At 73.3% G+C, this 56,545-nt stretch carries 51 protein-coding genes and 1 riboswitch (2 of these 52 running past the window's edge); of the genes, 30 read left to right on the plus strand and 21 right to left on the minus strand.

The window, feature by feature from the left end; translation table 11 throughout:
• The 3 genes from ACWCO8_RS32605 to ACWCO8_RS32615 all read right to left on the minus strand — a co-directional run.
• Positions 1–493 carry the 5' portion of an enoyl-CoA hydratase/isomerase family protein gene (locus tag ACWCO8_RS32605; protein WP_451035241.1) on the minus strand. It extends 305 nt beyond the left edge of the window, so 493 of the gene's 798 nt are visible here — the first part of the coding sequence; it begins with the start codon at positions 491–493; its stop codon lies beyond the left edge, outside the window.
• Positions 494–612: 119 nt separating this feature from the next.
• Positions 613–834 carry a helix-turn-helix domain-containing protein gene (locus ACWCO8_RS32610; RefSeq protein WP_006123601.1) on the minus strand — a complete coding sequence of 74 codons (222 nt, stop codon included), beginning with the start codon at positions 832–834 and terminating at the stop codon, positions 613–615.
• A gap of 322 nt (positions 835–1,156) precedes the next feature.
• On the minus strand, positions 1,157–2,755 hold the full coding sequence (locus ACWCO8_RS32615) for an ABC-F family ATP-binding cassette domain-containing protein (protein WP_362016385.1): 1,599 nt from the start codon (positions 2,753–2,755) through the stop codon (positions 1,157–1,159).
• A 265-nt stretch (positions 2,756–3,020) separates the two neighbouring features.
• On the opposite strand from ACWCO8_RS32615, the gene ypfJ reads away from it, so the two are divergent.
• Together ypfJ and ACWCO8_RS32625 are read left to right on the plus strand one after the other, a co-directional pair.
• The gene (gene ypfJ, locus ACWCO8_RS32620; RefSeq protein ID WP_362016383.1) at positions 3,021–3,911 is read left to right on the plus strand and encodes a KPN_02809 family neutral zinc metallopeptidase; all 891 of its coding nucleotides are present in this window, start codon (positions 3,021–3,023) and stop codon (positions 3,909–3,911) included.
• Positions 3,912–3,996: 85 nt separating this feature from the next.
• A complete protein-coding gene (locus ACWCO8_RS32625) occupies positions 3,997–4,398 on the plus strand; it encodes a VOC family protein (protein ID WP_451035242.1) in 402 nt (133 codons plus the stop codon).
• Positions 4,399–4,469: 71 nt separating this feature from the next.
• On the opposite strand, the gene ACWCO8_RS32630 is transcribed toward ACWCO8_RS32625, so the two are convergent.
• Positions 4,470–5,891 carry a hypothetical protein gene (locus ACWCO8_RS32630; protein WP_451035243.1) on the minus strand — a complete coding sequence of 474 codons (1,422 nt, stop codon included), beginning with the start codon at positions 5,889–5,891 and terminating at the stop codon, positions 4,470–4,472.
• Positions 5,892–6,024: 133 nt separating this feature from the next.
• Positions 6,025–7,152, minus strand: coding sequence for an alpha/beta hydrolase (locus ACWCO8_RS32635; protein ID WP_451035244.1), 1,128 nt, complete (start codon positions 7,150–7,152; stop codon positions 6,025–6,027).
• A 430-nt stretch (positions 7,153–7,582) separates the two neighbouring features.
• On the opposite strand from ACWCO8_RS32635, the gene ACWCO8_RS32640 reads away from it, so the two are divergent.
• From ACWCO8_RS32640 to ACWCO8_RS32670, 7 genes are all read left to right on the plus strand, one after another.
• Entirely contained in the window at positions 7,583–8,848 is a 1,266-nt protein-coding gene (locus ACWCO8_RS32640) for an inorganic phosphate transporter (RefSeq protein ID WP_362016375.1), read from the plus strand.
• A 12-nt stretch (positions 8,849–8,860) separates the two neighbouring features.
• Entirely contained in the window at positions 8,861–9,082 is a 222-nt protein-coding gene (locus ACWCO8_RS32645; RefSeq protein ID WP_362016373.1) for a hypothetical protein, read from the plus strand.
• Positions 9,083–9,229: 147 nt separating this feature from the next.
• A riboswitch (cobalamin riboswitch) is annotated at positions 9,230–9,370 on the plus strand.
• 35 nt (positions 9,371–9,405) lie between these two features.
• Entirely contained in the window at positions 9,406–10,383 is a 978-nt protein-coding gene (locus tag ACWCO8_RS32650) for a cobalamin biosynthesis protein (protein ID WP_451035245.1), read from the plus strand.
• The gene (locus tag ACWCO8_RS32655) at positions 10,380–11,888 is read left to right on the plus strand and encodes a cobyric acid synthase (RefSeq protein WP_451035246.1); all 1,509 of its coding nucleotides are present in this window, start codon (positions 10,380–10,382) and stop codon (positions 11,886–11,888) included. The genes ACWCO8_RS32650 and ACWCO8_RS32655 overlap by 4 nt, the downstream gene beginning before the upstream one ends.
• Positions 11,889–12,096: 208 nt before the next feature.
• On the plus strand, positions 12,097–14,124 hold the full coding sequence (locus tag ACWCO8_RS32660) for a putative cobaltochelatase (RefSeq protein WP_451035247.1): 2,028 nt from the start codon (positions 12,097–12,099) through the stop codon (positions 14,122–14,124).
• Complete coding sequence (gene cobO / locus ACWCO8_RS32665) at positions 14,124–14,732, plus strand: cob(I)yrinic acid a,c-diamide adenosyltransferase (protein ID WP_158986079.1); 609 nt, start codon at positions 14,124–14,126, stop codon at positions 14,730–14,732. The genes ACWCO8_RS32660 and cobO overlap by 1 nt, the downstream gene beginning before the upstream one ends.
• Complete coding sequence (locus ACWCO8_RS32670; protein WP_451035248.1) at positions 14,726–16,090, plus strand: cobyrinate a,c-diamide synthase; 1,365 nt, start codon at positions 14,726–14,728, stop codon at positions 16,088–16,090. Before cobO ends, ACWCO8_RS32670 begins: the two co-directional genes overlap by 7 nt.
• Positions 16,091–16,092: 2 nt before the next feature.
• On the opposite strand, the gene ACWCO8_RS32675 is transcribed toward ACWCO8_RS32670, so the two are convergent.
• Positions 16,093–16,821, minus strand: a complete 729-nt coding sequence (locus ACWCO8_RS32675) for a ZIP family metal transporter (RefSeq protein ID WP_362016361.1) — start codon at positions 16,819–16,821, stop codon at positions 16,093–16,095.
• Positions 16,822–16,884: 63 nt separating this feature from the next.
• On the opposite strand from ACWCO8_RS32675, the gene ACWCO8_RS32680 reads away from it, so the two are divergent.
• Together ACWCO8_RS32680 and cobC are read left to right on the plus strand one after the other, a co-directional pair.
• Positions 16,885–17,763: a hypothetical protein gene (locus ACWCO8_RS32680; RefSeq protein WP_451035249.1), complete on the plus strand. Its 879-nt coding sequence runs from the start codon at positions 16,885–16,887 to the stop codon at positions 17,761–17,763.
• The gene (cobC, locus tag ACWCO8_RS32685; RefSeq protein WP_451035250.1) at positions 17,760–19,316 is read left to right on the plus strand and encodes an Rv2231c family pyridoxal phosphate-dependent protein CobC; all 1,557 of its coding nucleotides are present in this window, start codon (positions 17,760–17,762) and stop codon (positions 19,314–19,316) included. Before ACWCO8_RS32680 ends, cobC begins: the two co-directional genes overlap by 4 nt.
• A gap of 115 nt (positions 19,317–19,431) precedes the next feature.
• Here the strand turns inward: cobC and ACWCO8_RS32690 are convergent, their stop codons facing one another.
• Entirely contained in the window at positions 19,432–20,418 is a 987-nt protein-coding gene (locus ACWCO8_RS32690) for an SCO1860 family LAETG-anchored protein (RefSeq protein WP_451035251.1), read from the minus strand.
• A gap of 316 nt (positions 20,419–20,734) precedes the next feature.
• Positions 20,735–21,460: a siderophore-interacting protein gene (locus ACWCO8_RS32695; RefSeq protein WP_451035252.1), complete on the minus strand. Its 726-nt coding sequence runs from the start codon at positions 21,458–21,460 to the stop codon at positions 20,735–20,737.
• A gap of 64 nt (positions 21,461–21,524) precedes the next feature.
• Here ACWCO8_RS32695 and ACWCO8_RS32700 point away from each other — a divergent pair, with 64 nt between their 5' ends.
• Positions 21,525–23,702 (plus strand): penicillin acylase family protein, encoded by a 2,178-nt coding sequence (locus ACWCO8_RS32700; RefSeq protein WP_451035253.1) that lies wholly within the window; start codon positions 21,525–21,527, stop codon positions 23,700–23,702.
• Positions 23,686–24,291 carry a GNAT family N-acetyltransferase gene (locus ACWCO8_RS32705; protein WP_362016349.1) on the plus strand — a complete coding sequence of 202 codons (606 nt, stop codon included), beginning with the start codon at positions 23,686–23,688 and terminating at the stop codon, positions 24,289–24,291. Before ACWCO8_RS32700 ends, ACWCO8_RS32705 begins: the two co-directional genes overlap by 17 nt.
• A gap of 16 nt (positions 24,292–24,307) precedes the next feature.
• On the opposite strand, the gene ACWCO8_RS32710 is transcribed toward ACWCO8_RS32705, so the two are convergent.
• Together ACWCO8_RS32710 and ACWCO8_RS32715 are read right to left on the minus strand one after the other, a co-directional pair.
• Positions 24,308–25,393: an amidohydrolase family protein gene (locus tag ACWCO8_RS32710; RefSeq protein WP_362016347.1), complete on the minus strand. Its 1,086-nt coding sequence runs from the start codon at positions 25,391–25,393 to the stop codon at positions 24,308–24,310.
• A 41-nt stretch (positions 25,394–25,434) separates the two neighbouring features.
• Positions 25,435–26,952, minus strand: a complete 1,518-nt coding sequence (locus ACWCO8_RS32715; RefSeq protein ID WP_451035254.1) for an esterase — start codon at positions 26,950–26,952, stop codon at positions 25,435–25,437.
• 216 nt (positions 26,953–27,168) lie between these two features.
• On the opposite strand from ACWCO8_RS32715, the gene ACWCO8_RS32720 reads away from it, so the two are divergent.
• A complete protein-coding gene (locus ACWCO8_RS32720) occupies positions 27,169–28,269 on the plus strand; it encodes a pyridoxal-phosphate-dependent aminotransferase family protein (RefSeq protein WP_451035375.1) in 1,101 nt (366 codons plus the stop codon).
• A 40-nt stretch (positions 28,270–28,309) separates the two neighbouring features.
• Here the strand turns inward: ACWCO8_RS32720 and ACWCO8_RS32725 are convergent, their stop codons facing one another.
• Positions 28,310–28,957, minus strand: a complete 648-nt coding sequence (locus tag ACWCO8_RS32725; protein ID WP_451035255.1) for a hypothetical protein — start codon at positions 28,955–28,957, stop codon at positions 28,310–28,312.
• A 466-nt stretch (positions 28,958–29,423) separates the two neighbouring features.
• Here ACWCO8_RS32725 and ectA point away from each other — a divergent pair, with 466 nt between their 5' ends.
• Genes ectA through thpD form a run of 4 tightly spaced genes read left to right on the plus strand, consistent with a single transcriptional unit; the run spans position 29,424 to position 32,507 of the window.
• Positions 29,424–29,942, plus strand: a complete 519-nt coding sequence (gene ectA / locus ACWCO8_RS32730; protein ID WP_451035256.1) for a diaminobutyrate acetyltransferase — start codon at positions 29,424–29,426, stop codon at positions 29,940–29,942.
• Complete coding sequence (ectB, locus tag ACWCO8_RS32735; protein ID WP_362016339.1) at positions 29,939–31,207, plus strand: diaminobutyrate--2-oxoglutarate transaminase; 1,269 nt, start codon at positions 29,939–29,941, stop codon at positions 31,205–31,207. The genes ectA and ectB overlap by 4 nt, the downstream gene beginning before the upstream one ends.
• Before the next feature lie 32 nt (positions 31,208–31,239).
• A complete protein-coding gene (locus ACWCO8_RS32740; protein ID WP_362016338.1) occupies positions 31,240–31,638 on the plus strand; it encodes an ectoine synthase in 399 nt (132 codons plus the stop codon).
• Between the two features lie 2 nt (positions 31,639–31,640).
• Positions 31,641–32,507 carry an ectoine hydroxylase gene (gene thpD / locus ACWCO8_RS32745; RefSeq protein ID WP_362016336.1) on the plus strand — a complete coding sequence of 289 codons (867 nt, stop codon included), beginning with the start codon at positions 31,641–31,643 and terminating at the stop codon, positions 32,505–32,507.
• 60 nt (positions 32,508–32,567) lie between these two features.
• Here the strand turns inward: thpD and ACWCO8_RS32750 are convergent, their stop codons facing one another.
• The 4 genes from ACWCO8_RS32750 to ACWCO8_RS32765 all read right to left on the minus strand — a co-directional run bounded on the left by ACWCO8_RS32750 (position 32,568) and on the right by ACWCO8_RS32765 (position 36,603).
• On the minus strand, positions 32,568–33,641 hold the full coding sequence (locus ACWCO8_RS32750) for an aminotransferase class V-fold PLP-dependent enzyme (RefSeq protein WP_451035257.1): 1,074 nt from the start codon (positions 33,639–33,641) through the stop codon (positions 32,568–32,570).
• 100 nt (positions 33,642–33,741) lie between these two features.
• Entirely contained in the window at positions 33,742–34,449 is a 708-nt protein-coding gene (locus tag ACWCO8_RS32755) for a DsbA family oxidoreductase (RefSeq protein ID WP_451035258.1), read from the minus strand.
• Between the two features lie 76 nt (positions 34,450–34,525).
• On the minus strand, positions 34,526–35,005 hold the full coding sequence (locus tag ACWCO8_RS32760) for an N-acetyltransferase family protein (protein WP_451035259.1): 480 nt from the start codon (positions 35,003–35,005) through the stop codon (positions 34,526–34,528).
• Positions 35,006–35,097: 92 nt separating this feature from the next.
• Entirely contained in the window at positions 35,098–36,603 is a 1,506-nt protein-coding gene (locus ACWCO8_RS32765) for an aldehyde dehydrogenase (NADP(+)) (protein WP_451035260.1), read from the minus strand.
• A gap of 124 nt (positions 36,604–36,727) precedes the next feature.
• Between ACWCO8_RS32765 and ACWCO8_RS32770 the strand changes: the two genes are divergently transcribed.
• The 7 genes from ACWCO8_RS32770 (at position 36,728) to ACWCO8_RS32800 (ending at position 43,779) form a co-directional block, all read left to right on the plus strand.
• Entirely contained in the window at positions 36,728–37,498 is a 771-nt protein-coding gene (locus tag ACWCO8_RS32770; protein WP_361958596.1) for an IclR family transcriptional regulator, read from the plus strand.
• 117 nt (positions 37,499–37,615) lie between these two features.
• Positions 37,616–38,584, plus strand: coding sequence for a hypothetical protein (locus ACWCO8_RS32775; protein WP_451035261.1), 969 nt, complete (start codon positions 37,616–37,618; stop codon positions 38,582–38,584).
• A gap of 47 nt (positions 38,585–38,631) precedes the next feature.
• Entirely contained in the window at positions 38,632–39,852 is a 1,221-nt protein-coding gene (locus ACWCO8_RS32780; RefSeq protein WP_451035262.1) for a sensor histidine kinase, read from the plus strand.
• Between the two features lie 29 nt (positions 39,853–39,881).
• Positions 39,882–40,499: a response regulator gene (locus tag ACWCO8_RS32785; protein WP_451035376.1), complete on the plus strand. Its 618-nt coding sequence runs from the start codon at positions 39,882–39,884 to the stop codon at positions 40,497–40,499.
• A gap of 100 nt (positions 40,500–40,599) precedes the next feature.
• Complete coding sequence (locus ACWCO8_RS32790; RefSeq protein WP_451035263.1) at positions 40,600–42,048, plus strand: peptidoglycan D,D-transpeptidase FtsI family protein; 1,449 nt, start codon at positions 40,600–40,602, stop codon at positions 42,046–42,048.
• Between the two features lie 73 nt (positions 42,049–42,121).
• Positions 42,122–42,514 carry a hypothetical protein gene (locus ACWCO8_RS32795; protein WP_362014167.1) on the plus strand — a complete coding sequence of 131 codons (393 nt, stop codon included), beginning with the start codon at positions 42,122–42,124 and terminating at the stop codon, positions 42,512–42,514.
• Positions 42,515–42,576: 62 nt separating this feature from the next.
• Positions 42,577–43,779 carry an MFS transporter gene (locus tag ACWCO8_RS32800; protein ID WP_451035264.1) on the plus strand — a complete coding sequence of 401 codons (1,203 nt, stop codon included), beginning with the start codon at positions 42,577–42,579 and terminating at the stop codon, positions 43,777–43,779.
• On the opposite strand, the gene ACWCO8_RS32805 is transcribed toward ACWCO8_RS32800, so the two are convergent.
• Both ACWCO8_RS32805 and ACWCO8_RS32810 read right to left on the minus strand, forming a co-directional pair.
• The gene (locus ACWCO8_RS32805; RefSeq protein ID WP_451035265.1) at positions 43,776–44,918 is read right to left on the minus strand and encodes a hypothetical protein; all 1,143 of its coding nucleotides are present in this window, start codon (positions 44,916–44,918) and stop codon (positions 43,776–43,778) included. The two genes, ACWCO8_RS32800 and ACWCO8_RS32805, sit on opposite strands and share 4 nt — an antisense overlap.
• Positions 44,915–45,844, minus strand: coding sequence for a 5-dehydro-4-deoxyglucarate dehydratase (locus tag ACWCO8_RS32810; protein WP_451035266.1), 930 nt, complete (start codon positions 45,842–45,844; stop codon positions 44,915–44,917). The genes ACWCO8_RS32805 and ACWCO8_RS32810 overlap by 4 nt, the downstream gene beginning before the upstream one ends.
• 222 nt (positions 45,845–46,066) lie before the next feature.
• Here ACWCO8_RS32810 and ACWCO8_RS32815 point away from each other — a divergent pair, with 222 nt between their 5' ends.
• Positions 46,067–46,876 carry an NAD-dependent epimerase/dehydratase family protein gene (locus ACWCO8_RS32815; protein WP_451035267.1) on the plus strand — a complete coding sequence of 270 codons (810 nt, stop codon included), beginning with the start codon at positions 46,067–46,069 and terminating at the stop codon, positions 46,874–46,876.
• 173 nt (positions 46,877–47,049) lie between these two features.
• Here ACWCO8_RS32815 and ACWCO8_RS32820 read toward each other — a convergent pair whose 3' ends face one another.
• Complete coding sequence (locus ACWCO8_RS32820) at positions 47,050–48,021, minus strand: AraC family transcriptional regulator (RefSeq protein ID WP_451035268.1); 972 nt, start codon at positions 48,019–48,021, stop codon at positions 47,050–47,052.
• A 70-nt stretch (positions 48,022–48,091) separates the two neighbouring features.
• On the opposite strand from ACWCO8_RS32820, the gene ACWCO8_RS32825 reads away from it, so the two are divergent.
• Complete coding sequence (locus ACWCO8_RS32825) at positions 48,092–48,331, plus strand: hypothetical protein (protein ID WP_362014132.1); 240 nt, start codon at positions 48,092–48,094, stop codon at positions 48,329–48,331.
• Positions 48,332–48,367: 36 nt separating this feature from the next.
• Positions 48,368–49,591, plus strand: coding sequence for a TerD family protein (locus ACWCO8_RS32830; RefSeq protein WP_451035269.1), 1,224 nt, complete (start codon positions 48,368–48,370; stop codon positions 49,589–49,591).
• Positions 49,592–49,668: 77 nt separating this feature from the next.
• Here ACWCO8_RS32830 and ACWCO8_RS32835 read toward each other — a convergent pair whose 3' ends face one another.
• Together ACWCO8_RS32835 and ACWCO8_RS32840 are read right to left on the minus strand one after the other, a co-directional pair.
• Complete coding sequence (locus ACWCO8_RS32835) at positions 49,669–51,243, minus strand: TROVE domain-containing protein (protein ID WP_451035270.1); 1,575 nt, start codon at positions 51,241–51,243, stop codon at positions 49,669–49,671.
• Positions 51,244–51,597: 354 nt separating this feature from the next.
• Complete coding sequence (locus ACWCO8_RS32840; protein ID WP_451035271.1) at positions 51,598–53,034, minus strand: alkaline phosphatase PhoX; 1,437 nt, start codon at positions 53,032–53,034, stop codon at positions 51,598–51,600.
• An 89-nt stretch (positions 53,035–53,123) separates the two neighbouring features.
• Here ACWCO8_RS32840 and ACWCO8_RS32845 point away from each other — a divergent pair, with 89 nt between their 5' ends.
• Complete coding sequence (locus ACWCO8_RS32845) at positions 53,124–53,891, plus strand: SDR family NAD(P)-dependent oxidoreductase (protein ID WP_451035272.1); 768 nt, start codon at positions 53,124–53,126, stop codon at positions 53,889–53,891.
• Between the two features lie 42 nt (positions 53,892–53,933).
• On the opposite strand, the gene ACWCO8_RS32850 is transcribed toward ACWCO8_RS32845, so the two are convergent.
• On the minus strand, positions 53,934–55,394 hold the full coding sequence (locus ACWCO8_RS32850) for a hypothetical protein (RefSeq protein WP_451035273.1): 1,461 nt from the start codon (positions 55,392–55,394) through the stop codon (positions 53,934–53,936).
• A gap of 232 nt (positions 55,395–55,626) precedes the next feature.
• Here ACWCO8_RS32850 and ACWCO8_RS32855 point away from each other — a divergent pair, with 232 nt between their 5' ends.
• Positions 55,627–56,545, plus strand: partial view of an endonuclease/exonuclease/phosphatase family protein gene (locus ACWCO8_RS32855; protein ID WP_451035274.1) — the 5' portion only. 920 nt of this gene lie beyond the right edge of the window; only the first 919 of its 1,839 coding nucleotides appear in the window; it begins with the start codon at positions 55,627–55,629; its stop codon lies off the right edge, out of view.

Genomic DNA, 56,545 nt, shown 5'->3' on the forward strand with positions numbered 1-56,545 from the left:
CGGTGAGGTCGGGGACGAGTCCCAGGCTGGTCTCGCGCATGGCGAACTGCACGTCGTCGGCGACGACCCGCAGGTCGCAGGCGAGGGCGAGCTGGAAACCCGCACCGATGGCGTGCCCCTGGACGGCCGCGATCGACACGAGGTCGCTACGGCGCCACCAGGTGAACGCCTCCTGGTACTCGGCGATGACCGCGTCCAGGTCCTCGTCCGAACCCCGTGCGAGGTCCAGGAAGGACGGCTCTCCGTCGAAGCCCTCGGGCGTGAACGCCTGCCGGTCGAGCCCGGCGGAGAAGGACTGCCCCTCACCGCGCAGGACGACGACCCGCACGCTGCCCGGCAGTGACCGGCCGGCCTCTGTCAACGCCCGCCACAGAGCGGGAGACTGGGCGTTGCGCTTCGCCGGATTGGTCAGGGTCACCGTGGCAACGGCGTCCTCGACGGTGAGCCGTACACCGTCCTTGTCGAACACGAGCACAGAGTCGAGCGAAGTCATGGGGCGCCTCCGGTTCCGGTGCAGCACGCTTAAGTGACTGCACAGTAACCACCCGGTCGACCGCACGGGCGACCGGGTGGCCACCGTAAGAACCGATGGACCCGACGAACCGCGCCCAGTCAGGCCGAGGCGGCCTTCTTGCCCCGTGTCGCTCCGCCGCGTCCACGCAGCGTGACTCCGGATTCACTGAGCATCCGGTGGACGAATCCGTAGGAGCGGCCGGTTTCCTCGGCCAGCGCCCGGATGCTCGCACCGGAGTCGTACTTCTTCTTCAGGTCTGCCGCGAGCTTGTCGCGCGCGGCGCCGGTCACCCGGCTGCCCTTCTTCAGAGTCTCGGCCACCCGTGCCTCCTCATGGGAAGTGCGCTCTGGACTTCTCATGATCACCCCTCCCGGACGTCCTGGCCACCCATTCGACAAGGTCCGTGGCACCAGGTTTGCGCCTCTCCGGCCCGTCGCCACGAGCGGAGTCTTTGATTCCGGTCGGCTTGATCCATGCTCCGGGACACGCCCGGCCGGGAATCAGCAGGTCAGCGCCGCAGGGGGCGAAACAAGGCGGCGCGGCCCTGGCGGAAGGATTCCGCAGAGAGCCGCGCCGGGAGGATGAGACGCCCTCACTCAGATGAAGGATCACCCATGAGCCGAATGATCCATACCGAGATGATCAGGCGAGCGCCACGAGGTCCTTGTAGTCCGGGCCCCACAGGTCCTCGACACCGTCCGGGAGCAGGATGATCCGCTCCGGCTCGAGCGCGTCGACCGCGCCCTCGTCGTGCGTGACGAGGACGACGGCGCCCTTGTAGGTGCGCAGCGCGCCGAGGATCTCCTCGCGGCTGGCCGGGTCGAGGTTGTTGGTCGGCTCGTCCAGGAGCAGCACGTTCGCCGAGGAGACGACCAGGGTCGCCAGCGCGAGCCGGGTCTTCTCGCCGCCGGAGAGCACCCCGGCCGGCTTGTCGACGTCGTCGCCGGAGAAGAGGAAGGAGCCGAGCGTCTTGCGCACCTCGACCAGGTCGAGGTCGGGCGCGGAGGAGCGCATGTTCTCCAGGACGGTGCGCTCCGGGTCGAGCGTCTCGTGCTCCTGGGCGTAGTAGCCGAGCTTGAGGCCGTGGCCCGGGGTCACCTCGCCGGTGTCGGGCTTCTCGGCCCCGGCGAGCAGCCGAAGGAGCGTGGTCTTGCCCGCGCCGTTGAGGCCCAGGATGACGACGCGCGAGCCCTTGTCGATCGCGAGGTTCACATCGGTGAAGATTTCCAGCGAGCCGTACGACTTGGACAGGCCCTCCGCCGTCAGCGGGGTCTTGCCGCAGGGCGCGGGCTCGGGGAAGCGGAGCTTGGCGACCTTGTCGTTGACGCGGACCGCCTCCAGGCCGGAGAGCAGCCGCTCGGCGCGCTTGGCCATGTTCTGCGCGGCGACGGTCTTGGTGGCCTTGGCGCGCATCTTGTCGGCCTGCGAGTTGAGGGCGGCGGCCTTCTTCTCGGCGTTCTGGCGCTCGCGCCTGCGGCGCTTCTCGTCGGCCTCGCGCTGCTGCTGGTAGAGCTTCCAGCCCATGTTGTAGACGTCGATCGTGGAGCGGTTGGCGTCCAGGTAGAAGACCTTGTTCACGACGGTCTCGACGAGGTCGACGTCGTGGGAGATGACGATGAAGCCACCGCGGTAGGTCTTGAGGTAGTCGCGCAGCCAGACGATGGAGTCGGCGTCGAGGTGGTTGGTGGGCTCGTCGAGGAGCAGGGTGTCGGCGTCGGAGAAGAGGATCCGGGCCAGCTCGACGCGGCGGCGCTGACCACCGGAGAGGGTGTGCAGCGGCTGACCGAGGACGCGGTCCGGCAGGCCGAGGGCGGCGGCGATGGTGGAGGCCTCGGCCTCGGCGGCGTACCCGCCCTTGGTGAGGAACTCGGTCTCCTGGCGCTCGTACTGCTTCATCGCCTTGTCGCGCGTGCCGCCGGTGCCGGTCGCGATGCGCTCCTCGTTCATCCGCATCTTCTTGATGAGGACGTCCAGGCCACGGGCGGAGAGGATGCGGTCGCGGGCCAGGACGTCGAGGTCGCCGGTGCGCGGGTCCTGCGGGAGGTAGCCGACCTCGCCGGAGCGGGCGATCTGGCCGGAGGCGGGCATGCCCTCGCCCGCGAGGCACTTGGTGAGCGTGGTCTTGCCCGCTCCGTTGCGGCCGACCAGGCCGATGCGGTCGCCCTTGGCGATACGGAAGGAAGCGGACTCGATGAGGATGCGGGCGCCGGCGCGCAGCTCGATGCCGGAAGCGGTGATCACGGACAGACTCCAGGGCGGACGGTTCGGCGGAAGGGGTTGAGTGCGGATTCGACGCCGCTAGTCATGCGCGCGGAGAATGGCCATACGGCCAGTCTAACGGGCGCATGCAACTGCTTTTCGGCCACTGTCCCGGGCCCACCCACCGCCACCCCTTTCCCCTCTTACCGCCCATGCCCGACAAAAGGGGCGAGCCCTATCGGATTCGCCGATACTCGGGCGCAAGGCGGCGGTCTCTGCCGCGGTACGACGGCAGAGGGTGTGGCCCATGCAGTTCGACGACGACGCCAACCTGGACACCTCGGAGGTCAAGGACGTCCGCGGCAGCCGCATCCCCGGCGGCAAGGCGACCGTGGGCGGCGGCATCGTCGGGTTCATCGCGCTGATCCTGGGGCTGCTCTTCGGGGTGGGCCCCGAGCAGCTGGGGCTCTCCGCGGGCGATCCCGAACCGGTCGCGACCTCGTCCTCGCTGGCCCAGGTCGAGCAGACCTGCCGGACCGGCGCCGACGCGAACGCCCGCGAGGACTGCCGGATCGTGGCGGTCGTCAACAGCGTGCAGGACTTCTGGCGGGCGGAGTACCAGCGGCGCGGCGGACGGTACGGGGACGCGCGCACGGTCATGTTCGCCAACCGGGTCGGCACGGCCTGCGGCTCGGCCACCTCGGCGGTCGGGCCGTTCTACTGCCCCGGCGACCGCCAGGTCTATCTGGACCTGGGCTTCTTCGACGAGCTGCGGACCAAGTTCGGGTCGAGCGGCGGCCCCTTCGCCCAGGCCTACGTGGTCGCGCACGAGTACGGCCACCACATCCAGAACATGATGGGCACCCTGGCCCGCGCCCAGGACGGGCGGACGGGCGCGAACTCCAACGCCGTCAAGGTCGAGCTGCAGGCCGACTGCTACGCGGGCGTCTGGGCGCGGCACGCGACGACCACGCCCGACGAGAAGACCGGCCGGCCGCTGCTGACCCGGCTCACGGACGAGGACATCCGGGACGGCCTGGACGCGGCCGCGGCGGTGGGCGACGACCGGATCCAGGAGAAGTTCCAGGGCCGGGTGACGCCGGAGAACTGGACGCACGGCTCGGCGGCGCAGCGCCAGCAGTGGTTCTACACCGGGTACCGGACCGGGGACATGGCGCAGTGCAACACCTTCCGCTGAGCCGCCCCGATGTCAGTGCCGGTGTCAGCGCCGGATGCCAGACTGAGACCCAGGTCACATTCCGCCACGAGAAGGAGTGATCGGGATGGCTGAGGCACCCCATATCTGTCCGACCCTGACCTACCACGACGCGCACACCGCGATCAGACAGCTGACGGAGGCGTTCGGCTTCACCCGCACCGCGGTGTACGAGGGCGAGGACGGCAAGGTCATGCACGCCGAGCTGTCCTTCGGCAACGGGATGGTGATGCTCGGCAGCAAGGGCACGGGGACCGAGTTCGACAAGCTGGTCGAGGGCTCCGGGCCCAGCGGGGTGTACGTCCACGTGGACGACGTGGACGAGCACCACGCGCGGGCGGTGGAGCACGGCGTCGAGATCGTGATGCCGCCGACGGACCAGGAGTACGGCTCGCGGGACTACATCGCCCGCGACGGCGAGGGGAACGTCTGGAGCTTCGGCACCTACCTGCCGGGGGCCACCGGCTGAGGAGGGGCGCGGGGGCCGGGACGCGGGGCTCCGGCGGAGAGCCCGGGCGCGGGGGCCCGGGCCGCCGACCGTCAGGCTCCCCCGGTGTGCACCTGGAAGGCCGCCCGGCGGACCGCCTTGGCGAGGGCGGGGTCGGGGTGGGCCGCGGCCAGGGCGACCAGGACCTGGACCGTACGGGGATGGCCGAGGGCGCGGACCTCGTCGAGGAGCGCCGGGACCGTGCCCTGGACCGCCGACTCCAGGTGCCGTACCAGGAGCGTGCTCTCGCCGTGGTCGGCGACGGCCGCGGCGGTGTCCACCCAGAGCCAGGTGGCCTCCTCGCGGGTGAGCACCTCGGGGGCGTCGTCGGGGTCGGCCCCCTCGTACTCGGCGAGCCACAGCAGGGCGTACGGCCGCAGCGAGACCTCCTCGGCCGCGGCGCGGACCTCCGCCTCGGCGGGGGCTCCGACGACCCGGAGCGCCTCGAAGGCGAGGCCGCGCAGCAGGGCGTCCTCGCCGCGGGCGACGGCGATCAGCTCGGCGACCGCGCCGGCGAGGGTGCGGGCGGCGAGCCAGGCGCGGTACTCGTCGCGGGCGGGGCCGGGGGTGAGGCCGGCGCAGCCGCGGAGCATGTCCTCGGCGGACTGCTCGATGTTGCCGGCCGGGCTCTGGGCGGCGACGCAGATCTGCTCCAGCTTGACCCAGACCGCCCAGTTGCCGAGCGGGGTGAGGGTCGCCTGGCGGCCCTCGGGCCCGTCGCCGAGGGTCAGGGCGCCGACGGCGGCGAGCCCTTCCAGGGCCCAGTCGAGCAGCGCGGCGAACCGGTCGGGCCCGGCGGCGGACGCGTCGGTGGCGGCCGTCGTGTCGGGGGCGCCCTCGACGGGGACCTCGCAGCGCTCCTCGCGCAGTTCGTCGACGCGCTGCCCGAGCAGGTCGAGCAGGGCCGGGACCACCACGGGTCCGGCGGAGAGCTGGAGGAGGGAGAGCACCTGGGGGACGGCCTCGACGACCTCGGCGACGGCGCCGGGGGCGACGTCCTCCGGGGCCGGGTGGACCAGGGACCAGGCGTCGAAGAGGGCGACCCAGCCGCGCAGGACGGCGGAGTCGTCGCGGTCCCAAGCGTGCAGCCGCCAGCCGGGGCGGGCGGTGTCGCCGTGGAGTTCCACGAGTCCGGCGAGCCGGGCGCGGTCCCAGCCGGCCCGGATCTGGCCGGGCGTCAGGTCCAGCGCGGCGGCGGCCCGTTCCTGGTCGGGGAAGGCCTGCGGGCGGGGCTCGGCGGCGGTCCCGGGCTCGGCGTCGAGGGCCGCCCAGCGGGCGATCCGTACGGCGTCGGCGAGGACGGTCCGGGCCTGGCGGGCCAGTTCCGCGCGGGGCGGAGTGCCCTCCGGCGGGCGCGGGGCCGGGCGGGTGCGCCGGGTCGTCACGGCCCGTCGGGCGGTGGCGAGTGCCCGCGGACGGACAAGTCGGAGTCTGGAGTTGCGCGCCAAATGCTCATCGGGCTTTCGAGACGTCACGGAGGCAGTCTTCCCGTTGACGGCCCGAAAGCCCAATCGGAATCGAAAGAGGCCGTCGCGGAGCCCCGGCCGAGGCACCACCGCGGCCCGGCGCGGGGCAAGCGGAAGGCTCGCGGGAGGACTCGCGTGAGGGCTACAGGAGGGGCGTGAGGAAGCGGCGCAGGGCCTCTTCGTAGCGGATCGGGTCGGCGTTCCACATCGCGGCGTGCGGGGCGTTCCTGACGGTGTGGAGGGTGACCAGCTCCGGTCGGCGGGAGGCCAGTTCGAGGGAGGGCTCCCAGGGGGCGATCGTGTCGTCGGGGCCGTGCAGGACGAGCGTCGGTACGCGCAGGGCGGCCGGGTCGGCGAGCTCCGGGAGCCGGTCGCCGTGCGGCCAGCCCCGGCCGATCGCGGCGCGCACGGCGAGCGGGAGCAGCGGTCCCGGGACGCCCCGGGCGGCGGCGAGGTTGCGCAGGGTCGCTTCCCGGTCGAGGACCGGGGAGTCCAGGACGAGGCCGCGGATGACGTCCCGCACGCCGGATTCGGCGGCGGCGTGCAGGGCCATCGTGGCGCCGGTCCCCCAGCCGTGCAGGACGACGTGCTCGGCGCCCCGGCGGACGGCGTAGCGGACGGCCGCGTCGACGTCGCGCCACTCGGAGTCGCCGAGGTGGCCGAGGCCGTCCGGGGACTGCGGCGCACCCTCGTCGCCCCGGTAGGAGAGGCAGAGGACGGGGATCTGCCGGCGGGAGAGGAAGGGGACGAGGTTCAGGGGGTGGCGGCGGGTGGTGCCGATGCCGTGCAGGGCGATGACCCAGGTGGAGCGCGGCCCGGGGACGAGCCAGGCGGGCAGGGAGCCGAGTTCGCCGGGGATCTCGACGTCCTCCTGGGCCACGCCGAGGGCGGTCTCCGGGGTGCCGCTGTGCAGCTCGGGCGTGAGCCGGACCCGGGCGCCGGGGCCCAGGTCGCCGTGCTCGACGCGTTCCAGGCGCCGTACGACGGTGTCGGCGGTGTGCGGCACGCGGTCGAGGACCGGGCCGACGACCGCGTGGACGCCGGGGCCCTCGATCCCGTACGTACCGGGGCGCAGGGAGGCGAGGCTGCGGGTCAGGGTGACCTGGCCGGGGCCCGTGGCGTGCACGGTGAGCCGGGGGTCGCCGGGCAGGGGCCGTCCGGACGTCGCCTTCAGGGCGATGTCACCGGCGTACCGGCCGGCCGCGAGCGCGGCCGCACCGGCACCGAGCAGAGTGGTGACGGCCGCTGCCGTCGCTGTAGCGGGGCGCACGGTCCCAGTGTCGACAGGTCGGGCCGGGGCTGCCACCGGACGAACCCGCCCGTGTCCGTCCACGGTCGTCGCCGGTCGCCGCCCCTCGCCGCCCCCTCGTCGTTCCCCGGGAGAGTGACATGGGTCTCCTTCCGGGGTCCCCCGGTGGGCTGACGGGCCGCGCGGCGTACGTCTCGGCGCGTCCACGGACTGACACGGGCGAGCCGGGACGAAGCGGACGCCGCCCCTCGCGTCCCGTGACGGCCGGGATTACCCGGGGTCCGGGGTGCCCACATCGTGGACAGAGCGTTCACGGGAAGCCCTCGCGCGGGTCAAGCGGAATGCCCAGACCCCGATTTGGGACACCGCACCGCCCGGCTCAGTTCATCTTCCGTTCACTCAGGTTGCCTACGTTCGTCCAGCCACTGACGTCAAACGATTGCCTGGGTAAATGGAACACATCACGCTGCTGCTCGCGATTGTGGTCGTGACAGCTCTCGTGTTCGATTTCACGAACGGTTTCCACGACACCGCCAACGCGATGGCGACGACCATCTCGACCGGTGCACTCAAGCCCAAGACCGCGGTGGCGATGTCCGCCGTGCTCAACCTGGTCGGCGCGTTCCTGTCCGTCGAGGTCGCCAAGACGATCTCCGGCGGGATCATCAACGAACAGGGCATTCGTACCGAAGTGATCTTCGCGGCGCTCGTCGGCGCCATCCTCTGGAATCTGCTGACCTGGCTCCTGGGTCTGCCGTCCAGCTCCTCCCACGCCCTCTTCGGCGGACTCATCGGCGCGGCCGTGATGTCGGCCGGCTGGTCGGCCGTCAACGGCTCGACCGTGGTCAGCAAGGTCCTGATCCCCGCGATCGCCGCGCCGCTCGTCGCCGGCCTCGCCGCGATGGCGGCCACCAAGCTGACGTACAAGATCGGCGCCAAGAAGGAGACCAAGGCCAAGGCCAAGGGCTACCGCGCCGGTCAGATCGCGTCCGCCGGTCTCGTCTCGCTCGCGCACGGCACCAACGACGCGCAGAAGACCATGGGTGTCATCACCCTCGCCCTGGTCACCGGCGGCGTCCTCGCCCCCGGCTCCAACCCTCCGATGTGGGTCATCGTCTCCGCCGGTGTCGCGATCGCGCTCGGCACCTACCTCGGCGGCTGGCGCATCATCCGCACCATGGGCAAGGGCCTCACGGACCTCCAGCCGCAGCAGGGCTTCGCCGCCCAGACCAGCGCCGCCACGGTCATCCTGGCCTCGTCGCACCTGGGCTTCTCGCTCTCCACCACCCAGTCCTGCTCCGGCGCCGTGATGGGCGCGGGCCTCGGCCGCAAGGGCGGTGTCGTCCGCTGGTCGACCGCGACCCGGATGTTCGTCGCCTGGGGTCTGACCCTGCCCGCCGCGGGCCTGGTCGGCGCCGGCGCGGAGTTCCTCACCAAGCAGGGCAGCTGGGGCGTCGCCGTCGTCGCGGTCCTCCTGATCGCCGGTTCGGCCGTCATCTGGGCGCTCTCCCGCCGCAAGCCGGTCGACCACCACAACGTCACCGCCGACGAGATCGACGGCGAGCCCGCGGGCGTCGTGACCACCGCCATCGCGGCCGTCACCCCGCCGGCCCCGGCCGGTTCGTTCGCCACCGCCGCGGACGACGACCTCAAGACCACCATCCCCTCGCCGGCCCCCACGGACCCGGCAGCCCCCGCCGCCTCGGCCGCGGTGTAAGGAACGGACACCATGAAGATCGACTGGGCAGCTCTCGGCTCCGTCTTCGGAGTCAGCCTCGTGGCGACCGTCGCCCTCGTGGGCCTCTTCACCCTCGGCATCGTCGGCCTCTCCAAGCAGGAGGAAGCCGCGGCTCAGGGAGGCTCCGCGGCCATGGCGCGCACCGGCGCGTACGCCTGCTTCGCGCTCTGCGCAGCGGCCGTCGCGTACGGCATCTATCTGATCGTCGCCTGACGACGATCCCGCGCCGCCGACCGGGCGGGTCGCACCTTCGGGTGCGGCCCGCCCGGTCGTCGTTCACGGAGGTCCGCGCCGGGCTCCCCGTGGGTTCCGTGTGGTGCTGCGCACAGTGTCCCGCCGCAGGTCAAGCGTGAGTTGACGGGTGTTCGCACACGTGGTGGACTTCCGGGGCCATTACGGCGGCAATCAGAGGAAGCCCGGTGCGAATCCGGCGCGGTCCCGCCACTGTGACCGGGGAGTCGCTCCCCGGGAGCCAGGAACTCTCGCCGCCGGTCACGTCGAGCCAGGGCGCGGACCCTGAGTGAGGACACAGCGCCATGCCCGGCCGCAGTGCTGCCCCAGGTGTATTCGCTTACGGCGCGGCCGCCGGCCTTGCCGCCGATCTGATCCTCGGCGACCCCCGCCGCGGCCACCCGGTCGCCGCGTTCGGCCGCGCCGCCGGCGCCGTCGAGAAGCTGCTCTGGCGCGACCACCGCGGGTGGGGCGCGCTGCACACCGCCGTCTGCGTGACGGGCGCCGCGGGCGCCGCCGCGCTGGCCGCCCGTACCGTACGTGACCACCCCCGCGCCTCCGCCGCGCTGACCGCCGCCGCCGTGTGGGCCGTCGTCGGCGGGACGACGCTGGGCCGGGAGGCCCGCGCGATCGGCGGCGCCCTCGCTGCCGGCGACCTGGACGTGGCCCGGGAACGGCTCCCCCATCTCTGCGGGCGCGATCCGCACTCCCTGGACGGTCCGGCGATGGCCCGCGCGGTCGTGGAGTCCGTCGCCGAGAACACCTCCGACGCCGTCGTGGGCGCCCTGGTCTGGGGCGCGGTCGCGGGCGTACCGGGCCTGGTCGCCTTCCGGGCCGTGAACACCCTGGACGCCATGGTCGGCCACCGGTCGGCGCGGTACCGGCGCTTCGGCTGGGCCTCGGCCCGGCTCGACGACGTGGCCGGCTGGCCGGGCGCCCGGCTGACGGCCGCGCTCGCGACGGTGGCCGGGGGCGATGCGCGGGGGGCGGTACGCGCCTGGAAGGCGGACGCGGCGAAGCACCCGAGCCCCAACGCGGGCCCGGTGGAGGCCTCGTTCGCGGGGGCGCTCGGGGTACGGCTCGGCGGGACGCTGTCGTACGGCGGCCGGGTGGAGCACCGGCCCGTACTGAACGGGGAGGGACGGGCCGTGGAGGTCGCGGACATCGAACGGGCGGTCCGGCTCTCGCGCCGGGTCACCGGGCTCACGCTCGCGGCCTGCGTGGGCGGACGGATCGTGGCGGGCGCGCTGAAGGCGCGTGCGGCGAAGCGGAGGGCGGCATGAGAGGCGGGGGGCTGCTGGTCGCGGGGACCACGTCCGACGCGGGCAAGAGCGTCGTCACGGCGGGCATCTGCCGCTGGCTGGTCCGGCAGGGCGTGAAGGTCGCCCCGTTCAAGGGGCAGAACATGTCCCTGAACTCCTTCGTGACCCGGGAGGGCGCGGAGATCGGCCGGGCGCAGGCCATGCAGGCGCAGGCGGCCCGGGTCGAGCCGACCGCACTGATGAACCCGGTCCTGCTGAAGCCCGGCAGCGACCGTTCCAGCCAGGTCGTCCTGATGGGCAGGCCGGTGGGCGAGTTGAGCGCGCGCGGCTACCACGGAGGGCGGCAGAAGGAGCTCTTCGAGCCGGTGATGGCGTGCCTGGAGGAGCTGCGGGGCACGTATGACGCCGTGATCTGCGAGGGGGCGGGCAGTCCGGCCGAGATCAATCTGCGCCGGACCGACATCGTGAACATGGGCATCGCGCGGGCCGCGCGGCTGCCGGTGCTCGTGGTCGGGGACATCGACCGGGGCGGGGTGTTCGCCCAGTTCTTCGGCACGACGGCGCTGCTCGCGCCCGAGGACCAGGAGCTGATCGCGGGCTACCTCGTGAACAAGTTCCGCGGCGACGTGACCCTGCTCGAGCCGGGGCTCGACATGCTGCTCGGGCTGACCGGGCGGCGGACGTACGGCGTGCTGCCGTACGCGCACGGGCTCGGCATCGACGAGGAGGACGGCCTTCGGGTCTCCCTGCGGGGCGCGGTCCGCGAGTCGGTCGTCGCGCCGCCGGTCGGCGCGGACGTGCTGCGGGTCGCGGTGTGCGCGGTGCCGCTGATGTCGAACTTCACGGACGTGGACGCGCTGGCGGCCGAACCGGGCGTCGTCGTGCGGTTCGTGGACCGGGCCGAGGAGCTGGTCGACGCGGACCTGGTGGTCGTGCCGGGCACCCGGGGCACGGTGAAGGCCCTGGCGTGGCTGCGCGAACGCGGGCTCGCGGACGCCCTGGCCCGGCGCGCGGCGGAGGGCCGGCCGGTGCTCGGCATCTGCGGCGGCTTCCAGGCGCTCGGGGAGCGGATCGAGGACGAGGTCGAGTCGAAGGCGGGCACGGTCGACGGGCTCGGGTTGCTGCCGGTACGGGTCCGGTTCGCGGCCGAGAAGACGCTCGCGCGGCCGGTCGGCGAGGCGCTCGGTGAGCGGGTGGAGGGGTACGAGATCCACCACGGGGTCGCGGAGGTGCTTGGCGGGGAGCCGTTCCTGGACGGGTGCCGGGTCGGCGCGGTCTGGGGCACCCACTGGCACGGCTCGCTGGAGAGCGACGGGTTCCGCCGGGCGTTCCTGCGGGAGGTCGCGGCGGCGGCCGGGCGGCGCTTCGTACCGGCCCCGGACACGTCGTTCGGGACGCTCCGTGAGGAGCAGCTGGACCGGCTCGGGGACCTGATCGAGGAACACGCGGACACGGACGCGCTGCTGCGCCTGATCGAGCACGGGGCGCCCGCGGGGCTGCCGTTCGTGCCGCCGGGGGCGCCGTGAGTGGGGGCCGGCCGGTGCGAGGCCGGGCGCGGCCCGGTGGGACTGCGCCCGGCCTCCGGCCGGGCTTGGGCTCCCACCCGCACCACCCGTGCGGCTTTGACAGACACCTGCGGGTGGCCCTGGTGGGCGGTGACTCGCCGTCGGCGGCCACCGGCCCGCTGAGAATTCAGACCCATCCACGAACCGAACTCGAAGAGAGGACCACCCGATGAGCACCCGGTATCCGTTCACCGCCGTCGTCGGTATGGACGACCTGCGCCTCGCGCTGCTGCTCAACGCGGTGAGTCCGGCGGTGGGTGGGGTCCTCGTGCGGGGCGAGAAGGGGACCGCCAAGTCGACCGCCGTGCGGGCGCTCGCGGACCTGCTGCCCGAGGTGCCCGTCGTCGCGGGTTGCCGGTTCAGCTGCGACCCGGGCTCGCCCGACCCCGGCTGCCCGGACGGGCCGCACGAGACCGCCCCGGCCGCCGCGCGGGCCGCGCGGATGGTCGAGCTGCCCGTCGGCGCGTCCGAGGACCGGCTCGTCGGTGCGCTCGACATCGAGCGGGCCCTCGCCGAAGGCGTGAAGGCCTTCGAGCCCGGCCTGCTGGCCGACGCGCACCGGGGGATCCTCTACGTCGACGAGGTCAACCTCCTCCACGACCACCTGATCGACCTGCTCCTCGACGCCGCCGCGATGGGCTCCTCGTACGTCGAGCGCGAAGGCGTCTCCGTACGGCACGCGGCCCGCTTCCTGCTCGTCGGCACGATGAACCCCGAAGAGGGCGAGCTGCGGCCGCAGTTGCTGGACCGGTTCGGCCTCACGGTCGAGGTAGCGGCCTCCCGCGAGCCCGAGCAGCGGGTCGAGGTCGTCCGGCGGCGGCTGGCCTTCGACGACGACCCGGCCGCGTTCGCCGCGCGCTGGGCGGGCGAGGAGACCGCGCTGCGCGAGCGGATCGTCGCGGCCCGCGAGCTGCTGCCCCGCGTGGCGCTCGGGGACGCGGCCCTGCTCCAGATCGCCGCGACCTGCGCCGCGTTCGAGGTGGACGGCATGCGCGCGGACATCGTGATGGCCCGGACGGCGACCGCGCTCGCCGCGTGGGCCGGGCGCACGGAGGTGAGCTCCGAGGACGTCCGACAGGCGGCGCTGCTCGCGCTCCCGCACCGCAGGCGGCGGAACCCGTTCGACGCGCCGGGGCTCGACGAGGACAAGCTCGACGAGACCCTGGAGCGGTTCAAGGGCGAGGACGAGGGCGACGAGGATCCGGATCCGGGTCCGGACGGGGGCCCCGGCGGCGGTCCCGGCGGCGGTGTTCCGCCCCAGGGCGAAGGGCCGGACGACGGCGTCCCCCAGGACTCCGGGCCCGACGAGGCCCCCGCGCCGGCTCCCCAGGGGCCCGGAGGCGCCGGGGAGCGGGCTGCCGTCAAGGCCGCCGAGCCGTTCCGTACGAAGATGCTCAGCGTCCCCGGGCTCGGCGAGGGCGCGGCAGGGCGGCGCTCCCGGGCCCGTACCGAACACGGCAGGACCACCGGCTCCGTGCGGCCCCGGGGCGCGCTGACCAAGCTGCACCTGACCGCGACCGTGCACGCCGCCGCCCCGCACCAGAAGGCGCGCGGGCGGAGCGGCCCCGGGCTGGTCGTCCGCCGGGACGACCTGCGGCAGGCGACGCGCGAGGGCCGGGAAGGGAACCTGGTGCTCTTCGCCGTGGACGCCTCCGGTTCGATGGCGGCGCGGCAGCGGATGAGCGCGGTGAAGGGCGCGGTGCTCTCGCTCCTGCTCGACGCCTACCAGCGGCGCGACAAGGTCGGCCTGGTGACCTTCCGGGGCCGGGACGCCGAGGTGGCCCTGCCGCCCACGTCGTCGGTCGACGCCGCCGCGGCCCGGCTCGAACAGCTCCCGACGGGCGGCCGTACGCCGCTGTCGGCGGGGCTGCTCAAGGCCCATGACGTGCTGCGCGTCGAGCGGCTGCGCGACCCCTCGCGCCGGCCGCTGCTCGTGGTCGTCACCGACGGCCGGGCGACCGGCGGCGGCGCCGACCCGGTGGCGCTCGCCGCCCGCGCCGCGCGGCTGCACGCCGCCGACGGCACGGCGGCCGTCGTCGTGGACTGCGAGACCGGTCCGGTACGGCTCGGGCTCGCCGGGAACCTCGCCCGCGAACTGGGCGGCACGGCCGTCACCCTGGACGAGCTGCGCGCCGACTCGATCGCCGGGCTCGTCAGGAACGTACAGGCAGAGCACGCAACGAGGAGGGCCGCTTAATGCCGCAGGGACAGCCGACCGTCGTTCCCGACGACGGTCTCACGACCCGTCAGCGCCGCAACCGCGCGCTGGTGATGGTGCACACCGGCGTCGGCAAGGGGAAGTCGACCGCCGCCTTCGGCATGGCGCTGCGCGCCTGGAACCAGGGCTGGCCGATCGGGGTGTTCCAGTTCGTCAAGTCCGCCAAGTGGAAGGTCGGCGAGGAGAACGCCCTCAAGGCGCTCGGCGAGACCGGCAAGGGCGGGACCGTCACCTGGAACAAGATGGGCGAGGGCTGGTCCTGGATCCAGCGCGAGGTCGCCGAGGGCGAGCAGTCCCACGAGGACAAGGCGCGCGAGGGCTGGGAGCAGGTCAAGCGCGACCTCGCCGAGGAGAAGTACAAGTTCTACGTCCTCGACGAGTTCGCCTACCTGCTGCACTGGGGCTGGATCGACACCAAGGAGGTCGTCGAGGTCCTGCGCGACCGGCCCGGTCACCAGCACGTCGTCATCACCGGCCGCAACGCCCCGCAGGAGCTCGTGGACTTCGCGGATCTCGTCACGGACATGTCGAAGGTGAAGCACCCGATGGACGCGGGTCAGAAGGGCCAGCGGGGCATCGAGTGGTAGCACGTCTCGTCATCGCCGCGCCGTCCTCCGGCGCGGGCAAGACCACGGTCGCGACCGGCCTGATGGCCGCGTTCGCGAGCCGTGGGCTCGCGGTCTCCCCGCACAAGGTCGGCCCGGACTACATCGACCCGGGCTACCACGCGCTCGCGACGGGGCGGCCGGGCCGGAACCTCGACGCGTACATGTGCGGTACGGGGCTGATCGCACCGCTCTTCGAGCACGGGGCGCGCGGCTGCGACCTGGCGGTCGTCGAGGGCGTCATGGGCCTCTACGACGGGGCTGCCGACCAGGGCGAGCTGGCGTCGACGGCGCAGGTGGCGAAGATCCTCAGGGCGCCCGTGGTGCTGGTCGTGGACGCGTCCTCGCAGTCCCGGTCGGTGGCGGCCCTGGTGCACGGGTTCGCCTCCTGGGACCCGGAGGTGCGGATCGGCGGGGTCATCCTCAACAAGGTCGCGTCGGACCGGCACGAGCACCTGCTGCGCGAGGCGCTCGGCGGGTCGGGGGTGCCGGTCATGGGGGTGCTGCGGCGGGCGCCTTCGGTCGCGACGCCGTCTCGGCACCTTGGTCTTGTGCCCGTCGCCGAGCGGCAGGCCGCCGCGGTCGAGGCGGTTGCCGCGCAGGGGGAGCAGGTGCTCCAGGGCTGCGACCTGGATGCGCTGTGGGCCCTGGCGCGGTCGGCTCCGCCGATGCCCGGGGAGGTCTGGGACCCCGTGGGCGCCGTTCGGGTGGAAGCCGTCGGGCGGGCACGCCCCGTGGTGGCCGTCGCCGGAGGAGCCGCTTTCACGTTCTCCTACGCCGAGCATGCCGAGTTGCTCACGGCCGCCGGGGCCGAGGTGGTGACGTTCGATCCACTGCGGGACGAGGCGCTGCCCGAGGGGACCTCCGGGCTTGTCATAGGGGGCGGGTTCCCCGAGATGTACGGTGCCGAGCTGTCCGCCAACGAGCCGTTGCGGAAGGCCGTCGCCGAGTTGGCCGGGTCCGGTGCGCCGGTGGCCGCCGAGTGCGCGGGGTTGCTGTATCTCGCGCGTTCGCTGGACGGGCGGCCCATGTGCGGGGTGCTCGACGCGGAGGCGCGGATGTCGGAGCGGCTGACGCTCGGGTACCGGGACGCCGTGGCGGTGAGCGACAGTCCGCTCGCGGCGAACGGGGCGCGGATGCGGGGGCACGAGTTCCACCGGACCGTGATCGAGCCGGGCGCCGGTGCCCAGGCGGCCTGGGGGCTGCGGCAGCCGGAGCGGCGCGTGGAGGGCTTCGTCCAGGGCGGGGTGCACGCGAGTTATGTGCACACCCACTGGGCGGGCGCCCCGGAGGCGGCGGCCCGGTTCGTCGCGCACTGCGGGAACGGGCCGGCCGCGTGAGATCAGCCGCCCGACACACCCACCACGAGCCAGATGAAGCCGACGCCCGCCACCGTGCACAGCAGGGTGGAGAGGGCCGGGTGTTCGTGGTGGGCCTCGGGGAGGATCTCGGCGGCGGCGAGGTAGAGCAGGGCGCCGCCGAAGAAGCCCAGATAGCTGCCGAGGAGTTCCTCCGGAAGGGTGAACAGCAGCGTGGACGCCGCGCCGACGATCGGGGCGGCCGCGTCCGCCACCAGCATCAGGACCGCCTTGCGCCGGGCGTTCCCGTAGAGGCTGGTGATCGTGTACGTGTTGAACCCGTCGGCGAAGTCGTGGGTGATGACGGCGAGCGCGACGGTCGCGCCCATGCCCCCGCCGACCTGGAAGGCGGCGCCGAGCGCGATGCCGTCCATGAGGCTGTGGGCGACCATCGCCCCCGCCGCGGTGAGCCCGACCTGCGGCACGCGTTCGCCGGCCGCGACCCCGTGCGCGGCCTGACGGACCGCCAGCAGCCGTTCCACGACATGGGCGAAGAGGAAGCCGCCCACGAAGAGCAGCAAGGCCTGCGGCACGCCGAAGACCTTCTCCCCCGCGGCCTCCATGGCCTCCGGCAGGAGGTCGAGTCCGACCACGCCGAGCATCAGTCCGCCGGCGAGGCCGAGGACCAGGTGGCGTCGGTCGGTGACGCGCTGCGCCGTCCAGCCGCCGAAGAGCGTCATGAGGAACGCGCCGAGCGCGACGAAAACGGCCATGCGCCTTTGCTATCGGATCGGGCGCGATCCGCGCACATCGGACTCGCCTTCGGGCGCCTGGGGTTGGCCTGGGACGATGCCGTCGTCGTCGAGGGCTCGGTGCCCGACCGCGCGGTGAACGTCTGCCGGGCGCACCCCAAGGTGGCCGTGCTGCCCGCGCCGGGCTTCGGCCCCGCCGAGCTGGGCTCGGCGCTGGTGCACCGGGTGGCGTCGCGGACGCTCGTGGTGTTCTCGGCGCTCGGCGATCCCTTCCGCGAGCGGTTCGAGCGGGTGGAGCCCGCGGAGGCGATGTGCCGCGGCTGGGAGGGCGTGAGCCTGGTCCTCTGCCTGGACGAGTCACGGCAGGACGGGCCCGCTCCGGTGGTCACAGGACCGCTCAACGGGCCGGGGCGCTGGGCGCTGCCGGAGGCGGAGTTCGCGGCCGGGAGCGCCGGCAGGTCCGTACTGCCGTACGAGGCGCGGGCGTTGGCGCTCGCGCGGCTCGGGCCGCGGGCCGGGGATCTGGTCTGGGACATCGGTTCGGGCTGCGGCGCGGTGGCGATCGAGTGCGCCCGGCTCGGTGCGGCGGCGGTCGCCGTGGAGCGGACGGTGTCGGGTGTCGAGCGGGTGCGGGCGAACACGGCAGCGCACGGGGTCGAGGTGCGGGCGGTGCACGGGGAGGCGCCGGCGGTGCTGACCCATCTCGCGGATCCGGACGGGGTGTTCGTCGGGGGTGGTCCTGGCGGTGGCCGTGAGCTGGAGTCGATCGTGCTGTCGGCGGCGCGGCGGGCGCGCCGCGCGGTGGTGGTGGCGGTGCCCGGCCGGGAGCTGATCGCGCCGGTCCGGTCGGCGCTCGCGTCCTGCGGGTTCGCGGCCGAAGGGGTGCTGCTGCGGTCCGAGCGGCTCGACGCTCCGGCCGCGGTGCCGGTGCCGCCGGTGTGTCTGGTCTGGGGGACGCGATGAGCGGGGTGACGGTCGGGATCGGCGCGCGGTCCGGGGTGTCCGTGGACGAGGTGCTCGCCCCGGTGGTGGCGGCGCTGCGGGAGGCCGGTCTGACGTGCTCGGACGTGGTGGCGTTCGCGACGCTGGAGGCGCGGGCGGTGGAGCCGGGGATCGTGGGCGCGGCCCAGCGCGTCGGCGTACCGCTGCGCGCGTACGGGCCCGAGGAGTTGGCCGCCGTGTCCGTACCGCATCCCTCGGGGGCGGCGCTCGCGGCGACGGGGACGGCGTCGGTGGCGGAGGCGGCGGCGCTGCTCGCGGCGGGGCCGGGTGCCGTGCTGCTCGTACCGAAGCGGAAATCGACGCGTGTGACCTGTGCGGTCGCCCGCGGAAACCGGTCCCTCCGGTTTCGTCCGAACGAAGATGCCGCCGCCGCACGGTTGTTGCCCCAGGGGCGGGGGTACATCGACGGTCAGACGGAGCCCCGTACACCCCCCACTCATCACCCGACGGCGGCCATGGATACCCACGCGCATTCTGACGTCCACGATCTGCGGCACCACGGTGACGCGGAGGTACGGGACGAGAAACTGATCGATCTCGCGGTCAACGTCCGGACGCACACGCCTCCGGAGTGGCTGCGGGCCCGCATCGCCGATTCCCTGACCGGCCTGGCGCAGTACCCGGACGGCCGGGTCGCGCGGGCCGCGGTCGCCGAGCGGCACGACCTGCCGGCGGCCCGGGTGCTGCTCACGGCCGGGGCGGCGGAGGCGTTCGTGCTGCTCGCGCGGGCCCTTCCGGCGCGCCGACCGGTCGTGGTGCATCCGCAGTTCACCGAGCCCGAGGCGGCGCTGCGCGACGCGGGGCACACGGTGCGCCGGGTGCTGCTGCGCGAGGAGGACGGCTTCCGGCTCGATCCGGCGGCCGTGCCCGAGGACGCGGACCTGGTGGTGATCGGGAACCCGACGAACCCGACGTCCGTGCTCCATCCGGCGACGGCCATCGCGGCCCTGGCCCGGCCGGGCCGGACGCTCGTCGTGGACGAGGCCTTCATGGACGCGGTGCCGGGCGAGCGGGAATCACTGGCCGGGCGGACGGACGTGCCGGGTCTCGTGGTGCTGCGGAGCCTGACGAAGACCTGGGGCCTCGCGGGGCTGCGGATCGGCTACGTCCTCGCGCACCCGGAGACGATCGCCCTGCTTCAGCGGGCGCAGCCGCTCTGGCCGGTGTCCACTCCGGCGCTCGTGGCGGCGGAGGCGTGCATGTCGCGGGCGGCGCTCGCGGAGGCGGAGCTCGCGGCGCACCGGATCGGTGTGGAGCGGGCCCATCTGCTCGCGGGGCTCGCGGAGTTCGACGAGGTGCGCGCGGTGGCGGCGGCGGAGGGTCCGTTCGTTCTGATCCGGATCGATCGCGCAGACGCGGTACGGGAGCGGCTGCGGGCGCTCGGCTTCGCCGCGCGGCGCGGGGACACGTTCCCGGGCCTGGACCGGAACTGGCTCCGGCTCGCGGTGCGGGACCGGGTCACCACCAACCGCTTCCTGCAGGCTCTGGACCAGGCGCTGTTGATAGAGGGCTGAGAGGCCCGTTTCGCGTGCGGGAGGGCGGTGCCGACGGCACCGCCCTCCCGGCCTGCTCCCCTTACCCCCTCGGGCCCCGGGTCCCCCCTCGGACCCGGCTCCCCCCTCGGGTCGGTCAGCCGCGGGCGCGGCTGCGGGCCAGGACGAGCGCTCCCGCGCCGCCGCCGAGCAGGACGATGGCGCCGCCGGCCAGGTACGGGGTCATCGAGCTGCCGCCGGTCGCGGCGAGGTTCTGGTCGGTGGGCTTGGTGCCGTCGTTCTGGGTCTTCACGCCACCGGCGTCGGTGGGCTTGGTGGAGGGCTCGTTCGAGGGCTGCTCGGTCGGCTGACCGGTCGGCTCCTCCGTGGGCTTCTCGGTCGGCTTCTCGGTGGGCTTCGTGCCCTTCGGCGTCTCGCAGGTGGCCTCGGCGAGCGTGACGGTGCCCTTGACCTCGGCGACGCCGAGCTTCAGCGGGTTGACCTCCACCTTCAGTTCGAGGGCGGTGGCGGCGGCGGTACGCGAGGTGGTGGACGTACGGGACAGGTCGAGGACCACCTCGCCGACACCCGGCACGCTGACCTTGGTCTGGCCGGCCGTCGACAGGGTGGTCTTCTTGCCGAGGACGGTCACGTGCCCGAGCAGGTTCGCCTCGGCGACCGGCTGCTTGCCGGTCTCGCAGAGCGCCTTGGCGGTGACCTTCTGGACCTCGATCAGGGAGAGCAGGGGCACTCCGGGGACGTGGACGCGGGCCTTGACCAGGTTGACGTACCCCTCGGCCTTGTCCTTGCCCACCGTGGCCTTCGACGTGGCGACGTCGGCGCGCAGCACGTCGATCGGCTTGCCGTTCTCGGCGCCCTCCACCTTGACGGTCAGCGCGGTCTTGTTCTCGGTCTCCGGCGCCTTGACCTCGTTGAGAGAGGCGCGCAGCGGCACGTCGACCGACTTGTTGAGCAGGGAGACGTCGAGACCGGTGCGCAGGACGACGGCGGTCGCGCGCCCCTCGCCGCCGCCGGTGGCGTGGGCCGCGGGGGCCAGGAGGACCACGGGCCCGACGGCCAGCGCGACGGCGGTCGCCGCGGCGGCGGTGCAACGTACGGGCATGCGGAAGGTGTTGCTGTTCAAGATGGTGGAACCCCCACAAGAGACATGGCGTCGCCGACCGCTCACCACGGGGACACGGGGTCGACGCGGTCTCGGCGACTTGAGACACCGGAATCTTTACGCACGGAGGGTGAACTGGCAGACACCTGGCGCGAGTTCACTCCAAAGGGGGGTTTCCGCGCCCATATTCGATTCTTTCGGCACACGCGTTCCCGCACGCCCCGCGCGTTGCGAATCGCGCGGGGCGCACACCGGAAGTGCTTCAACGACGCCCACTGACCTCCGGTAACGGACGGTCAACCCGACGCACCGGCGGCGGGCGGCGTCGCGGGCCGGATCAGGAGGCGCGCCAGTAGCCCAGGGAGTGGACCCGCTCCTTGGGGAGCGCGAGCTCCTTGCGGACGTACGCGGCGAGGGTGCGGGTGGTCGCCGTGTCGCAGGCGATCCAGACGTACGGGTCCTCGCCCTTCTCGAGGAGCTCGGGGAGGTCGCCGCGCACCCGCTCGACGAGCGCGGCGCCGCCGCCCTGGCGCGGGACCCGGCGCAGCTCGTGGCGGTCCGCGTCGAGGCGCAGCGGCAGCTCCTCGTCGGCGTCGTGCGAGGTCTCGAACCAGAGGGTGGCCGGGACGTCGGGCGCGGAGTCGAGGAGCGAGTTGATGGCGGGCAGCGAGGCGGGGTCGCCGATCACGAACATCCGGCCGGGCCGGGGCTCGGGGGCGGTGAAGCCGGTGCCCTGGAGGGTCGCCTCGATGGTGTCGCCGGGGGCGCAGGAGCGGGCCCAGTCGCTGGCGGCGCCGTCGTGGAGGGCGAACTCCAGGCTGAAGGTGCCGGCCTCCTGGTCGGGGTCGACGAGGGTGTAGGCGCGCTGGTGCGGCTTGCCCGCGTTCTCGAACCAGAGCCGTACCCACATCGTCGGGTGGACGCCGGCGGCGGCGAGGAGGCCGCCGTCCGTCAGGTGCACCCGGCGGTAGTGCTCGTTGACCTGCTCGCCCCCGGTCACGGTGAACGTGAAGTCCCGCCCCCGGAACAGCTTCAGGACCACACCTTCCCAGCCATGCCCCACCGCGATCGCCTCCCCATGCGTTACCTGTAGATTAATTTAGGTCAGCCTAACCTAAGCATTGCGAATGAGGATCGGGGTCGGAGTGGGTATCGAGGTCTACCGGGACGATTGGGGCGTTCCGCATCTGCGGGGCACCGATCCGGACGAACTCGCCTTCGCGCAGGGACGGGTGACGGCGGTGGACCGGGCCTGGCAGCTGGAGGTCGAGCGGCACCGGGCGCAGGGCACGACGGCCGCGTTCCTCGGCGCCGGCGAGACCGGCTGGGACACCTTCGCGCGCCAGGCCAGGCTCGCCGACACCGCGCGCCGCTGCTTCGACCGGCTGGACGAGCGGACGGCGCGCTGGGTCCGGGCGTACGTGGACGGGGTCAACGCGGGCCTGCCGGAAGGCGCGGCGCGCGCGGGCCAGTTCGCGCGGGTGGGGCTCGCCCCGGGCCGCTGGGTGCCGTGGACGCCGCTGGCGGTCTGGCTCACCACGCACATCCTGTTCGCGGGCTTCCCCGCCAAGCTGTGGCGGGAGGAGGTCGCGCGCCGGCTGGGCGAGGAGTGGACGGAGCTGTTCGCCACGGACGGCCCGGGGACCTCCGGCTCCAACGGCTGGATCGTCTCCGGCGCCCGGACGGCGAGCGGCTCCGCGATCATCGCGGGCGACCCGCACCGCTTCATCGAGGCGCCCGGGGTGTACCAGCAGATCCGCCTCGCGTGCCCGGAGTACGACGTGCTCGGCCTGGCGGTCCCGGGCGTCCCGGGCCTCGCCCACTTCGGCCACACCGGAGGTGTGGCCTGGGCGATCACCAACGCCATGTCCGACTACCAGGACGTCTACCGGGAGCGGCTCCGGCGGACCGCCGACGGCGGCGTGGAGGCGCTGGGCCCGGACGGCTGGTACCCGGCGTCCGTGCACCGGGAGACGGTGGAGGTCGCGGGCGGCGACCCGGTCGGGATCGAGGTGATCGAGACCGAGCGCGGCCCGGTGATCATCGGCCCGGACGGCGGCCCGATCGGAGGTCCGGTCGGAGCCGAGGGCGCCGAAGGAGCCGAAGGAGCCGAGGGTGGTGTCTGGGAGGCGATCAGCCTGCGGTACCCGCCGCGCGTGACCGGCGAGCTGGGGTTCGCGGTGCTGCCCGAGCTGCTCGCCGCCCGGACCGTCGCGGACGTGGACCGGGCCGTCGACGGCTGGGTCGAGCCGGTCAACGTCGTCATGGCCGCCGACGTGGACGGCGGCCTGCTGCACCGGGTCGCCGGGTACGTCCCCGTCCGCGACCACGCCAACTCCGTTCGGGTGGTGCCCGCCTGGGAGGCCGCGCACGACTGGCGGGACGGCGCCGCTGTACCGACGCCGCGCGCGGAGGTGGAGGGCCACGCCGTCATGGCCAACGCGCGCGGTCTCGCGGCGCCGCTCGGCATCGAGTTCGCCCCGCCGCACCGGGCGGCCCGGATCGACGCGCTGCTCGACGCCTCGACGGCCTGGACGCCCGAGGCGATGGCCGGCATCCACACCGACACCGACAACCCCTCGGCGGCCCGCCTGCTGGCGGCGATCCGCGCGACGGCCCCGGACAGCGACGCCGACGCCCCCGCCCTCTCCCCCGCCGCCCTCGCCGTCCGCGACCGGCTGCTCGCGTGGGACCGCCGGATGGACGCCGACAGCACCGACGCCGGTCTGTACGCCGCCGTGCGCGGCGCCGTCGTCCGGCGGCTCACCGCGCACCCGGCGTTCGCGGCGCTCCGGAAGCCCGCCCCGTACCCCGCGGTCTTCCAGCCCTGGCTGGCCCTCGGGCCGCGGGTGGCCCTGGCCCTGGAGACGCTGCTGTCCTCCGGCCCCGTACCGGCCGCCGATGTCGCCGAGATCGTCCGCGAGGCCCTGGAGGAGATCGCCGCCGGTGAGGAGCCGCCCGCCTGGGGCGTCACGCACCGGCTCGCGCCGTGGCAGGCGCTCCCCGACGAGGACGAGGACGACGCCGACTGGCCCGGCCTCTCCGGGGACCACGACTGCGTGATGTCCTCGACCAGCGTGCCCGGCTACACCGACCGCAGCGCCCGCGCCTCGGCCGCCCGCTACGTCTGGGACCTGGCCGACCGCGACAAGAGCCTGTGGATCGTGCCGTTCGGCGCCTCCGGGGTCGCCGACGACCCCCACCACCGCGACCAACTCCCCCTGTGGCTGCGGGGCGGACTCGCCCCCGTCACCACCGACTGGCACCACCTCACCAAGGAGCACCCGCATGACGACCGCCACTGAGCCGACCGGACCGGCCGGACCGATCAGACAGGTCGAGCCGGTCCACGTCCAGGCCGTCGAGGGCTTCGGCACCGTCCGGATCGACCCCGTCGACCCCGACCGCGACGCCGCCCTCGTCCACGGCTGGGTCAACGAGGACCGCGCCCGCTTCTGGGGCATGGGCGGCACCACCGTCGACCAGGTACGGGAGATCTACGCCCACCTGGACACGCTCACCACGCACCACGGCTTCCTGGTCCGGCGGGACGGCGAGCCGGTCGCGCTCTTCCAGACGTACGAGCCCTCCGCCGACCGCGTCTCCGAGTGCTACGAGGTGGAGCCCGGCGACATCGGCGTGCACATCCTGATCGCCCCCGCGGCCACCCCCGAACCGGGCTTCTCCGCCCGCCTTTTCGTCGCGCTGACCGCGTTCGCGCTGAACGGCCGCACGCGCGCCGTCGCCGAGCCGGACGCCGCCAACGAGAAGGCGATCGCCCGGCTGGTGCGGGCCGGTTTCGAGCTGGGCCCCGAGGTCGTCCTGCCGGAGGTGGACCTGCCCGAGGTCTTCATCCCGGAGAAGCGCGCCCGTCTGGCGTTCCTCACCCGCTGACACCCCGAGGGGGCGGTCAGCCGATCACGCGCCCGTTCACGACGACCCTGCGCGGCGCCGCGAGTACGCGGACGTCCGCGCGGGGGTCCTCGCCGTAGACGACGAGGTCCGCGGGGGCGCCCTCCTCCAGGGCGGGGCGGCCCAGCCAGGAGCGGGCGCCCCAGGTGGTCGCCGAGAGGGCCTCGATCGGCGGGATGCCCGCCTTGACCAGCTCCTCGACCTCGGCCGCGACCAGGCCGTGGGCCAGGGAGCCGCCCGCGTCCGTGCCGACGAAGACCGGGACACCGGCGTCGTACGCCGAGCGGACGGTGTCGTACCGGCGCTCGTACAGCCGCCGCATGTGCGCCGACCAGCGCGGGAACTTCTGCTCACCGCCCTGCGCGAGCTTCGGGAACGTGGCGATGTTGACGAGCGTCGGGACGATCGCGACGCCTCGCTCGGCGAAGAGCGGGATCGTGTCCTCGGTGAGGCCTGTGGCGTGCTCGATGCAGTCGATGCCCGCCTCCACCAGGTCCCGCAGCGAGTCCTCGGCGAAGCAGTGCGCGGTGACCCGCGCCCCGAGCCGGTGGGCCTCGGCGATCGCCGCCTCGACCTCGGCGCGGGGCCAGCAGGCGCCCAGGTCGCCGGCCTCCCGGTCGAGCCAGTCGCCGACGAGCTTGACCCAGCCGTCGCCGCGCCGGGCCTCCTGCCCGACGTACGCGACCAGGTCCTCGGGCTCGATCTCGTGGGCGTAGTTGCGGATGTAGCGACGGGTGCGGGCGATGTGCCGGCCGGCGCGGATGATCTTCGGCAGGTCCTCGCGCTCGTCGATCCACCGGGTGTCGGACGGCGAGCCCGCGTCACGGATCAGGAGCGTGCCCGCGTCCCGGTCGGTCAGCGCCTGCTTCTCGGCCGTGCCGGCGTCGACCGGGCCGTGCTGGTCCAGGCCGACGTGGCAGTGCGCGTCGACCAGGCCCGGCAGGGCCCAGCCCTCGATCGTGAGCGCCTCGCCGGACGGTCGGGTGTACGTGACGCGCCCGTCGACCGCCCAGAGCTCGTCCCGTACGTCCTCCGGGCCGACGAGCACCCGCCCCTTCACATGCAGCACCACGTGATCGCTCATGTCTGCACTCTACGAGGGGCGGGCACCCCGCTGAAGACGGCTCATTCGTCGATCGCGGCCCCGAAGGCGGCGTCCACCGCCGGTCCGCCGAGGGAGCCGGCGGAGTACGTCCACGAGCCCGCCGCCGTCAGCCCACCCGTACCGGCCGAGAAGACCCAGATGTGCCCGTCGCCGGTGTTCTCGCCGGGGGCGGCGGCGAGGAGTCCGAAGCGGCGGTCGCCGTTCGGGTCGGTGAGCCTGACCTGCGCCCCGAACCGGTCGGCGCGCTCGACCGCGCCGGGCACGGACGGCGAGTCCTGGGTCCAGGACTGGGCGCCGGTGGCGGTGAGCCCGGCGCGGGTGCCGCGCAGGACGGTGACCATGCCCGCGTCGACGACGGTGCCGATGTCCTCCTCGGGCGCGCCGATCGCCACGTCCGCGTAGCCGTCGCCGTTCGTGTCCGCGACGGAGAGGTCGGAGCCCCAGCCGTCGCCGCGCTCGGAGGCGCCCGGGACGCCCGGGGAGTCCTGGGTCCACCAGCGCGGCGGGGTGCCGGGCCCCTCGACGCCGGCCGGTCCTGAGGGGCCGCCGAGGTAGACGCCGACCATGCCGCCGGTCATCGACTCGCCGCCGTCGTCCGGGCTGTGCGGCTCGCCCGTGACGAGGTCGTCGTGGCCGTCGCCGTTGATGTCCCCGGAGGCGGCGACCGGTCCGCCGCGCAGGGCGCGCTCGTAGCGCAGTTCGTCCGCGTGTCCGGAGAGGTACCAGGACCAGCCGTGGCCGGGTTCGGTGCCGGTGGAGACCCCGCTGATCACGAGGTCGGCGAAGCCGTTGCGGTCGTAGTCGCCGGTGGTGACGGACCGTTCGGAGATGTCGCGCCACTCGTCGGCCGTGCGGGCCGAGCCGTTCAACGCGGTGCCTCGGTCCGTGCGGACGGTCGCGCCCGGCTGCGGGGCGGCGGCGAACAGGTGCCGTTCGGCGCCGTTCCGGTCGAGGGTGATCAGCTGGTCGCCCGGGGTCTCCGCGGTGAAGCGGGCGGCGGCGAACGCCGAGCCGAAGCGGGCCCCGGCGGTGGGGCCGAGGAGGCTGTCGAGGCCCTGGCTGCGGGTGCCGACGAGCCCCTTCGGCGAGCCCCAGAGGATCACGGCGCCGCCGGCGTCGGCCAGGGTGCCGATGTCCTCGCCGGGGACGCCCACGATCGCGTCGTCGTAGCCGTCCCCGTCCAGGTCGCCGGTGGCGACGGCCCGGCCGAAGGCGTCCCCGGTCTCGGCGGCGCCGGGCACACCGGCGGAGTTCTGGTGGACGACGGCGGCGCGGGTGGTGCCGATGCCCCGGGCGGAGCCGTACTGGACGGTGACGAGACCGGCGCCCCGCCTGCCGCCGACGGTCGCGCCGGGCGCGCCGACGAGGACGTCGTCGTAACCGTCCCCGTCGAAGTCGCAGTTGCGGTCGTCCGCGCGGGTGGAGCCGGGGACTCCGGCGTGGGCGGCGGGCGCGGTGACGAGCCCGACGCCGGCGGTGAGGAGGAAGGTCGCGGCGGTGAGGGCGAGGGCGCGGTGGGTAGAACGGTGTGCGCGCATGGAGCGGCTCCTGGATGCAAGAGAGATGATCCGGGCGGCTGCGGGGGTGTCCGGAAAGGGCCCGTCCCTTGTCCGTCGCACCGTTTGACACCGGATGCCCCGTGAGGGTTGTACGCGCGGATGGTCCGAAGCTGCGGGGAACCGGCTCGGTACGCTGAACCGACGCTCGACCCCTTTTCGTACGTTCGAACTTTCGGAGAAGGCACCACCGTGACCGTGACACACCCGCTGCTGGACCTGGCCCCGCTGACCGCCGCGCACTTCGCGTCCATCGAACGGCGGGTCGCCGCCCTGCTCTCCACCGAGCAGGACGTGGTGATCACCCAGGGCGAGGCGCTGCTGCCGCTCGAGGGCTGCATCCGCAGCGGGGCCCGGCCGGGTTCGACGGCCCTGAACATCGTCACCGGTCCGTACGGTCAGACCTTCGGCAACTGGCTGCGGGACTGCGGCGCCACGGTCGTGGACCTGGAGGTGCCCTTCCACGCGGCGGTGACGGCCGCGCAGGTGGAGCAGGCGCTCGCCGAGCACCCGGAGATCGACTTCGTCTCCCTGGTGCACGCGGAGGCGGCGACCGGCAACACGAACCCGGTGGCCGAGATCGGCGAGGTCGTGCGGGCGCACGGGGCACTGTTCTACCTGGACGCGGTGGCGTCGATCGGCGCGGAGCCGGTGCTGCCGGACGCGTGGGGCGTGGACATGTGCATCATCGGCGCACAGAAGGCGATGGGCGGTCCCGCGGGCGTCTCGGCGGTCTCGGTGAGCGAGCGGGCGTGGGAGCGGTTCGCCGCCAACCCGCGGGCACCGCGCCGCTCGTACCTCTCGCTCCTGGACTGGAAGGAGCGCTGGATCGACGGCGGCCGTACGGCGCTGCTGCACGCGCCGGCGCAGTTGGAGATGCTCGCCCTCGAGGCGTGCGTGGAGCGGATCGAGTCCGAGGGGCTCGACGCGCTGATGGCCCGTCACGCGTCCGCCGCGGCCGCGACCCGCGCGGGCGCCCTGGCCCTCGGCGGCGGTCTGGAGCCGTACGTCCACGAGGCGAAGGACGCGGCCCCGGTCGCGACGACGCTGCGCGCCCCGGAGGGCGTGGACGCCTCGGCGCTGGTCGCGGCGGCGCTGGCGGCGGACCCGTCGCTGCCGCTGATCGCGGGCGGCGGGGCGCTGGCGAAGGAGATGATCCGGGTCAACCACTACGGCGTGGACGCGACCCGGGGCGCGGTCCAGTCCTCCCTGGCGGCCCTGGGCGCGGCCCTCGCCGAGACGGGCCGCCCGGTCGACCTGGAGGCGACCCGCCGCGCGGTGACGGAGGCGTGGATCTAGGAGGCGCCCGGCCCACCCGGAGCGGGGGCCCGGGGCGGGGCTACCGGATGTCCAGGAGGGCGACGGCCTCGGCGAAGTCGGCATGCGCGGGCTCGAAGGTCCGCGCGACGACGAGGAACATGGCGCGGTCCGTCAAGGCCCGGGCGAGGCGTGCGCGGTCGTCCGGCAGGCGGCGGGCGAGCGCCACGCCTTCGTCGAAGTACGGCGTGAACCGCTCTTCGAACCGGTAGTGGTGGCCCCCTTCGCGGAGGGCCACGCGGATGCCGATTCTGCGCTGGACGTCCACCAGTTCGCGCAGTCGGCCGGCCTCGCGCAGTCCCGCCGCCTCCGTTTCGAGCCCTGGCAGGGCGCCGAGGAAGGCATCACGCGTGTCGCTCGACCATCCGAGGCCGGTGCCGAACGGCGGCATCGGGGACTCGGCGCTCGCGGGCGCCTCGTCGGCCCGCCCCGACAGGGCGAACAGGGTCGCCTGACAGGCGTCCAGGGCCCTGCACAGCCGTTCCACCCGGGCCGGCGCCCCGCCCTCGATCCTCCGCGCGGCCTCGACCGCCTCGGCGCGCAGCGTCAGCGCCACCTCCGGGCTGCCGCTGCCGTAGCTCAGCGAGAGCAGCCCGTCGACCAACTTCGGCAGATACGCCTTCGGGCTCACCTCCGCCAGAACCCGGTACGCGTGGACCTGTTCGAGCACGCTCAGCCGTCCGGACGAGTGGACCCTCGAGCCCCACCCCGCCGAGCCGCTTCACGGGATCCGAACTCCAGCCGCCTCGGCGAGGCTCGCCGTCGCGCGGCCGCCGCACCCACCGGATCGGCCGCCGCGCCACGGAGCCGCCCGCGCCCATTCCCGGAGCGCATTACGAGCGGGATTCTTGAAGGCCATTATCGGTGCATATTCGAGCGCGCATTAATCACTCGAATTCCCCGTGCACCTTCCGCGTTTCTTCTGCCCGGTTTCCCGGACCCTAAACGCCAAGGTTTCGTCAGCGATTCCGGCTCATTTCCGCGCGTGTGACGGACTCCACATAGCGCCCGTTCCGCCCGGATTTATACGGACAGAATGGGACCGATTCACGCTCGCGCGAATAACACATCCGCCTTCTCCAGCACACCCCTCCGCCCCGTGCATTCCGAGAATGTGATCGGTAAATTCCCTCGCCATGACCGCAGCACAAGCAGCCATGACACTGGAAAGCCCACGCGTGGAGGACGGAGCCGCGATCTGGCGCATCGCCCGCGATTCTCAGGCGCTCGACCTGAACTCCTCGTACAGCTACCTGCTGTGGTGCCGCGACTTCGCCGCCACTTCGCTGGTCGCGCGCGCCGCCGACGGCGACCCGGTCGCCTTCGTCACCGGGTACCTGCGCCCCGACCGGCCCGACACCCTCGTCGTCTGGCAGATCGCCGTCGACGAGACGCACCGCGGGCGGGGCCTGGCCGGGGTACTGCTCGACGCGCTGACCGCCCGGGTCTCCCCCGAGGCGATCGAGACGACGGTGACCCCCGACAACACGCCCTCGGACCGGCTCTTCACCGCGTACGCCGCCCGGCACGGACTCTGTCTGGAGCGCGAGGTCCTCTTCGACGGGCGTCTGTTCCCCGACACCGCCAACGGCACCCACCAGCCCGAAGTCCTGTACCGCATCGGCCCCTTCCACCCCAACGGAGCTTCGCTGTGACCATCACCCCGCCCGCCCTGAGCGTCTTCGAGACCCTGGAGTCGGAGGTGCGCAGCTACTGCCGCGGCTGGCCCACCGTCTTCGACCGTGCGAACGGCGCGCGCCTGACCGACGAGGACGGCCACGAGTACCTCGACTTCTTCGCCGGCGCCGGCTCGCTCAACTACGGCCACAACAACCCCGTACTGAAACGGGCCTTGATCGACTACCTGGAACGCGACGGGATCACCCACGGTCTCGACATGGCGACCACCGCCAAGCGGACCTTCCTGGAGACCTTCCAGGAGGTCGTGCTGAAGCCGCGCTCCCTGCCGTACAAGGTGATGTTCCCGGGCCCGACCGGCACCAACGCCGTCGAGGCCGCGCTGAAGCTGGCACGGAAGGTGAAGGGCCGCGAGTCCGTCGTCTCCTTCACCAACGCCTTCCACGGCATGTCGCTCGGTTCGCTCGCCGTCACCGGCAACGCCTTCAAGCGGGCCGGCGCCGGGATCCCGCTGGTCCACGGCACCCCGATGCCGTTCGACCACTACCTCGACGGGCAGACCCCGGACTTCCTCTGGTTCGAGCGACTGCTCGAGGACCAGGGTTCCGGCCTGAACAAGCCCGCCGCGGTGATCGTGGAGACGGTCCAGGGCGAGGGCGGCATCAACGTGGCCCGCGCCGAGTGGCTGCGGGAGCTCGCCGATCTGTGCCGGCGCCAGGACATGCTCCTGATCGTCGACGACATCCAGATGGGCTGTGGCCGTACCGGCGCCTTCTTCTCCTTCGAGGAGGCCGGCATCACCCCGGACATCGTCACGCTGTCGAAGTCGATCAGCGGGTACGGCCTGCCGATGTCGCTCTGCCTGTTCCGGCCGGAGCTGGACGTCTGGGAGCCCGGCGAGCACAACGGCACCTTCCGGGGCAACAACCCGGCCTTCGTCACGGCCGCCGCCGCGCTCGACACGTACTGGGCCGACGGCCAGATGGAGAAGCAGACCCTGGCGCGCGGCGAGCAGGTCGAGCAGACACTGCTCGCCCTGTGCGAGGAGAACTCGGCGGACGGCGCGCACTACCGGGGCCGTGGCCTGGTGTGGGGCCTGGAGTTCGCCGACAGGACCCGGGCGTCGAAGGTCTGCGCCCGCGCCTTCGAACTGGGGCTGCTGCTCGAGACCTCGGGCCCGGAGAGCCAGGTCGTCAAACTCCTCCCGCCGCTGACCGTCACGCCGGAGGAGCTGGACGAGGGGCTGAGCACACTGTCCCGCGCGGTCCGCGAGACCGCCTGAACAACCGCTGACCGAAAGGGAGTTGTACCACCGTGATCGTCCGATCGTTCAAGGACATCGAGAACACCGAACGCCATGTGCGAGCCGCCTCCGGCACCTGGGAGAGCAAGCGGATCGTCCTCGCCAAGGAGCGGGTCGGCTTCTCGCTGCACGAGACCGTGCTCTACGCGGGCACCGAGACGTCCATGTGGTACGCCAACCACATCGAGGCCGTCCTCTGTGTCGAGGGCGAGGCCGAGCTGACGAACGACGAGACCGGCGAGACGCACTGGATCGCCCCGGGCACGATGTATCTGCTCGACGGCCACGAGCGGCACACTCTGCGCCCCAAGACCGATTTCCGCTGCGTCTGCGTCTTCAACCCGCCGGTCACCGGGCGGGAGGACCACGACGAGAACGGGGTGTACCCCCTGCTCACGGAGGAGGGCTGATCATGACGGACGTACTGACCGACCTGTACCCGACCCGCGGCGCCGCCGAGGTGCTCACGGCCCGCCGGGACCCGGTGGTGTGGGGCGACGCCCCGGGCCTGGAGTCGTTCGACCGGGACGGCTTCCTCGTCGAACCGGAGCTGCTGGCCGACGACGAGGTCGCCGAGTACCGCCGCGAGCTGGACCGGCTGGTCGCCGATCCGGCCGTACGGTCCGATCCGCGGGCGATCGTCGAGTCGAGGACGTCGACCGTACGGTCCGTCTTCGAGGTGCACCGGATCAGCGAGGTCTTCGCCCGGCTGGTCCGGGACGAGCGGGTGGTGGGCCGGGCCCGCGAGATCCTCGGCTCGGACGTGTACGTCCACCAGTCGCGGATCAACGTGAAGCCGGGCTTCGGCGCCTCCGGGTTCTACTGGCACTCGGACTTCGAGACCTGGCACGCGGAGGACGGCCTGCCGCGGATGCGCACGGTGTCGGTGTCGATCGCGCTGACCGAGAACCACGACACCAACGGCGGCCTGATGATCATGCCGGGCTCGCACCGGACGTTCCTCGGCTGCGCGGGCGCGACCCCGAAGGACAACTACAAGCGCTCGCTGCAGATGCAGGACGCGGGCACCCCGTCGGACGAGGCGCTGACCTCGCTCGCGGACGCGCACGGCATCCGGCTCTTCACGGGCCGGGCGGGCTCGGCGACCTGGTTCGACTGCAACGCCATGCACGGTTCGGGCGACAACATCACGCCGTATCCGCGCAGCAACGTCTTCCTCGTCTTCAACAGCGTGGAGAACGCGGCGGTGGAGCCGTTCGCGGCGCCGGTGCGCCGACCCGAGTTCATCGGGGCGCGGGACTTCACCCCGGTGCGCTGAGGGCCCTCGGGTGACGGGTGGGGGGAGGGGGCCGGACGGCCCCCTCCCCCCATCCGCGTCTCAGCCCGCCAGGACCTCAAGGGCGCGGTCGACGTCCGCCGTGCCGTTGTAGAGGTGGAAGGACGCCCGCAGGTTGCCCGCGCGGGCGGCCATCAGGACGCCGGCGGCACGCAGGTCGGGCAGCCGGTCGCCGAGGCCCGGCACGCCCACCACACCGGAGACGTCCGGCACGGGGGCGTGGCCGAGCTCCACGAGGCCGGCGCGGAAGCGGGCGGCGAGGGCCTTGTTGTGGACCTCGATCCGCTCGATGCCGATCTCTTCGAGCAGCGCGAGCGAACGGGCCGCCCCGTGGTACGAGAGGAACGCCGGCGGCTCGTCGAACCGCCGCGCGGAGGCGGCCAGTTCACGCACCGGCCCGTAGCTGTTGGCCCACAGCTCCTCGCCCGTGACCCAGCCCGCGTGGATGGCCGTCAGCGAGTCCTGCGCCTCCTCGGTGACGGTGAGGAAGGACGCCCCGCGCGGACAGAGCAGGTACTTGTGGCCGCCGGACACCGTGTAGTCCCACTCCCCCGCGCGCAGCGGCAGCCAGCCCGCCGACTGGGTGGCGTCGAGGAGCGTACGGGCCCCGTGCGCGGCCGCCGCCGCCCGTACCGCCGCGAAGTCCACCGTCCGGCCGTCCGCCGACTGGACGGACGAGAAGGCGACGAGCGCGGTCTCGGGGCGGACGGACTCGACGAGCCGCTCCAGGGGGACGAAGCGGGTCTTGAGGTCGCCGCGGATCGTGAACGGGGTGATCAGCGAGGAGAAGTCGCCCTCGGGGAAGAGGATCTCGGCCCCGGCGGGCATCGACTGCGCGATCAGCCCGGCGTGGACGGAGACCGAGCTGCCGACGGCGACCCGGTCCGGGTGGACGGCCGTGAGCCGGGCGAACGTGGCGCGGGCCTCGTCGACGATGTCGAAGCTGCCGGAGCCGTCCGGGTTGCCCGCCGCGACCTCCTCGCAGAGCCGGGCGACGGCCTCGACGGTGCGGCGCGGGAGCAGCGCGCACGTGGAGGTGTTGAGGTACGTCCCCCGGGGCGCGAACTCGGCTCCGCCGAGGGGTTCGATGACATCCGTGGCATCCGTGGCATCCATGGCCCCAGACTGGGCTTCCCCCGACCCTTCGTCAATGGCGAATGATCATGGGGAAGCCCCAACCGGCGCTTATAAGCCCAGGTCCGGGGCCTGAGCGGTGCTAGCAGTTGCCGTCCACGTCGCAGGCCGGAGCGGTGTCGTCGGCGCCGCCGCCGACCGGCTGCAGGACCGTCCGGCCCTGCCACGCCTGCTCCAGGGCCTGGGTGAAGACCTCGGCGGGCTGGCCGCCGGAGATGCCGTAGCGGCGGTCGAGGACGAAGAACGGCACGCCGTTGGCGCCGAGTTCGGCCGCCTCGCGCTCGTCCGCCCGTACCTCCGCCGCGTACGCGGTCTCGTCGGCGACCACGGCACGGACCTCGGTCTCGTCGAGGCCGGCCTCGACCCCGAGCCGGACGAGCGTCTCGGCGTCGAAGACGGACCGGTCCTCGACGAAGTTCGCGCGGTAGGCGAGGTCGAGCAGCTCGTTCTGCCGGCCGCGCTCCTTGGCGAGGTGGAGCAGACGGTGGACGTCGAAGGTGTTGCCGGAGTCGCGGCCCTCGGTGCGGTACTCGAGGCCCTCGGAGTGCGCGTTGGAGGCGACGTGCTCCTCCATGGCGCGGGCCTCGTCCAGGGTCCGCCCGTACTTCTTCGCCAGCGTGTCGACCACCGGCGCGGTGACGCCCTTGGGCAGGTTCGGGTTCAGCTCGAAGGAGCGGTGCACGATCTCGATGTCGTCGCGGTGGGCGAAGGCCGCGAGCCCCTTCTCGAAGCGGGCCTTGCCGATGTAGCACCACGGGCAGGCGATGTCGCTCCAGATCTCGACGCGCATGTTCGGCTTCTCTCCGGGTTCGAGGGGTGTGTTCCGGGTGGTCTTCAGAGGGCGGAAACACCCGCCCCCGCCGGATTCATTCCGCCCTGGGCGCGACTGTGAGACGGAGCACGAGGTGGGTGCCCGAGCGTGGGGTGTCGGGGTCCGGGGCCCAGTCGTGGGCGGTGTAGAAGGACCGGGCCCGTTCGTTCTCCTCGAAGACGAGGAGGCGGGCCTCGGCGAAGCCCTCCGCGCGCCAGACGTCCAGGCAGGCCGCGTGCAGCTCGGTGCCGATGCCCCGGCGCCAGTGGTCGGGGCGGACGTGGAGCTGCGTGAGCGTGACCGTACCGTCGTCGCCCCTGCTGTACGCGGCGACGCCGGCCGGGCCCCCGTCCCGCTCCGCGACGAGCACGTCGCCCCGCTCCACGGCCCTGCTCCACCCCTCCCGGGCGCGGGCGAGCTCCTCGGGTCCGGCGAACTCGGTGTCGGGGATGTGGCCGCTGTAGTACGTGGAGCGGGCCTCCAGGTGCAGGGCGGCGATGGCGTCGAGGTCGGCGGGGGTCGCGGTTCTGATCATGACAACGGGGACGCGCGGGGGCGGGGCGGCGGTTGCGTGGCCCGCGACCTGTCGGTCACGGGCCCCGCGTCCGGCCTCCCCGCGCTCCCGCCTCAGCGGCGCGGCAGCCCCAGCGGGTTGCCGTCGCGCAGCTCCGGCGGCAGCAGGTGCTGCGGGGTCGACTGGTACGTGACCGGGCGCAGCCAGCGCTCGATCGCGGTCGCGCCGACCGAGGTGGAGGTGGAGGTGGTCGCCGGGTACGGGCCGCCGTGGTGCTGGGCGCCCGCCACCGCCACGCCCGTCGGCCAGTCGTTGACGAGCACGCGGCCCGCCAGCGGGGTCAGCTCGGCGAGCAGGCCCGCGGCCTCCGGGTCCTCGTCGGCCATCTGGAGCGTGGCGGTGAGGTTGCCGGGGAGCAGGGCGAGGACCGCGGTGATCTCGTCCCGGGAGGCGTAACGGACGACCAGGGTCACCGGGCCGAAGTACTCGCTCAGGAAGGCGCCGCCGTAGCCCTTGCGGCGGCTTTCGAGCAGGAGTTCGGCGTCGAAGGTCAGGAAGCCCGCCTTGACGGTGTTCGGCCCGCCGGGGCCCGGATGGACGGGCGCGGTGACGCCGTCGATCTGGGCGAGCTCGTACGTCCCGGTGAGGAAGTGGCCCCGCATCCGGCGGTCGAGCATCACCCCGGGCTCGACCGCGCCGACGGCGTCCGCCAGCGCGGTCACGAAGCGGTCGCCCGCCTCGCCCGTGGGTGCCAGGACGAAGCCGGGCTTGGTGCAGAACTGGCCCTGTCCCAGGGTCATGGAGCCCGCGAGCCCGGAACCGAGCTCGGTGGCCCGTGCCTCGGCGGCCGCGCCGGTGATCACGACCGGGTTGAGGGAGCCGAGCTCGCCGTGGAAGGGGATGGGCACGGGCCGGGCGGCCGCCGCGTCGAAGAGGGCCCGGCCGCCCCGGACCGAACCGGTGAAGCCGGCGGCCGCGACCAGCGGGTGGCGGACCAGCTCCACGCCGGCGTCGAAGCCGTGCAGGAGGCCGACGACGTCCTCGGGCAGCCCGACCTTGGCGGCGGCCCGCCGGAGCAGGGTCGCGCAGAGCTCCGAGGTGGCCGGGTGGTCGGGGTGGGCCTTGACCACGACGGGGCAGCCGGCCGCGAGGGCGCTGGCGGTGTCGCCGCCGGGGACGGAGAAGGCGAGCGGGAAGTTACTGGCGGAGTAGACGGCGACGACGCCGAGCGGGATCTTCCAGCGGCGCAGGTCGGGCCGGGGCGGGGTGGTCGTGGGGTCGGGCAGGTCGATCCGTACGTCGAGGAAGGCGCCCTCGTCGACGACGTCCGCGAAGGCCCGCAACTGGGCGGTGGTGCGGGCGAGTTCGCCGGTGAGCCGGACCGGGCCGAGCGCCGTCTCGGCGTCGGCGGTCTCGACGACCTCGGGCCGGGCCTCGTCGAGGAGGTCGGCGGCGGTGCGGAGCAGGGCGGCCCGTACCGTGCGGTCGGCGAGCGCCTCGCGGACGGCGAACGCGGCGGTGACGGCCCGGTCCACGTCGGCGGCTGTGGCCTCCACCGCAACCTGTTCGCGCGGCTTCCCCGTCCGGGGGTCCACACTCCACACTGGTTCAGCTGCCACGGCCCTGCCCCTCTTCACGCGACACCCCGTTCGGTATTCTGAACGGGGTTCCAGTAGATGAATCTGGACTCTATTGACGGGTGTGCCGACTCCACAAGAGGCACCAGGAAGAGGGGTGAGGGCGATGTCGACAGCCGACACGGGTGGGGCCCAGGTCAAGTCCGCGGTGCGCACGGTGGAGTTGCTCGAGTATTTCGCGGGGCGCCCCGGAATGCACTCGCTGGCCGCCGTCCAGGAGGCCGTCGGATACCCCAAGTCCAGCCTGTACATGCTGCTGCGCACCCTGGTCGAGCTGGGCTGGGTGGAGACGGACGCGACGGGCACGCGGTACGGCATCGGCGTCCGGGCCCTGCTCGTCGGCACCTCGTACATCGACGGCGACGAGGTGGTCGCCGCGGCCCGGCCGACCCTCGACCGGCTCTCCGACGACACCACCGAGACCATCCACCTCGCCCGGCTCGACGGCACCAACGTGGTCTATCTGGCGACCCGTCAGTCCCAGCACTATCTGCGGCCGTTCACCCGCGTCGGACGCCGGCTGCCGGCCCACTCGACCTCCCTGGGCAAGGCGCTGCTCGCCACCCACAGCGACGAGCAGGTCCGCAAGATGCTCCCGGAGACGCTGCCGCCGCTGACCGAGCACACGATCACCGACCGCGAGAAGCTCATCGAGGAGCTGCACCTCATCCGCGAGCAGGGCTACGCGGTGGACCGCGAGGAGAACACCCTCGGGCTGCGCTGCTTCGGCATCGCGATCCCCTACCGGACCCCGGCACGCGACGCGATCAGCTGCTCGGTGCCGGTGGCCCGGCTCACCCCCGGCCACGAGCAGATGATCAAGGACGCGCTCTTCGACGCGCGCGACCGCCTGACCCTGGCGACGCGCCGCCTCTGACGCCACCGGCTCCGGCGGCTCCGGCGGCTCGGAGGACCGGCCTCTCCCCCGCACGGGGGAGGCGGTTCGTCGGTGGGCAGGACGTGCCGGCGGGTGCCCGCGCGGGAGCGTGGGGCCATGACACAGACCGTCGCTCCCCTGGGCCTCAGCCCCTCCCGCCGGGCCCTGCGCGCCCTCGCCGTCCTGGCCTGCCTCCCGTACATCTCACTCAAGATCGCCTGGGTGGCGGGCAGCGAGATCGGCATCCCGGCCGGGAGCCGGCTCCTCGACGACCGCGCCCTGATGGCCGCCGTCAACGCGGTCTCGGTCGTCATGGACGCCGCCGTCGTGGTCCTCGCCCTGCTGCTCACCCAGGCGTGGGGGCGGCGGCTGCCGGCCTGGCTGCTCGCCTTCCCGATGTGGGTGGCGACGGGCCTGATCGCCCCGATCATGGTCGGCTTCCCGGCGCAGACCGTCGTCTCGCTCTTCACCGCCGCCGAACCGGCCGGCGCTCGCGAACCCTTCCTGGACTCCTGGGTCTTCACCGTCGTCTACGGCGGCTTCATCCTCCAGGGACTCGCGCTCGGCACGCTCTTCGTCCTCTACGCCCGCGACCGCTGGGGCCAGGTCTGGCGCGGCACCCTCGGCGAGCTGCCCGCGCGCCTCTCCGGAGCGGGCGTGCGCGCCGTCGCCGCCGCGGCCGCGCTGATCGCCCTCGTCCCCGCCACCGTCCACGTGCGGTGGGCCGCGGGCTCCACGACCGGGCTCCCGGCGGTGCGGATCGCCGAGCGGGACGGCGACTTCTACGTGCTCGAAGGGCTGCGGCTGCTCTTCCTCGCGGTCGCCGTCGTCTCCGTCCTGGCCCTGGTGTTCCGCGGGCACCCGTCGTTCCGGGTGCGCACGGTGCTCGGTTTCGGCTGTATCGGCTCGGCCGGGGTCGGCTGCTGGGGCGGCTATCTGCTCCTGGTGACGTACATGCCGGAGACCGATCACGCCAAGCAGGCCTCGGGCCTGATGCAGCTGACCTACGCTGGCGAGATGATCACCGGGTTCCTGCTGGCGGGCTGTCTGGCCGTCTTCCTGCGCCGCCGGAGCGCGAGCGCGTGAGACCTCCGCTCGCACCGATACTCGGCCGGCGGGCCAGGCTCCGCTGGGTGCATCTGATCCTGGGCGGCGCCCTGTTCATGCCGTACTGGCTGGTCGGCACCGTGGTCGTGGGGGTGCTCACGGGCGAGGGGGCGATGTTCACGGGCAGCCTCGGCGCGCAGTTCGGGGCGTACGCGGTCGGCCTGCCGCTCGCCGCGGTCACCTCGCTCTTCCCGCTGACCCGGCCGATGTCGGTGGCGGCGGCGCGGGCGCTCTGCGGGATCGCGGGCGACCCCCTCGCGGGCGACCGGCTCGCGGACGGACCCGCCCGGGGGCGGAGCGCGAAGGCGCGCACGGCCGGCTGGTTCACGCTCCACCTCGGCGTCGGCGCGCTGATCAGCGGGGCGACGCTGGCCCTTCCGCCGTTCGCGGTCACGGTGATGGCCCTGCCGTTGTCCCCGTCGCTCCAGAGGTCGGAGCTGACCGCGTACTGGGGCCTGCACCGGCCCTGGCTCCAGTGGGCCGGGCTCCCCGCAGGCCTCCTGATGCTGCTGGCGCTTGCCGCCGTCGCTGCGGGCGCGGGCGCCCTCCTCGCCCGGGAGGCGCCCCGGCTGCTCGGGCCGAGCCCGGCGGACCGGCTCGCGGCGGCCGAGCGGCGCGCCGCCGAGCTGGCCGTGCGCAACCGGCTCGCCCGCGAGCTGCACGACTCCGTCGGCCACGCGCTCAGCGCGGTGACGCTCCAGGCGAGCGCGGCACGCCGGGTCCTGGACTCCGACGTGGAGTTCGTACGGGAGGCGCTGGCCGCGATCGAGGAGACGACCCGGCGCACGGTCGGCGAACTCGACTCGGTGCTGGGCCTGTTGCGCGAGGGCGAGGACGACGGCGAGCTGCCCGCGCCCCGGCTCGACTCCCTCGACGCGCTGGTGCGGGGCGCGGGGCGGCACGTGGTGCTGACGGTGACCGGGGCGCTGGACCGGGTGCCGGACGCGGTGTCGAGGGAGGCGTACCGGATCGTGCAGGAGGGGCTGACGAACGCGGCCCGGCACGCGGGCGGGGAGCGCGTGACGGCGCGGATCGCCCTGGACGACGACGAGTTGGAGATCACGATGGAGAACGCCCGGCCCGACCGCGCCCCGGTGACCCGCCCCGGCGGCGGCCGGGGCCTGCGCGGGGTCGGTGAACGCGCGCGGCTGCTCGGCGGCACGTCCGAGGCGGGCCCGCTGGACGAGGTCTGGCGCCTCACGGTGCGGCTGCCGCTGGGCCCGGCGCGGGCGGGCGGTGGCCGGTGATCCGGGTGGTGCTCGCGGACGACGAGCGGATGGTGCGGACCGCCCTGCGGGTGATCCTGGACGCGGAGGCGGACCTGGAGGTGGTCGGCGAGGCGTCGACCGGGGCCGAGGCCGTGTCGGTCGTCCGCGAGGCGCGGCCGGACGTGGTCCTGATGGATATGCGGATGCCGGAGATCGACGGGATCCGGGCGACCGAGCAGATCCTGACGGGGATGGCGGAGCCGCCCCGGATCGTGGTGGTCACGACCTTCGAGAACGACGCGTACGTCTACGACGCGCTCCGGGTGGGCGCGGCCGGCTTCCTGCTCAAGCGGGCCGGCGCGGACGAGCTGGTCGACGCGGTCCGGCTGGTCGCCCGCAGCGACTCGCTGCTCTACCCGGCGGCGGTACGGTCCCTTGCCGCCGAGCACGCCCGCCGCAGTCCCCCGGCGGCGCCGCCCTGGGTGGCCCGGCTCACCGAGCGGGAGGCGGAGGTGCTGCGCCTGGTGGCGACGGGGCTGACCAACGCGGAGATCGCCGGCCGGATGGGCGTCGGCCCGGCGACCGTGAAGACCCATGTGGCGGCGGTGCTGGCGAAGACGGGCGCCCGGGACCGTACGCAGGCGGTGATCCTGGCGTACGAGTCGGGCTTCGTCGGCGCGCGCTGAGTCGCACCGGGGTGGCGCCGGTCACCCCCGCATGAACGTTTCCTGAGAAACCGGACACAGTCGGAACGGAATGGCACCCTCCGCTCGTCCCGCATATGGGATGAACAAGACGATCAGGCGCGCCTCGGTCTTCTCGCTGCTCCTGGTGCTCGCCCTTCTCGGCCGGGCGACCTGGGTGCAGGCGTACGAAGGCAAGGCCCTCGCGGACGACAAGAAGAACCGGCGGAACGTGATCGCGCAGTACGCGCAGCCGCTCGGGAACATCATCGTGGCCGGTTCGCCGGTCACGGGCTCGAAGAGGACGGAGGGTGGCGATCTCGCGTACAAGCGCGACTACACCGACGGCAAGCTCTACGCGGCCGTCACCGGCTACAGCTCACAGGCGTACGGCGCCAATCAGCTGGAGGGCATCTACTCCGACGTCCTGGACGGCACCGACACCCGGCTGAAGAACCCGCTCGACGCCCTCACCGGCAAGCAGCAGGAGCCCGGTGACGTGGTCACGACGATCGACCCGGCCGTGCAGAAGGCCGCGTACCAGGCGCTCGGCGAGAAGAAGGGCGCGGCCGTCGCCATCGACCCGAAGACCGGCCGGATCCTCGGGATGGTGTCCACACCCTCGTACGACCCCTCCAAGATCGCCGGGATGACCGACGGGTCCACCTGGAAGCAGCTCACCGAGGACGAGGACAAGCCGCTGGTCAACCGGGCACTGCGGCAGCCGCTGCCGCCCGGCTCGACGTTCAAGCTGGTCGTCGCGGCGGCGGCGCTGGAGAACGGGCTGTACGGCTCCGTGGACACGGCGACGGACAGCCCGAACCCGTACAAACTGCCCGGCTCCACCCGCTACCTGGAGAACGAGAACCCCAACGCGCCCTGCGAGAACGCCACGCTCCGCACCGCGCTGCAGTACTCCTGCAACAACGTCTTCGCCAAGATCGCGGTCGACCTCGGCCAGGACAAGGTGAAGGCGATGGCGGAGAAGTTCGGCTTCAACGACAAGGAGCAGGACGTCCCCGTACGCGCCTACCCGAGTGTGTATCCGTCCGGCATGGACACGGCGCAGACGGCGCTGACCGGTATCGGTCAGTTCGATGTGACGGCCACCCCGCTCCAGATCGCCATGGTGTCCGCGGCGATCGCCAACGACGGGCTCATGGCGTCTCCGCACATGGTCTCGAAGGTCGTGGACTCCGACGGCGACGCCCTGGAGACCTTCGACGACGGGGAGACCGAGCGGATCGTCTCCTCCTCGACGGCGAAACAGCTGCGCAGCGCGATGGTGACCGTGGTCGACAAGGGCACGGGCTCCAACGCGGCGATCTCCGGCGCCGAGGTGGGCGGCAAGACCGGTACGGCCCAGCACGGCGAGAACAACAGCAAGACGCCGTACGCCTGGTTCACCTCGTACGCGAAGGACCCGAGCACCGGCAAGGAGGTCGCCGTGGCCGTCCTGATCGAGGACTCGGGCGCGGCGCGCTCGGAGGTCAGCGGCAACGGTCTCGCGGCCCCGGTGGCCGAGAAAATGATGCGGGCGGCGCTGAAGTAGCCTCGCGGGGAACACACTTGCGAGAAAGCGGAGGACCGCCGTGCGCCTGCCCCGTTCCCTGTCCGGCTGGACCATGGCGGTCTTCGGACTGCTCGCCGCGTCGATGGGGGTGGTGGGCCTGGTGTCGCCGGACACCATGCTCACCGGCATGGGTTTCGAACCCATACCCGACGGCGGGCGCGCGGATGGGGACCACACGCTCGTCTTCCTCACCGCGTCCTCGATGGCCGCGCTCAATATGGGCGTGTACTACATCCTGGCCGCCTTCGCGGACTGGAAGGCCTTCTTCCGCTGGACGGTCCCGTTCCGGCTGCTGACCTGCACGGTCTTCACCCTCGCGGTCGTCACGGGCCGGGCACCGTCCGGCTTCCTCGGGGTCGGCCTGTGGGAGGGCATCGGCGCGCTGGCGACGGGGGCCGCGCTCCGGTACGAGAGCCGGGGAGCCCGGAAGGACGCCGTCGCTTGAGGACGGCTTTCTAGGGCAACTGCCCGATCCGGCCGGGCCACCTCAGGGACCAGGCTGCCGCCATGACCATGGGCTTGAGGTGGACGGCGGGGCTGTATCTGACCGGGGTACTGGTGTCGGGCTTCGGCTCGACGGCGATGTGGCTGGCGTCCGGGATCTGGGTCAAGTCCCTGACCGGCTCGGACAGTCTGGCGGCGCTGACCGTCTTCGCCCTGTGGGCGCCCGCGCTCGTCGGTCCGCTGCTCGGCACGGCCGCCGACCGGGTGCGGCGGCGGCCCCTGATGGTCTGGTCGAACGTGGCGATGGCGGCGCTCCTTCCGACCCTGCTCTGGGTCGACTCGGCGGACCGGGTGTGGCTGCTCTTCGCGGTGCTCGTGCTGTACGGGGTCCAGGGCACCGTCCACGACGCGGCGGAGGTCGCGCTTGCGGCGAGCGCGCTCGACAAGCGGCTGCTCGGGGACTTCAACGGGCTGCGGACGACGGTCAACGAGGGCGTGAAGCTCGTCGCCCCGCTCCTCGCGGCCGGGCTCTTCGCACGGTACGGCGCCGCGCCCGTGGCCCTGCTCGACGCGGCGACGTTCGCGCTCGCGGCCGGGGTGTTCGCCCTGATGCGGGTACGGGAGGAGAAGCCGGCCGCCCGGCCGGCCTCGGCCCGCTGGGCCCGGGACATCGGGGAGGGCCTGCGGACGATCCGCGCCTCGCCGGTCCTGCGCCCGCTGGTGCTCACGGGCTCGTTCACGATGCTGCTCGCCGGGGTCAACGGCGCGGCGATCTACGCGGTCGTCGACCGGGGCCTCGGCCACTCCCCCACGTACGCGGGCGTGTTGTACGCCGTCCAGGGCGCGGGCTCGGTCGTCGCGGGGCTCGCGGCGGGGCCCCTGCTGCGCCGGGTGACGGGACGGACGCTCGCCGCCGCCGGTCTCGCCCTGTTCGCCCTGGCGGTGGGCGCCCGCGCCGTCCCGCACGACGGCGTGGCGCTGGTGGCGAGCGGCCTGATCGGGGTCGGTCTGCCGCTCGTCCTGATCGCCGCGATGACGGCGGTCCAGCGGGAGGCCCCGGCGGACGCGGTGGGCCGCACGGCCGCGACGGCGCACACCCTCCTCTTCGTCCCGAACGCGATCGCCCTGGCGGTCGGCGCGGGCCTGGTCGCCCTCGTCGACATCCGCGTCCTGCTGCCGCTCCTCTCGGCGACGGGCGTGGCGGGGGCGGCGGTCGTGGCGACCCGCCGGACCGCCCCCGCGGTGCACAGCCTTCCGGGGCTCTAGCCCAGCGCCCGCAACGCCTCCGCGACCGCCGCCAGGTCGGCGTCCGAGGCCAACCCCGCGTGGTACAGGCGCAGTTCGGTGGCGCCCTCCGCGACCGCGCGCTTGGCGTCCTCGGCGAGCGTGCCGGGGGAACCGCCCATCCCCGACACCACACCGAAGTTGGCCGCGAGGACGCTCCCCGGACCGGCCGCGTCGCCGAAGGGGCCCACGGTGGCCGCCGGGGTGACGACACCGTCCGCGACCGCGAGCACGTGCCCCGGCTCCGTCCCCACGTTGGCGCCGCAGCGGTACGGCACCGGGTCGGCGTGGAGCAGGACGCGGAAGCCCGCCGGGGCGGCCGCACGGACGGCGCCGACGGCGGCCTCCTGGAGCGCGCGGGCGGTCCGGGTGCGCCAGGCGAGCACGGGTTCCTCGAAGGACCCGAGCCCCAGGCCGACCCCGGACCCGTCCCCGCCCGCCCAGACCCGCTCCAGCGCCCCGCGCACGTCTGCCGCCAGGGCGTCGGGGTCGACGCCCCCGTCCTCGTACCCCCGCCGGCAGGAGGGGCAGAAGCAGAGGGACATCAGGTACTGCGCGCGGTCGCCGAGCGGGACTCCGGCGGTCTTGTCGTGGGCGTGCAGGTGTGCGAGGCCGTACCAGCCGCAGGACTCCAGCTCGGTACCGGCCGCCCCGGGCCGTACCGCCGCCTCGGCCGCGAGGTCCACGAGGTAGGCGCGGACGTCGGGCTTGGCGATGCAGGGCGCCCAGGGGTAGCGGTCGCCGTAGGCGTTGACGACCGAGGTCTCCGGACGCTCCGCGCCCAGGCGGGAGTTGTGGGCGAGGACGACCCAGGTGTGGACCTCGAGGCCCGCGTCCGCGAGCGCACGGCCCGCCTCCCCGTACGCGTCGCCGGGCGCCCACTCCCCGGCCTCGTACGGCCGCAGCGCCCGGCCCGACCAGCGGGCCGGGTCCGGCGGGTAGAGCACGGCCGCGTGCTCGGCGGTGACGATCCGGTGCGCGGGGTGCCGGGGCGTCAACGCGCGCGTGGAGTGGTACGCGGAGGCGAGCGTGACGCTCGCGAGACCGAGCTCCGCGAGCCGACCGGGCGCCGCCGGGTCACCGACGACGTCCCACGGGTAGACGAACGCCCCGGCCCTCACGCGTCACCGCCCAGCAGCGCGCGGCCGCGCTCGATGATCGTGGCGAGTTCCTTCAGGTGCTCGGGGGCGGGCTCGCTGAGCGGCGGGCGGACCTCGCCGACGTCCAGGCCACCCATCCGTACGGCCGCCTTGACGAGCGAGACCGCGTAGCCCCGTCCCTTGGCGCGCAGTTCGACGAGGGGCCGGTAGAAGCCGTCGATGAGCTTCTCGACGGTCGCGTCGTCGCCGGTCGTGAGGGCGCGGTGGAAGGCGAGGGCGATGTCGGGGGCGAAGCAGAAGACGGCGGAGGAGTAGAGGGTGACGCCGATGCCCCGGTAGGCGAGTCCGGTGAGTTCGGCGGTCGGCAGGCCGTTGAAGTAGAGCAGGTCGAGGCCCTCGGCTCGGACGGCGCTGACGATCCGCTGCATGAGGTCGAGGTCGCCGAGGCCGTCCTTGAGGCCGATGATCCCCTCGGCGCGGGCGAGGGCGACGGCGGTCTCGGGGGTGAGGACAGCGTTGTCGCGCTGGTAGACGACGACGTCGAGCGAGGTGGCGGCGGCCAGTTCGGTGTAGTGCCGCAGGAGTCCCGCCTGGTCGGCGACGACGAGGTACGGCGGCATGGCGAGGAGCCCGTCCGCGCCGGCCTCCTCGGCGAGCCGGGCGTACCGGATCGCGAGGGCCGTGCCGTAGCCGGCGCCGGCGACGACGGGGACGCGGCCGGCCGACTCCTCGACGGCGGCGGCGACGCAGTCGCGGAACTCCTCGGGGGTCAGGGCGTGGAACTCGCCCGTTCCGCAGCAGGCGAAGACCGCGGCGGCGCCCGCCTCGATCCCGCCGCGGACATGGGCGCGGAAGAGGTCGAGGTCGACGGTGCCGTCCGGGGCGAAGGCGGTGACGGGGAAGAACAGCAGGCCGTCGAGCCGTTCGGCGAGCGGGGCTGTGGTCACGGGCGCTCCCAGGGAAGTCCGTCGTGCACCGTCGTGCACAATTATGATTACTGTCCACATTCTTGAACACCTCCACGCTAGAGCAGCCGTGAAGTGCCGGTCAAGGCGCAAACCCGGCCCACCTGTGCGGTCTTGACGGTCCGTGCGCGCTCTTGACGCTCGGCGATCGGGCTCCCTACCGTGTCCACGGTTGTGAATGCGATCCACGGACGGAGACTCCCGATGCCCACACCCCGTACCGTCCTGCTCACCGGCGCCGCCGGTGGCGTCGGCACGCTGATGCGCGCGCTGCTGCCCGCGTACGGCTACGAGCTCCGGCTGCTCGACATGGCGCCGGTCGAGGGCGCGCCGGACGCGATCGTCGCCGACCTCGCCGACCGCGAGGCGCTGCGCGAGGCCGTCCGGGGCGTCGACGCGATCGTGCATCTCGCCGGGATCTCCCTGGAGTCGACCTTCGAGAAGATCGTGGCCGCCAACATCACCGGCCTGCACCACGTCTACGAGGCCGCCCGCGAGGAGGGGGTGGGCCGGATCGTCTTCGCCTCCAGCAACCACGCCGTCGGCTTCACGCCGCGCCCGCGCGGGGACGACCCGGTGATCCCGGTCGACACCCCGCACCGCCCGGACACCTTCTACGGCCTGTCCAAGTGCTTCGGCGAGGACCTGGCGCAGTTCTACTGGGACAAGCACGGCCTGGAGACCGTCTCCGTACGGATCGGCTCCTGCTTCCCCGAGCCGACCTCGGTGCGGATGCTGTCGATGTGGCTGAGCCCGGCCGACTGCGCCCGGCTCCTGTACGCGGCGCTCACCGCCGAGGGCGTGGGACACACCGTGGTGTACGGCTCCTCCGCCAACACCCGGCTGTGGTGGGACCTCTCCTCGGCGCGGGCGCTCGGCTACGAGCCGCGGGACGACTCGGAGCCGTACGCGGAGGCGATCATCGCCGCGCAGGGCCTGCCGAAGGCGGACGACCCGGCGGACGCGCACCTCGGCGGCCACTTCTGCACGGAGCCGCCGCGCTGGCCGCACTGAGGGGCGCGGAAGAACTACACATGGCCCGGCCGGACTTATGCGGGGGCGCCGGCCGGGCCCGGGTCACACCATGCGGTGGCACAGGCGACAGAGGGAACGTTACGGCGGTGGGGTGGAACCTCGCGATCCGCTCAGCGCGGCGACCATCCGCGAAACGCGGCGGGTCCACCGGTTCATCGCGCGGACTCCCGCAGCGTCTGCGACGGCGTCTCCCCGAACCGGGTCCGGTACTGCGCCGCGAACCGCCCGTGGTGCGTGAAGCCCCAGCGCCAGGCCACCTCGCTCACGCTCAGCTCCCCCGGGCCCGCACCCCGCAGCTCCTCGTGGACCCGTTCGAGCCGGACGTCACGGACGTACGCCATCGGAGACATGCCCACGCACTCCCGGAACGACTCCTGGAGCCGGCGCACGCCCACCCCGGCGAGCTCGGCGAGTTCGGTCGTGGTGAAGGGGTGCTCAGGACGGGCCCGTACGGCGTCCATCGCGCGCTTCACGGACACCGGCCGCAACTGCCCGCCCGGGTGGGCCAGCTCGTCCCGCCAGGGGTGGTCGGCCGCCAGCAGCAACCCGTTGAGCAGGGCCTCCTGGAGGGGACCTGCGACCAGCGCGTGCTGCGCCAGGCCGTCCCCGGCGAGCGCTTCGCGCGCCACCTGGAGCGCGAAGCGCGCCCAGGCCCGGCCGGGGCCGCGGGTGAGGTCCACGTACGGCGCGAAGGCGAGCCGGCCGCGCGGCGGGCGGCCGATGAGCCGTTCGAGGCGTTCGCTCAGCGCGGCCGCGTCGATCTTGACGGAGAGCGTGCGGCAGTCCCCGCTCCAGCGCTCCAGGACCGTGTCGCCGTACGGGTCGAGCACCACCGCCTCGCCGGCCGTCGCGACCACCGGCGCGGCCCCGCCCTGGCGCAGCTCCATCGTCCCGCCGAGCGGCGCGTTGACATGGAAGGCCCCGAGCTCGCCGAAGCGCATCCGGACGTCGGCCCCACAGGACAGGTCGCCGATGACCAGCGGTCCGAGCCGCACCGTGTCGAACGTGGCGGCGAAGGGACGTTCCCGCCGTTCGATGACGTCCATGAAGTTGGCGTAGTAGCGCGCGTCGATCTCCTGGCGCGCCTCGTCGACGTCCCGCGTTCTGAAAGAGCTCCCACCCACGAGCCGCAAGAATACGATCATCGCGAAATTCGTTGGGACGCGCGTGCCCGTGAACGGCACGATGGGCGCCATGCCTCAGCCTCATGGATTCAGCTACGCGCAGCGCGCGGACGGCACCGTCGTGATCACGCACCAGGGACGCGCGGCGGGCACCCTGCGCGGCGGGCGGGCCGAGAAGTTCCTGGCGGAGGTGGGATCGGGGGACGCCCAGCTGGTCATGGCCCGCTGGACGGGCGCGTACAAGTTCGGCAACGAGCGCGCGGCCCGGAACCACCCCCGTAACCGAAGTGGCCGAAGGGACTCCAGGTAAGGGAACGGCAAAGCCGCCTCGCTCGTTACCCCTGGCATGACCGCTATGACCCCCGGCTCGAACATCCCGCTCTCCGCCGCGCGCGTGGCGGTGGACGTCGCCGCTCCGGTTCGGCTCGACGTCTCGGGCCTGCTGCTCAGCGCCAACGGCAAGGTGCGCTCGGACGACGACTTCATCTTCTACAACCAGCCGACCGGCCCCGGCGTGACCTACCGCTCCGGCGGCGGCACGGCCCCGGACGCGATCGTCGTGGACACCGGCGCGGTGCCGCCGGGCATCGAGAAGATCGTCGTCACCGCGAGCCCGGACGCCGCGGGCCAGACCTTCCAGGGCGTCGAGCCCACCGCGACGATCCGCAACGCGGACGACGGCAGCGTCCTCGCCACCTTCACCCCGCCGCAGCTGGGTGCCGAGACGGCGCTGGTGGTCGTGGAGATCTATCTGCGCAACGGCGCCTGGAAGGCGCGCGCCGTGGGCCAGGGATACGCCAACGGCCTCGCGGGCATCGCCACCGACTTCGGCGTCTCGGTGGACGAGGAGCCGGCCGCCGCCACGCCCGTGGCGCCCCCGGTCGCGGCCCCGCCGGCCGCCCCCGTCGACCCGCGGATCTCCGCCCCGACGCCTCCCCCGCCGCCCGCGCCCCCGGCGGCCCCGGCAGCGCCCGCCGCCCCGGTCTCCACGGGCAAGATCAACCTGGACAAGGGCCGGGTCAACCTCCAGAAGAACCAGACGGTCTCCCTGGTCAAGGGCGGCCGTCCGCTCCTCACCCAGGTCAAGATGGGCCTCGGCTGGGAGCCCGCGTACCGCGGCAAGGACATCGACCTCGACGCCTCCGTCATCGCGTACGGCCCCCAGCGCAACCACCTGGACAGCTGCTACTTCGGCAAGCTCTCCATCCTGAACGGCTCGATCAAGCACTCCGGCGACAACCTGACGGGCGAGGGCGCGGGCGACGACGAGGTCATCGTCGTCGACCTCGGCCGGCTCCCCGCCGACGCCACGGGCCTGGTCTTCACGGTGAACTCGTTCACCGGCCAGAAGTTCACCGAGGTCGCCAAGGCCTACTGCCGGCTGATCGACGCGGCGACCGGCGAGGAGCTGGTCCGCTTCGACCTGACGACGGCCGAGCCGCAGACGGGCGTGATGATGGCCAAGCTCATCAAGCAGTTCTCCGGCGAGTGGGAGATGACGGCGATGGGCGAGTTCGTGAAGTCCCGCACGGTCCGCGGCATGGTGAAGCCGGCGGCCCAGGCGCTCTGATCGCTGTACGGGGAAGGGCCCGCCGGTCACCGACCGGCGGGCCCTTCCTCACGCGCTCGTCCTCACACCCAGGGTCCTCACATCCAGGGCCAGTCCGCTCTCTGACCGGCTTCGAGCAGCGGAACCATCCGGAACGCGGCGTCGGTCAGCCCGGCGAAGGTGTGACGCCGGCCGGTCCCCGAGGGCGCGTGGCCGACCCGGTGGCCCGCCAGGTTCCAGGTGTACACCGGGACGTGGTCCGGCACCTGCGCGGTCGGGTCGCCCAGGCGGCTGTATGCGGCCTGCTCGTCGGTGACGATCAGGACCCTGTCGTGCCCCTTGTAGTGCCTGCGCACCGCCTCGGTGGTGTTGGTGCCACCGAGGTTGCCGAAGCGGTCGAGGACCTTCAGCACGGACTCGCCGGCCTGGTACGGCACCGGCGCGCTGCTCGTGCCGAACTCCACCAGGTCCGCGTCGGCGGCCCGCATCGCCACGGCCGTACCGAACACGGCCGCCGCGTCGGCCCGGTTGAGCTCGGAGCGGTCGGAGAGCCGCGACCACATCGAACCCGAGCGGTCGACGAGGACCAGCGTCCGGCCGGGCAGCGCGGGCACGTTGGCCAGCGAGTGGCCGAGCGCCTGCTCCAGCGGATACGCCCAGCGCAGCGAGGGCGCGTGCCGGTACGCGGCGAGGTAGCGGAACGGGAACTGCCGCGACGCCGCGACCGCCTCCGGGTCCGAGATCCGGGCCGCCACCCGCGCCGCGACCTCGTCGGAGACTCCGGCCCCGTCGAAGTTGCGCAGGTTCCGCACCAGCGCCATGGCCCCCATGGACGGGATGACGGCCTCCCAGGCCGCCGCGTCCATCGGACCCTGCAGCCAGCCCGCCAGCGCCTCCCAGGTCATCCCGGCCTCGGCCAGGCGCTCCGCCCCTCCGGGGCCGGTGACCACGGCGCGCCGTTCCTCCACGGGGAGGTCCATCAGGGCGCGATGGGCGGCGAGGACCGGGCTGGAGGCCGGAGGCGCCGCGGTCTCGGGCCGGTGGCGCCGGTCGAGCGCATACCGGAACAGCTCGCCCTGCCACGGCTTCTCGGGATCGGGCGCGGCATGCGTCAGATTGAGGACGTCACCGAAGCGGTAGCCCTTGGAGTCGGTGTCGTACTTGAGCAGGGACTTCGCGGAGTACAGCCGCTGCACGGCGTCGGCGACGCCCCGCTTGACGGGCTTCGGGATGTTCCGTCCGTACGTCGAGGTCCAGTAGCCGAGCAGTTCGCCGGGCTCGTCGGCGCGGAGCAGCACGGAGTCGACGACCTGCCGATTGGTGGGGCCGGTCTCGACGCCCGCGTCGAGGCGCGCGCGGACGTACTCGGCGGCGCCGACGAGGGAGGCGGTGCGCATGTGGGCCTCGCTCCGCAGCCAGCGGAGCAGTCCGGCGGTCCACTCCGGGTCCTCGACGGCGAGCTTCCGCACGAGGCCGGCGAAGCGGTCGTCGCGCTCCTCACCGCTCTCGTAGAAGGTCCGCTGCGTCACGAAGTTGGCGACCGCGAGCAGAAAGAGTTCGGACCTCGGCTCACGCAGGACTCCGATGCCGCCCTGATGGGTCGGGGCGCGGTGGGTGGAGACGACGGGTGAGGTCGTGCGGGCGCCGACGGTACGCGTGTTGAACCGTGCCATGTGAATTCCCCCGAATTCGAGCGTGCGGGGAAGGCACAGGGTTACAGGGACGACGAGGGCGCCCGAGTTCAGGAGTCGGCGGCGGTGACAAGTCGGCTGCTCTATCCGATTGAGCTACACACCCCAGGGGTGCGACGGGACTCGAACCCGCAACCCGCTGATCCAAGAAGTATCCGTCGCCTGCGCACCGGGCACCCTCGTGTCCATGCTGTGCCTCCCGAGATCAAAAGGGGCGGCGGCGTGATTTCGTGGAAGAAGGAGCCGCAGCCGGCGCACCGGGAGGTGCATGGGTATGACCCTAGGCGGGCGGCACGCGCACCCGCCAAGGGTTTTTCTCCGCTACCCGATGAGCGGTCAGCGGCGGGGCTGACGGCGCCAGGGCCCGGTGATGGCGATCATGATGCCCGGGTCCTGGATGTTGGCGAAGAGGGTGTCGCCGTCGGGCGAGAAGACGACGCCGGTGAACTCGCTGTCGTTCAGGTCGTTGCGCGCGATCGGGTAGGTGCGGCCGCGCTCGGTGGCGCCGAAGAGGTGCTGGACGCCCTCGCCGTCCTCGGCGATGACGAGCCCGCCGTAGGGGGAGACGGTGATGTTGTCCGGGCCGTCGTAGGCGCCGTCCTTGTCCGGGTCGGGGTTGACGCCCAGGAGGACCTGGAGGGTCAGGGTGCGCCGCTTGGGGTCGTAGAACCAGACCTGGCCGTCGTGCGCGGCGCCGGGGCTCTCGTCACGGGCGTACGAGGAGACGATGTAGGCGCCGCCGTCGGCCCACCACATGCCCTCCAGCTTGCGGGCGCGGGTCACCTCGTCGGGGCCGAACTGCTCGCGGACCTCGACCTCGCGGCCGTCGCGGTCGGGCACGTCCAGCCAGTCGACACCGTAGACCGTGCCGATCCGGGTGGCGCGGGAGAGGTCGTCGACGAAGCGGCCGCCGGAGTCGATGCAGCGGGGCGCCTGGAGGACGCCGGCGTCGTCGGCGAGGGTACGGAGCTTGCCCCGGCCGTGCTCGAAGCCGCGCGGCGGGACCCAGCGGAAGAAGAGGCCGTTGGGCCCGGAGGCGTCCTCGGTGAGGTAGGCGTGACCGCGCTTGGGGTCGATGACGACCGCCTCGTGGTCGTACCGGCCGAAGGCCTTGATGGGCTTGGGGGCGCGGTTGGCGCGGCGGTCGCGCGGGTCGACCTCGAAGACGTAGCCGTGGTCCTTGGTCATGCCGTTCTCGCCGGCCCGGTCGGAGTTCTCCTCGCAGGTGAGCCAGGTGCCCCAGGAGGTACGGCCGCCGGCGCAGTTGGTGGAGGTGCCGGCGATGCCGACCCACTCGGCGACGGTGCCGTCGCGGTGCACCTCGACGACCGTGCAGCCGCCGGACGCGGCGGGGTCGTAGACGAGGCCCTCGGTGAGGGGGACGGGGTACTTCCACTTGGAGCGGGCGCCCTTGAGCTCGTGGTTGTTGACGAGCAGGGTCGTACCGCGCGGCCCGGCGAAGGTGGCGGTGCCGTCGTGGTTGGACGGGGTGAACTCGCCGGACTCCAGCTTGGTGACGCCGCTGTGCGTGATGACGCGGTACGTGAACCCGGCGGGCAGCGCGAGGACGCCCTTGGGGTCCTCGACAAGGGGCCCGTACCCGAGCCGGTGGTGCCGTTCGCCGTCACCCGCCCGCTCCTCGGCCTCGAGCCGGTCGTCGGGGGTGGCGAGCGCCTCGGGCGCGGTCGCGAGGGCCGCGACGGTGCCGGTCAGGACGAGGCCCGCTCCGGCGGCGGTGGACTGCTTGGCGAACTCTCGGCGGTTGAGGGGCATGGCGTGGTCGTCTCCCTGTCGTCACCCGGTGTCGGGGCACACGGTCCCGCCCGCGTATAAACGACAGTTGAACAGAGAGGCTGCCTTCCATGAACCTGCCTGCCACGGGTCGGCGTGTCCTTGTCAGCGGAGCCTCCCGGGGCCTGGGCCGCGCGGTGGCCCAGGCGTTCGCCGAGAACGGCGACCGGGTGGCCGTCCACTACGGCTCGCGAGCCGACGAGGCGCGAGCGACCTTCGCGTCGTTGTCGGGATCCGGCCACGCCCTGATCCAGGGCGACCTGGCGGACGCGACGGGCGCGGAGGAGGTGGCGGACGCGGCGGCGGACGCACTCGGCGGGATCGACGTCCTGGTGAACAACGCGGCGATCATGCGACGCCACCCGCTACCGGAAACCCCCTACGAGGAGTGGGTGGCGACCTGGCGAGACCACGTGGCGGTGAACCTCCTGGCCACGGCGAACCTCAGCCATCTGGCGGCCCGCCGCATGATCAACCAGGGCGGGGGCGGCCGGATCGTCAACATCGGCTCCCGGGGCGCGTTCCGCGGCGAACCCGACCACCCGGCCTACGCCGCGACCAAGGCCGCCGTCCACGCCCTGGGCCAGTCCCTGGCGGTCTCCCTGGCCCCCCACGGCATCGCGGTCGCCTCGGTGGCCCCCGGCTTCTTCACGACGGAACGCGTAGCCCCCCGCCTCACGGGCGCGGAGGCCGAAGCCATCCGCACCCAGAGCCCCTTCGGCCGCGTAGGAACCCCGGAGGAGATCGCCGCAGCGGTCCTCTGGCTGTCCTCCCCCGCCGCCGAATGGTCCTCAGGCACGATCCTGGACCTCAACGGCGCGTCGCATCTGCGGACGTAACCGGGGCGGACTGGGGCCCGGGGCGGAGCCCCGGGAACCCCCTCACGCGCTGCCGCGCGACCTCGCCTTGAACGCCGCCTTGCGGGCCTCCTTCGCCGCTGTCTTGTCCGGGTGGAGGCGGCCCATCGCCTCCAGGACCTCCGCCGTCGCCGGGTGTTCGACGCGCCACGCCGCCTCGAAGAAGCCGCTGTGGCGGCCCGTCAGGCCCTCGATCAGGTCGCGCAGTTCGTCCAGTTCGCCGCGCGCGTCCAGCTGCGCCGCGATCGTGTCGATCGCCAGCCAGAAGATCATCGCCTCCGACGGCGCCGGCACGTCCGCCGCCCCGAGCTCCGCCAGCCAGACCCGGGCGAGCCCGCCCAGTTCCGGGTCGTCGAGCACCTCCCGTACTGCCGGTTCCGCCTCCGCGCCCACGAGCGAGAGTGCCTGCTGGCAGTGGAGGCGGCGCAGCGGGGAGGCCTCGTCGGCGCCCCGCGCCGCGGCAAGGAGATCCCGTGCCGCCGCCACCGCGTCCCGGCCCTCCAGCCAGCCCACCGTCTCGGCGCGCGCCGCCGTCTCGGGGTAGGTCGCCAGCCCGTCGAGGAGCACGTCCGCGCCCTTGTCCGCCAGTTCGCCGACGGCCGGCGCGTCCACGCCCGCCTCCAGCATCCGGGCCCGGACGCCGTACAGCCCGAGCGGCGTCAGCCGGACCATGCCGTAGCGGCTGACGTCCTCGTCGTCGACCTCGTCCGCCTCGTCGAACTGCGCCGCCGGCTCCTCGCCCTCCTCCACCATCAGCGCCTCGTCGACGGGCTGGTACTCGACGAGCCCGATGGGCTCGAGGAGCCGGAACTGGTCGTCGAGGCGCATCATCGCCTCCGAGACCTGCTCCAGGACGTCGTCCGTCGGCTCGCCCATGTCGTCCGGGACGATCATCGACGCGGCGAGCGCCGGCAGCGGCACCGGACCCTCGCCCGGCCCGCCGTCGCCGACCGTGAGCAGGTACAGGTTGCCCAGCACGCCCTCCAGGAACTCGGCCTCCTCCTCCGGGTTCCAGTCGAGCAGCTCGAAGTCGATCTCGCCGTCCTCGCCGATGACGTCCGTGATGTCGTCCAGGACGGGCGCGGTGGCGTCGGCGAACACCACGTCGAGGCCGTCGAGCCAGATCCCGAGGACGTCGAGCGGCGCCCCGCCCGTGAGGACCGCGAGGTTGTCGCCCACGGTCACCCCGCCCGGGGTGTCGTCGTCGCCGTCCTCGACCTCCACGAGCCCGGTGTCGACCGCGAGGCGCCACGCCTCGCTCGCGTACGCCTCGCCGTCCTCGTCCGCCGTGAGGCCCAACGCCTCGGCGGCGGCGGGCAGTTGGTCCTCGACGAGCTCGCCGCCCGCACTTACCCGGGTCTCCGGGCCGGCCCAGCGGGCGAGCCGCGCCGCGCGGGACAGAAGGGGCGTGGCCAGGGCTTCCCGCGCCAGCTCCGCGTCCGAGTGCAGCTGAACGGGGGGCAGGGAGGGGTGGTCCGGTGCCATCTGCGGTCTTCTCCTCGAAGGGCGTGTGAGCCTGGGTGGCGGTGCGGCGGTCCGGACGCGCGGCGCGCGCCGAACGCGCTTCAGCGTAGACGCTTTTCCCGCCCCACCTCCCGGTTCACGGTCCCGTCAGCCTTCGTACACCCGTCGAGCCTTGACAAGTCCCCCACCCAGCCAAGAGATTGACGCGCGTAGATCCATCGACCGATTCTCCAAGCGTCTCCGGAGCACCCTGATGCCTTCCTCCATACCGAGATCCGCGGCCGTCGCCGCCGTCGTGTCCGCCGCGCTCGCCGCCGGGCTGCTCGCCGCCTCCGGCAGCGCCGCGGCCGAGGACACCGCCGCCGTCCGCATCCACGACATCCAGGGCACCACCCGCGTCTCGCCCCTCGTCGGCACCCAGGTCACGGGCGTCACGGGGATCGTGACCGGCGTCCGGACCTACGGCTCGCGCGGCTTCTGGATCCAGGACCCGCAGGCCGACGACAACCCGGCCACCAGCGAGGGCCTGTTCGTCTTCACCAGCTCCGTGCCGACCGTCGGCGTCGGCGACGCCGTCACCGTGAACGGCACCGTCGGCGAGTACGTCCCCGGCGGCCTGGCCTCCGGCAACCAGTCGCTGACCCAGATCTCCAAGCCGACCGTCACCGTGGTCTCCTCCGGGAACCCGCTCCCGGCCCCCGTGACGATCTCCGCCTGGTCGGTCCCGAGCGCGTACGCCCCCGAGGGCGACCCGGCGGCCGCCGGCTCCATCAACGGCCTCACGCTCAACCCGAAGAAGTACGCCCTGGACTACTACGAGTCCTTGGAGGGCACCAACGTCCGCGTCGGCACCTCGCGCGTGGTGGGCGCCACCGACCCGTACTCCGAGCTCTGGGTGACGGTGAAGCCCTGGGAGAACCGCACCTGGCGCGGCGGCACGGTCTACGGCTCGTACACCTCGCAGAACACCGGCCGGCTCCAGATCCAGTCGCTGACGCCGATCGCCCAGCAGCCCTTCCCCAAGGCGAACGTCGGTGACGTGCTCTCCGGGACGACCGAGGGCCCGCTGGACTTCAACCAGTTCGGCGGCTACACCCTGACGGCCCGCACCCTCGGCACGGTCGTGGACCGCGGCCTGGAGCGCGAGGCCACCGAGAAGCAGCGCCGGAACG

The sequence above is a fragment of the Streptomyces sp. NPDC001927 genome (assembly GCF_053594455.1).

Bases quoted from the DNA above. Each gene is read 5' to 3' on its own strand.
- ACWCO8_RS32835 (WP_451035270.1), bottom strand. From the start codon at position 51,243: ATGGCACGGTTCAACACGCGTACCGTCGGCGCCCGCACGACCTCACCC.
- ACWCO8_RS32825 (WP_362014132.1), top strand. From the start codon at position 48,092: ATGCCTCAGCCTCATGGATTCAGCTACGCGCAGCGCGCGGACGGCACC.
- ACWCO8_RS32795 (WP_362014167.1), top strand. From the start codon at position 42,122: ATGGCGGTCTTCGGACTGCTCGCCGCGTCGATGGGGGTGGTGGGCCTG.
- ACWCO8_RS32850 (WP_451035273.1), bottom strand. From the start codon at position 55,394: ATGGCACCGGACCACCCCTCCCTGCCCCCCGTTCAGCTGCACTCGGAC.
- thpD (WP_362016336.1), top strand. From the start codon at position 31,641: ATGACGGACGTACTGACCGACCTGTACCCGACCCGCGGCGCCGCCGAG.
- ACWCO8_RS32760 (WP_451035259.1), bottom strand. From the start codon at position 35,005: ATGATCAGAACCGCGACCCCCGCCGACCTCGACGCCATCGCCGCCCTG.
- ACWCO8_RS32705 (WP_362016349.1), top strand. From the start codon at position 23,686: ATGACGACCGCCACTGAGCCGACCGGACCGGCCGGACCGATCAGACAG.
- ACWCO8_RS32830 (WP_451035269.1), top strand. From the start codon at position 48,368: ATGACCGCTATGACCCCCGGCTCGAACATCCCGCTCTCCGCCGCGCGC.
- ACWCO8_RS32800 (WP_451035264.1), top strand. From the start codon at position 42,577: ATGACCATGGGCTTGAGGTGGACGGCGGGGCTGTATCTGACCGGGGTA.
- ACWCO8_RS32660 (WP_451035247.1), top strand. From the start codon at position 12,097: ATGAGCACCCGGTATCCGTTCACCGCCGTCGTCGGTATGGACGACCTG.
- ACWCO8_RS32710 (WP_362016347.1), bottom strand. From the start codon at position 25,393: ATGAGCGATCACGTGGTGCTGCATGTGAAGGGGCGGGTGCTCGTCGGC.
- ACWCO8_RS32845 (WP_451035272.1), top strand. From the start codon at position 53,124: ATGAACCTGCCTGCCACGGGTCGGCGTGTCCTTGTCAGCGGAGCCTCC.
- ACWCO8_RS32675 (WP_362016361.1), bottom strand. From the start codon at position 16,821: ATGGCCGTTTTCGTCGCGCTCGGCGCGTTCCTCATGACGCTCTTCGGC.
- ectA (WP_451035256.1), top strand. From the start codon at position 29,424: ATGACCGCAGCACAAGCAGCCATGACACTGGAAAGCCCACGCGTGGAG.
- ACWCO8_RS32785 (WP_451035376.1), top strand. From the start codon at position 39,882: ATGGTGCGGACCGCCCTGCGGGTGATCCTGGACGCGGAGGCGGACCTG.
- ACWCO8_RS32815 (WP_451035267.1), top strand. From the start codon at position 46,067: ATGCCCACACCCCGTACCGTCCTGCTCACCGGCGCCGCCGGTGGCGTC.
- ACWCO8_RS32655 (WP_451035246.1), top strand. From the start codon at position 10,380: ATGAGAGGCGGGGGGCTGCTGGTCGCGGGGACCACGTCCGACGCGGGC.
- ACWCO8_RS32775 (WP_451035261.1), top strand. From the start codon at position 37,616: ATGACACAGACCGTCGCTCCCCTGGGCCTCAGCCCCTCCCGCCGGGCC.
- ACWCO8_RS32840 (WP_451035271.1), bottom strand. From the start codon at position 53,034: ATGCCCCTCAACCGCCGAGAGTTCGCCAAGCAGTCCACCGCCGCCGGA.
- ACWCO8_RS32625 (WP_451035242.1), top strand. From the start codon at position 3,997: ATGGCTGAGGCACCCCATATCTGTCCGACCCTGACCTACCACGACGCG.
- ACWCO8_RS32790 (WP_451035263.1), top strand. From the start codon at position 40,600: ATGAACAAGACGATCAGGCGCGCCTCGGTCTTCTCGCTGCTCCTGGTG.
- ACWCO8_RS32650 (WP_451035245.1), top strand. From the start codon at position 9,406: ATGCCCGGCCGCAGTGCTGCCCCAGGTGTATTCGCTTACGGCGCGGCC.
- ACWCO8_RS32700 (WP_451035253.1), top strand. From the start codon at position 21,525: ATGAGGATCGGGGTCGGAGTGGGTATCGAGGTCTACCGGGACGATTGG.
- cobC (WP_451035250.1), top strand. From the start codon at position 17,760: ATGAGCGGGGTGACGGTCGGGATCGGCGCGCGGTCCGGGGTGTCCGTG.
- ACWCO8_RS32715 (WP_451035254.1), bottom strand. From the start codon at position 26,952: ATGCGCGCACACCGTTCTACCCACCGCGCCCTCGCCCTCACCGCCGCG.
- ACWCO8_RS32640 (WP_362016375.1), top strand. From the start codon at position 7,583: ATGGAACACATCACGCTGCTGCTCGCGATTGTGGTCGTGACAGCTCTC.
- ypfJ (WP_362016383.1), top strand. From the start codon at position 3,021: ATGCAGTTCGACGACGACGCCAACCTGGACACCTCGGAGGTCAAGGAC.
- ACWCO8_RS32750 (WP_451035257.1), bottom strand. From the start codon at position 33,641: ATGGATGCCACGGATGCCACGGATGTCATCGAACCCCTCGGCGGAGCC.
- ACWCO8_RS32755 (WP_451035258.1), bottom strand. From the start codon at position 34,449: ATGCGCGTCGAGATCTGGAGCGACATCGCCTGCCCGTGGTGCTACATC.
- ACWCO8_RS32770 (WP_361958596.1), top strand. From the start codon at position 36,728: ATGTCGACAGCCGACACGGGTGGGGCCCAGGTCAAGTCCGCGGTGCGC.
- cobO (WP_158986079.1), top strand. From the start codon at position 14,124: ATGCCGCAGGGACAGCCGACCGTCGTTCCCGACGACGGTCTCACGACC.
- ACWCO8_RS32645 (WP_362016373.1), top strand. From the start codon at position 8,861: ATGAAGATCGACTGGGCAGCTCTCGGCTCCGTCTTCGGAGTCAGCCTC.